The organism is Alphaproteobacteria bacterium LSUCC0396, from assembly GCA_041228345.1.
In the GTDB taxonomy this organism is placed as follows: Bacteria; Pseudomonadota; Alphaproteobacteria; order Puniceispirillales; family Puniceispirillaceae; genus UBA3439.
The window spans coordinates 461,372-518,132 of the sequence record CP166131.1; the positions used below are offsets into that span (position 1 = coordinate 461,372).

The window sequence follows — 56,761 nt, forward strand, 5'->3', positions numbered from 1 at the left end:
GCATTATTCAACGCCTCAGACGAGGTGCGCGGCACCGAACCCGGCATGTTAGCAACGCAATAATGCACAATGCCATCGACCATATAGGTCGGGTCATCATGTGTTGTCGCCCTCGAGGTCTCGAAACAGCCACCCTGATCAATCGCCACATCGACCAGAACGGCACCAGGCCGCATGGTCGCCAATTGTGCGCGTGAAATCAGCTTTGGTGCCGCCGCGCCCGGGATCAGGACCGCGCCGATGACCATATCGGCAGATTTAATCGCCTCGGCAAGCACTGCATTGCTTGAATAGCGGGTTGTGATGCTATTGCCAAAAATATCGGATAAATACCGAAGCCGCGGGACTGAACGATCAAAAACAGTCACCCGCGCGCCAAGGCCAACGGCCATTTTCGCCGCATTTACCCCGACAACACCGCCGCCAACAACCAACACATCTGCCGGTGCTGTGCCGGGCACGCCTGAAATCAGCACGCCGCGCCCGCCCGCATTGGCCTTTAGATGCGATGCTCCTTCGATCACCGCAAGCCGACCGGCAACTTCACTCATCGGTGCCAGCAACGGTAATCCGCCCTGATCATCGGTAATGGTTTCATAAGCGATCGCCGTACAGCCTGACGCGGCAAGCCCATGCGCCTGTGCTGCATCAGCGGCAAGATGCAGATAGGTAAATAAAATCTGGTTTGGCGATAACTGCACCCATTCGTTTGGCTGCGGTTCCTTAACTTTGACGATCATATCAGCGGCAGCGAATACGTCGGCTGCTGATGCGGCAATATCTGCACCAGCTGCGCGATATTCATCATCATCGGCGCCAATACCCGCACCGGCACCAGTTTCAACCAGAACCTGATGACCACGATTTACCAATTCTGCAACCGAACTTGGAACCAACCCTACGCGGAATTCCCGCGTCTTAATTTCCTTTGGAACGCCAACAAGCATTTTCACTTCTCCCATAACATGATCCGGTGTGACGACCGCCCCATCCCAGCCCGGGTCATAGACCAATTTTGCTCAATCAGAACTGCATCTGTCCTGACAGCGATGTCGAAACAGAATGATCATGGCAGTATGATTAACATCCAGACTAGGGAATAGATTATGTGAAATTTAATGGTGTTTCATTGCTTTATCTTGTTAGGAAAATATAAATATTCAAATTTTATTTGAATAAATAAACTAAGTACGCAATATTGTTCTAAATACCTTTGCGAGAGAAATGGAAAGTGAAATGGATCGGATTGATCGATCAATTTTAACCGCCCTGCAAGATAACGCGCGGATTTCGAATGTCGATCTTGCCAATCAGGTGGGGCTGTCGCCCTCGGCCTGTTTACGGCGTGTTGCCCAATTGGAAAATAGCGGGGTGATCGACGGCTATCATGCGAAATTGGACGCCGCCAAGATGGGGCATGATGTGCTGGTTCTCTTACATATCACGTTAAAGGGGCAATCGGCCGAGATGATGGCTGAATTTGAGGCCGCGGTTGCCAAAATACCGCAGGTTCTAGCCTGTTTTCTAATTGCTGGTGAAAGTGATTATATTTTGCGGGTTGCGGCACGCGATGTGAATGATTTTGGTCGTGTCCATTCGACCTATCTATCGGCATTGCCCCATGTTTTGCGCATGGAGAGTAATTTTGTCCTTCGCGAGGTAATGAATCGTACAATGGCACCAAATCAGCTCTAGGGCACCAAATCAGCTCTAGCTGCTAGGCGCTCTATTTATAGGCTCATTAATAGCAAGGCCCGTTAATAGCGGAACCGTCAATAATTGTCGGCAAGGGCAGATTATGATCATCGCCATAGGCCTTACGCATCTGGTGAATTGCCGCAATTTTATCTGCCAAAAGAGACCAGTCATCGCTGGCAGCAATCGGTGCCCAGATCGCCTCGACCTCGTCAATCGTCATCGACAGCGCTTTTGCCGATTGAAAATGCGGATGATCAAGCGCAGCCGGATTGCGGGGGCGCGCATCTTGCAAATAGTCAAGAACCGGTTGCCAATAATCATCTTCATAGCCGCTAACACGCGCCCCGCCGCCATAAAGATCATGGAAAATCTGATCAAACCCGTATTGGCTTTGTTTCGCCGCTGTAAAGACATCACGCGCCAGCGCCGCATCACGCGCGGCATCATCATTATCAAAGACAATTCCAAGGCGCCATTGGATCTGCCTGGCCAAGCGTGCCTCCAGCAACGGGTAAAAGGCGGCGAGCCGCTCCTCGAGGTCTTTTTGCGGCACAAGCTTGACAAAACAATCAGCCAAACGGCAAACCGCCCACAGCGCCGCATCCGATTGCCGCCCATAAGCATAGCGTCCCGTCTGATCAAAATAGGCAGCCGTCAGCCCTGGCTCAAAATGCGGCAAAAATCGCCATGGGCCATAATCGAAACTCTCGCCAGTTACATTAAAATTGTCGGTGTTTAGCACGCCATGGACAAAACCAGCCGCTAGCCAGCGACCGGCTGTATCGGCAATCGCGGCGGCGATGCGGCTTAGCAATGCCGGCAACAGCTCGGCCAGCGGCGCATCAGCATCCAGCGGCGCCTCATGATCGGTGCCAGCAGATAATCCGGCAGGTGTTGGGCTGATCACTGCCGAGTCAGCAAAATAATGCCGCGCCACATGACGCGCCAAAACCTCGACACCCTCTATATCATCCATATAGGCGAGCCGCTGAAAACTGCCGATCCGAATATGGCTGTGCGACAGCCTGACCAAAACCGCCGACCGGGTTGGCGATGGCTCGTCATTGCGCCGCAGGCTCTCGCCGGTTTCAATTACCGAAAAACTGCGTGACGTTGTGACATCAAGCGCGGTTAGCATTTCAGTTGCGAGAATTTCCCGAACCGCACCTTTTAACGTCAGCCGCCCATCCGCAGTGCGTGAAAACGGCGTGGTCCCCGACCCTTTGGTACCAAAATCCATCAACCGGTTTTGCTGGTCCCGCATTTGCGCAAATAAAAACCCGCGTCCATCCCCCAGATCGGGATTGTAATGCCCGAATTGGTGACCGTGATAGCATAGCGCCAACGGCACCGGAAAACTGCCGTCTAATGGCTGAAACTGGCCAAAATGGCGACACCATTCCGCCTGATCAAGGTGATCGAGACCGACGCTCTGCGCCGCCTCATGATTGCGATACCGGAGCTGGTGCTGCGGAAACTGGGCTGCGGTAACAGGCCGGTAAAAGCGTTTATCAAGCTGCTGATGAACGGTTTCGGGGCGAAACGATGTCTTCGAGGATGGCATTCTTTCAAATTCCCATGGTTCAAACGCGACTTAACATGCCGCAGGCAAGACAGACAGGGCATCGTTATCGGCAAAGATTGATTAGCGACGCAATCTTTTATCCCCTTATCGACCCAATTTAGGTGAGGAGACCAGAAATGTTTGATCTTGCCAATGTAAAAGCACCGATCGAAACCGCCAATGGCCTGCCCAACGGCTGTTATGTCGATGACCAGATATACAAACATGAACAAAACACATTGTTCCGAGACAATTGGGCCGCCATAGGTTTTGGCAAGGACCTGCCAAAACCGGGATGGGTCAAGCCGATTGATTTTGCCGGATTACCATTATTGATGGTCCGCAATCAGGATAATGGAATTAAAGTTTTTGAGAATGTGTGCCGGCACCGCGGCATGATCCTCATCAGCGACAGTCAACAGCTACGCGGCCCGATCACCTGCCCCTATCATGCTTGGGCGTATGATCTAAACGGACAGCTTCGCAAAACACCGCATATTGGCGGGCCGGATGTGCATGAGCATGAAACTCTCAATCATTGCGATTATCCACTTAACGAGGTGCGCGCCCATGTCTGGCGTGACATTATTTTTGTCAATATTGGTGGAAACGCGCCAGCGTTCGAAATTTATGCCAGTGATTTGGTTGACCGGTGGCAGGAATTTGACCAGCCGATTTACCACAGCGGGGCAGACTCATCATTCAGTCTGACGGTTAATTGCAATTGGAAACTCGCCGTAGAAAATTACTGCGAGGCGTATCACCTGCCCTTCATCCATCCGGGCCTTAACAGCTATTCGCGGCTGGAGGATCATTACAATATTATGCCGGTTCCGTGCTATGCCGGTCAGGGGTCGACGGTTTATGCGCCGCAAATCAGTGATGACGGCCGCTCGTTCCCAAATTTCAATGGGCTATCGGCGCAATGGATGTCAGGCGCCGAATATGTCGCGCTGTTCCCCAATCTGCTTCTTGGCGTTCACCGTGATCATTGCTATGGCATCATCCTGATGCCTGATGGGCCAGACCGCACGATCGAAAATATTGAGATTTACTATGCCCAGCCAGAGGCAATGGAATCAGATTTTGCCGCCATGCGCAGCACCAACAGCAAAATGTGGCGAGATATTTTTGTTGAGGATGTGTTTGTCGTTGAGGGTATGCAAAAAGGTCGTCATGCCAGCGGCTTTGATGGCGGTAAATTTTCCGCAATTATGGATGCACCAACGCATCATTTTCACAAATGGGTTGCCAGCGCCCTTAGTTCTTAGTTCTTGACTCTTAGTTCTTGGTTTCGGGGCCTGCTTGCTGGTGAGCTTAGAGGGTTGCATTTTGCCCCGGCTTGCTCGCATTGGCATAAATCCGGTCAAGTTCACCACTGAGAACATATTCGATAAGAAATTCGCCAAGACGCTCAATTTCGGTGTAGAAACGTGTGCCTTTAATGCCATTAGGGCCGGTGAAACTCTGTTTGCCGGCGCGCGCAATCGACAATTCCGAAATTGGCGGTGCAAGGATCTCATTAACGTCTTTAATCACATCGGTGATTTGCTGAAAATTGCGCTGCAGTGGTGACACCAGGTTTTGTAAAACAATTACATGCGGCGTCACTGCTAAAACTTAACTTTGGCAGCCAGCCATAATTGCGTTTTCTGGCTCGCTTTTTTGGCGGCTTTATGTGTCTAGCGCGCTACGTTTGAAGGGCTTTGGCTTTACCATAGAGGCGACGGGTCTCGGCAACATAGACATCCTTTAAAATATGTCCATCAGCATAAAGCTGGCGCACCGCAAGCATTTCCTGCTCTATGGCGGCCAAGTCCGCATTATCATCCGCCGCAGTTTTGCAGCTGCCGCGCCTAAAAAACTGAAATCCGGCAGAATTTGCCGTCCCAACGCCCGCATTATCAGTCATAACAGCCCGATCCTTGCCAGCCTGCCCGCCATCAGTAGCAGTTTTTGATGATTGTTTTGTGCCACCAACTAGGATGATTTGGATCACGCGGAGGAAAACCCAAAGGCCAAGCAACCCAAAAACAACTGCTAACCCGGCAATGACATAACGGCCATTCGGGTTCGAAATCAATATCGCCAATTGCGGAAAATCCATAAGCAGTGTTGACGGCAATTGCGCAATCAAACGGTCAATCGATGTTTCAATGATGTGCACTAAATCAGGCATATTAGATTTTTGCATAATAAAAAGTAACCGCCATTAACAATAGTAAACCATAGTTAATAAATCCTTAACCGGGGTTTGAAAACGTCCAATGGCTCAGACACTCGCTAAACTCGCAAAATTTTTTAGGCCAATCGGTAAGGGCAGTGATGATGTTGTCGCTATCAAACTGCATGACCCTAGCGTCACCATTGCCGAAATCGAAGTAAAATCTAACATTATTTATTTAGAAAATCTTACCAGCGCCGCCTTTCCACGGCCGATTTAATGGCAGCAACTGACCCGTCAGCAGGAAATGATCTCGGATAGTTTGCACGCCATGTATGGTTGATCTGCAGCAGCAAACCACTCTATGATCTTACGTTTGGAACATCCTCTGGGGTCGTGCTTTGGAGGGTGCCGCCGTGGGGTTTAAACCCGAATTCTGCCGTTGCTGGGAGGCGCAAATTATGCAGCAGGTTAATTTTATCCGTATGGACGAGGGCACAGCTGAAGATTATGCACTTTTGAACAAGCTAGAGGACGAATTTGTTACCGCGCTACCGGCACGATTGATGGCGGCGCTGAAAAATCTTGAGACATCGCTCGCTGGCTATAAGGTGAACCGGCTTGAGCATTCGCTGCAATCGGCCACCCGTGCAGAGGCAGATGGCGCCGATATCGAATTAATTGTTGCCGCATTGATCCATGACCTAGGTGATGATCTGGCACCGATGAACCATTCCCAGCTTGCCGCCACGATTATTCGGCCGTATGTCCGCGCTGAGGTGACGTGGATTATCGAGCATCATGGCATTTTTCAAATGTATTATTATGGTGATGCGATGGGGGTCGATAAAAACGCGCGCGATATTTACCGAGACCATGAATGGTTTGACAGCTGCGAGCGGTTTTGTCGTGACTGGGATCAAATGGCGTTTGATCCGGATTACCCGACCAAGCCTTTGGCCTATTTTGAGCCAATGCTGCGCGCGGTATTTAGTCGTCCGCCGTTTGATACGCATATCCTCAATCCAGCGGCCTAGCCAGTTCGCCATACATCATTATCCGTTAAAAATTCCAACTGCATAAGCCAGAGACAGAAAATCCATGTCAAAGACACTGCTAATTACCGGCGCCAATCGTGGCATCGGATTTGAGATGACCCGCCAAGCCGCCGCACGCGGTGACCAAATTATCGCCTGCGCCCGTAATATCATGGAAGCGCCTGATCTTGTTGCCCTTGCCAAAAGCAATGCGGCAATCACCCTGCTTGGCCTCGACGTCACCGCCGAAAATGACATGAAACAAATCGCCGCTGGCATGACCCGTAAAATCGACATTCTGGTATGTAATGCCGGTATATTAAATAGTTATGGCGGGTTAGAAGATCCAAGCCATCATAGTCGTGCGATTGAAACCGTCCTTATGACCAATGTCGCTGGGGTGTTTTTCACCGCACGATCATTTCTACCGCATTTACTCGAAAGCAAATCGCCAAACGGCCAGCCGGAGGCCATGACAGGCAAAATCGCGGTTATCTCGTCGATTATGGGCAGTCAGCAGCGCGCCAACAGCAATGCGCCGATTTATCGTGCATCAAAGGCAGCCGCAACCAATATCGCGCGGTCACTCGCGGTTGAACTAGCCCCGCGCGGAATCGCCGTTGGTGCCTATCATCCGGGGTGGGTGCGCACCGATATGGGCGGGCCATCTGCTGATGTTTCTGCCGCAGATAGTGCGGCTGGATTGCTGGCCCGATTTGATGCGCTTGACCTTGCCACTACCGGCATCTTCGAAAATTACCTTGGTGAGGCGCTACCGTTTTAAATAGTTTTTTCAGGCCTCTTCTGTGGTCAAACGCCGCTAGATAAACTGGATCGCCAGCGCAAACGCGCCAATACCGCACAGCAGTGACGGAATTAGCCGTTTGCTAAAAAACATTGCCAACAACCCAACACCCAGCCCAACCAGCCGCTGGTCGAGGCTAGTTGTTGCCAAGACCCCGGAAGGATGCACCAGAATAAGCAGCAGAACCGCCGCAACCATCGCATAGGCCATTGTGTTCACCCATCCCATTATCGGCCCATCTGCCGGTATTCGCGCGGCCAGAATAACACCGGCAATCCGCCAGATAATCGTTCCGACAATCGCACATAACACCGCCAACCAAGATTGGAATAAACCGTAATCTTCCATCAGGGTTTCCACTCCATGATCATCGCCTATTGCACCGGCTCGAGATGCCATTTGGCAACATAGCGGCTGTAAAGGCTGGCAAGACTGCCGCCAATCACACCAGCAAGCAAAATCGCCCATTCACCAGCAAAGGGAAAGAATATCGGACTTAAGACACCGCCAATCAAAACCGCAAGCCGGTTGGCCTTTTGCCGCGCATTGATGATCAGTAACAGAATATAAATTGGCGTAATAAAGATCACCACGCGAAGAATGTCTGCCGGCAAGAGGTCACTGAGGAAAAACCCAAAAACAGTGCCAAGAATACCAAAGGTGAAAATCGTAAGGGCGAACCCTTGATAATACGGCAAAAGCAGATGTGGCGGGTATTTCTGTTGAGCCAGCCCCAAATTCGCCCATGCGGTAATCGCCAAAAACTGCATCCAGAAAATACGCTTCCAGACCGGCAGATTATGTGATTTTAAATGCATCATATCAGCAGCAGAAATCACCATCAGCAGCATCCGCATATTCGCCAGTGACACCGCCACAAAAATGATAAATAGTGACGCTCCTGCCGAATAAAGGCTGGCAAAGGCGACCTGCCCCGGCATTCCCCACACCCCAAGCGACGTTACCAACGCCATCCAGAAATCAAATCCGGACTCGCGTGCAATCGTCGAAAACCCGGCCATTGTAATGCCGAGCGCATAGCAAGGCGCCCGCAACGCATCAACCATCGCGTTCCGGCGGGTTTGACTGGCGGTTAAAGCAAAATAATCAGAATTCGACATATAACCTCATCACAGAACCTGCCGGCAAAATCTATTATCAAAGCTGACCATATCGCCTAGCGCTGGCGTGACCGGTCGCCAAACCAGCCTGCCACCATCGGGGTCAGATAAAGCGGCAATTGATACGCCGCAACAAATAACGCAAAAACCGGATCAGGCGGCAACGCCGCAAAATAAAGGCCAAGATTACGGTTGCCCGCAACCACAGCAACCGAACGTGTCCCCCCGGGCAGCGTGCCAAATCCTGCGGATGTACCACCGCGGCGGATCATATGACCGCCGATAAAAACCAGTAATTGCGAGCCAAAATTCAACCCGCAAGCAAGTCCAAGACAGGCCATCGCAAGCCACGGCATCATCATGGTAATCGCGCCAATACCATCAAAAACTGGCAGTAAAAACAACAGCATTGCGACCGTCGACACGCCATCGAGCTGGTGACGGTTAGCCTCGATACGCGCCTCACCCAAGATTTTCTTTGTGAGCACGGCCAGCATCAACCCGCCACCAAGGATCGTACCAAGCCGCAAACACAGCATCGCCGATGAAACCGGCACCGCAGCCCCAAGCAGATATTCACCGATAAAAGGGCCGGTAAAGGGCGCCAACAGATTAGTCAGCAAGACTATTTCCATTGCGATTGGTGCGGTAAAGCCCAGAAAAACACACATCCAGATCGTCGTTCCAACCGGCGGCGCCACCGCATACCAAGTGATCAGCGGCAACAGGTGATGCGACAGGCCAAACGATTTTGCTAGGGTGAAAAACAGCACCGGCGCAACCAGCAAAAGACCAAGTGAAATCGCAAAATTTCTGAGCAGCCGTTGGGGCTTTAACGCCGCCTTCAGCACCGCCCCAATATCAAGGCGAACAAGCGCCGCCCCGGCCAAAACAGCAAGGATAAACGGGGCCGCAGGCTTGAAAAACCCATCACTGCTTGGCAATAACAAGGCCAGAACAACCCCAAGCGGCAGCAGGATACGGGCGTGACGCCCGCTAACGGCCAAAATCCATAAAAAGGGATGAAAAATCATAGCTTTATATTTTGCCATGCAATGTCCGACACTGCCAAATTTGCGATTCCTGCCAATTTAGTGACACCTGCCAAATTTGCGATATCTGCCAAATTTGCGATTCTTGCCAACACAAGAATGTGGCAGCAAACGCATTATTCCGCTGGCACTGCCAATTGACTACTATAGGCAAACAAGGCTGCCGCCCCGCCGGTATGCAGGAAGATAACATCCTTATCCGTATCAAAATAATTCTGCTCAATCAGCCCGATCATGCCAGCAAGACCCTTGCCCGAATATACCGGATCAAGCAACACACCTTCACGACGCGCGATCAAATTAATCGCCGCAATTGTGCCCTCGGTCGGTTGGCCATAGCCCTTGCCAACATAGCCGTCATCGACAATCACCTTTTCAACGCCAAGCGGCTCGTCTGTAAGCAGCGCCGCCGTGCTTTCGGCCAATTTATGCACCAGCGCGATCTGTTTATCCTCGGGCTGGCGAACGCTGATCCCCATCACCGGAATATTTGATCCGGCCGCGTGCAATCCGGCAAGGATGCCGGCATGGGTTCCTGAACTGCCCGTTGCAAGGACGATCCAGCCGACATTCAAACTATTGGCTTTAATCTGCTCAAGCAGCTCATAGGCGCATGAAACATACCCCAAGGCGCCAATCTCGTTTGATCCACCACCCGGAATAAAATAGGGTTTGCGTCCGGACGCAGCCAGCTTTTCAGTCACGGCGCGCGCCTCAGCATTCATATCAAGGCCCGCGGCACGAAATTCCAGCGTTGTCCCAAACATCTGGTCAAACAGCACATTGCCGGTTGTTTCGTAATCTGCCGCCCGATCAGGCACCCGGCGTTCCAGCAATGCGTGGCAATCAAGACCAAATTTACAGGCAGCCGCTGCGGTTTGGCGGACATGGTTTGATTGAACCGCACCTTGGGTCACCAGCATGTCAGCGCCCTTTTCAATCGCATCGGCAATCAAAAATTCAAGCTTTCGGGTTTTATTTCCACCGGTCGCAAGGCCAGTGCAATCATCACGCTTAATCCACAGCTTTGGCCCGCCAAGCGCCGATGTCAGGCGCGGCATTGCCTCTAATGGCGTTGGCTGATGACAAAGAGAAACACGGGGAAAATCGCTGAGTTGTTTGGTCATTTTGCGGCATCCATTCTATGTAATGATGGTTAAGTGAACTGGGGAAATTTGACGACTTTCGAGAGCGCTTGCCAAGTTTATTCTGTTTGAAAAACCAAAGAATTTTTTGAACCATGGGCAAAAACCGCGTAACACATAAACGGAACATATGAAGGAGTGGGCACAGCGATGGCTGTCAGCGTTGAGTTTACCGATAGTTTTGCCGATAGCTTTATTGGCATGCGGATCGAGCATGATGGTGTTGGCATCCATCTGCGCGTTGCCGGGAACGGCCCGCCATTATTGCTGCTGCATGGCTATCCGCAAACCGGCTATATGTGGCACAAGATTGCACCGCAACTAGCCCAGCAATTCAGCGTTGTTATTCCTGATCTGCGCGGCTATGGCGACAGTGACAAACCGCAAACCGACGCAACGCATAGCCCCTATTCAAAGCGTGCCATGGCAGCGGATATGATCGCCGTCATGCGGGCCTTGGGCCATAAAAATTTTGCTGTTGCTGGGCATGATCGCGGCGGCCGCGTCGCGCACCGGCTTGCCCGTGATTACCCAGACGCAGTGAGCAGTCTTGCGGTGCTGGATATCGTGCCAACCGCGGCGATGTATGAGGCGACTGACAAGGTCTTTGCCACGGCCTATTACCATTGGTTTTTCCTGATCCAGCCTGCGCCCTTTCCAGAGAATTTAATTGGCCATGATCCAGCGTTTTTCCTGCAGCATAAGACCGGCCATTGGGGGCGTACCGAAGGCGCGATCACCGATGCGGCATTTGCCGAATATCTTCGCTGTTTTTCAAATCCAGCGACCATCCATGCCAGCTGCGAAGACTACCGGGCTGCAGGCAGCATTGATCTTGAGCATGATGCCGCCGATAGGGGCAAAAAACTGGCAATGCCGGTGCTGGCGCTATGGGGCGATATCGGGTTTGTTGGCGGCTATTATGATGTGATCAGCGAATGGCAGAAAGTGGCTGATCATGTCGAGGGCCAAGCCATTAGTGGCGGGCATTTTCTGGCCGAGGAATCGCCAGCTGAAACCCTCGCCGCTCTGACCAGTTTCTTTACCAGTAACAGGGCCGCATCGTGATGGATATAGCCCCCTTATTGCCGCCTTCAAGCTGGATTATGCAGCAGGCAAGCAACTGGCCAGCGGGCGCCCGGCTGATTGATATTGCGTCAGGTCAGGGCCGTCATAGCACGGCTTTGGCGGCGGCCTATCCGGATCGCTTTGACATTCTAGCGGTTGATCGTGATCAGGCTGCCCTCGCTGCATTAAAAGCCAGATGCAGCGACATAACTACCTGTCATTTTGATCTGGAAACTGACGCAAGCTGGCCGTTTTCCGGCAAGAGTTTCGATGTTGTTCTGGTCACAAATTATCTGTACCGGCCGCGGCTTGATGATGTTTTTAGGCTCGTCGGCGCTGGCGGTTACATCGCCTATGAGACCTTTGGCAATGGCAATGCGGCGTTTGGCAGGCCAAGCAACCCTGACTATTTACTAGAGGAGGGCGAGCTTTTAGCCCGCCTTTCCGATAATTTTATCAAAATTGATTATTTCCATGGACAGATTGACCAGCCAAAACCCGCAATTATCCAGCGACTTTCGGCCAGACGCGCCGCCTAGCGCATGATGAACGGGTTGGCCGCGGTTGTTTGCTGGGCAATCCAGACAGACTTGATCTGCAAAAATTCCTTGATCGACTCTTTGCCACTCTCACGCCCTTGGCCACTTCGCTTGTAACCGCCAAATGGCGAGGTAAAGCTAACCGCGCGGTAAGTGTTCACCCAGACGGTTCCCGCCTTCAGCCTTTCCGACATTCGCAAGGCACGGCCAATATCGCTTGTCCATACCCCAGCCGCCAGCCCGTAAACAATATCATTACCGATGGCAATTGCCTCGTCTTCCGTATCAAACGGGATGATGGATAGAACCGGCCCAAACACCTCTTCTTGGGCGATCCGCATCTGATTATTAACACCGGTAAAGATCGTTGGCTGGACAAATTGCCGACCCTTTGCCCCCGGCCCCTGATAAGCATCACCGCCAAGCACACAATTTGCGCCTTCGGCTTTGGCAATATTAATGTAATCCATGATTTTTTCATATTGCGGCATAGTTGTCACCGGCCCCACATGGGTCTCGGTCGACATTGGATCGCCAATTTTTGCCGCGCCGGCGACCTCAACCAGCCGCTTCACGAATTTGTCATGAATTGACCGCTGAACAAGCAACCGTGATCCCGCGATACAGGTCTGCCCAGTGGCCGCAAAAATGCCCGAGATTGCCCCCATAACGGCGGCTTCAAAATCAGCATCTTCAAACACAATATTTGGTGATTTTCCGCCAAGTTCCAGTGTCACAGGCATGATTTTCTTGGCTGCTGCCTCATAGATTTTCTGACCGGACAGGTCTGATCCGGTAAAGGCAATTTTGTCAATATGGGGGTGATCAACAAGTGGGGCGCCAACCTCAAGGCCAAAACCGGTCACCGCATTCACCACACCAGCAGGAAAACCCGCCTCTTCGACTAGTGCCATGAATTCCAATGTCGATGCCGAGGTATATTCCGATGGCTTGATCACCGCGGTATTACCCGCCGCCAAAGCCGGCGCTAATTTCCAAGCCAGCAATAGCAATGGTGAATTCCACGCGGTAATCATGCCAATAACGCCAAGCGGCTCATAACGGGTGAAATTGAAAATACCCGGCTTGTCAGACGGAATCACTGCACCTTCGATCTTGTCGGCAAGGCCGCCAAAATAACGGTACCATTCGGCCAGATATTTGGTTTGCGCGCCCATTTCCGCAATCAGCTTGCCATTATCCCGAACCTCAATCTCGCCAAGACGAGATGCCTCGCGTTCGATGATTTCTGCCAGCTTAACCAACAGCTTGCCGCGCGCAGTCGGCCCGGTTTCTCCCCAAACACCGTCAAATGCGGCTTTAGCAGCGGTAACGGCGGCGTTCACATCATCGGCATTACCGCGGGCAATTTTGGCCCAAACCTCGCTGGTATATGGATTTTCACTGTCAAACCATTCGCCCGATGCCGGATCGCACAACGCCCCATTAATATAATGCTGATAGGTTTCCATGATTTCGATCTCCCTCTACTCAGGCTCTGCTTGATAAAAACGCCACAATGTCTGTACCGACAATCCTGCCATAATCGCCAATTATCGCGCCAAGATTTAGACTGCCAGCAAAAAATCTCTATGCCAATGCTGATAGGAAAGCTGTGCTGGAAATATTTTCAAAGTGACTGCATTTGCTGGTTGCCTCATCGGGCTTTTCCTATTTATCGTGAAAATACCAGCTGGCGTTCTGCTGGCGTAGAGGCTGGCATAGAGGCTTGACTGACTAAGTTGTATTTTGACCCATTATTTTGATCCATTATCCTGACGCTACATCCTGCGACATCCACATGAAACCCGACGAATGAGTGAGCAAATGGCTAGTTCTACCCCCCATGTCTGGGAAGATGATATCTATAACGCTTTTAAAAAGGCCGGGGTCAGCCAAGTCCCTTATGTGCCAGATGCCGGTCACGCGCATCTGATCCGGCGCATCCATGCTGATCCTGATATGCACCCTATTGTTTTAACCACCGAAGAAGAAGGCGTTGCGTCATCATGCGGCGCATGGCTTGGCGGCAAAAAATCGGTGCTGTTGATGCAGTCAAGCGGCGTTGGCAATTGTGTAAACATGCTAAGCCTTGTCACAAATTGTAATTTTCCGTTTTTGACGATCGTTAGTATGCGCGGCGAATTTGGCGAATTTAATTCATGGCAGGTACCAATGGCGCGGGCCACCCAGACCAGCTTTGAAATGATGGGGGCCGAGGTGATGCGCTGTAACAGCCCAGACGAGGTTGGGCCGACTGTGGATGCCGCCTTATACGCAACCTTTGCCAGTGAACAGAAAATCGCAATTCTATTGTCGCAGCGCCTTATCGGCCGCAAGGAGTGGTAGAAATGTCACAACAGATAACAATCGAACGCCGCAAAGCGGTTGAGCATTTACTGCAGAACCGCGATGATATGCTGGTCGTGTGTGGCCTTGGCTCATCGACTTATGATGTATATGCAGCAGGCGACCATCATGCCAATTTCTATCTATGGGGCGCGATGGGCGGCGCGGTGATGATTGGCCTTGGGCTGGCTATTGCCGAACCTGATCGCCATATCATGGTCGTTACCGGCGATGGCGAGGCGCTGATGGGCGTTGGTGCGCTTGCCACAGTTGCGGCGCAAAAACCAAACAATCTCAGCATTGCCGTTCTGGATAATGGACATTTTGGCGAAACCGGCATGCAGAAAAGCCATACTTCACTTGGTGTTGACCTTGCCGAAATTGCGGCTGGCTGCGGCTTTGTCGGATGCCAGACCATTTATGACTATGCTGGCATTGACGCATTTATCCACAAACCAAATGACCCGTCAGGCCCGCGTCTGGCAGTGGTTAAGATAACCACTGAAAACCCGCCACGCGCATTGCCAAATGTCGATGGAGTCTATATCAAGACGCGGCTGCGGCAATGGCTTGGTCACCAGCCCTGCTAGATACGGGCATGGCGAAGGCCAGTGTGTATTTGAGTGTGTATTTGAGTTTCTGGCATGGTCTGATTTGCGCTGTTTTGCTATAGCTGATGTGAGGTATGACATTGTCAGCTTGACTGGGTCATTGTGGTGTCGCGCAAAGCGTCAAAAGCGATGCCTCGATAAAGTCCAATTTTTAAGGCAAACAGATGAAAAAGAACCAGCTGAAGCAATCCAATCGCTATATCAATGACCTGCGCCGAATGGACTATCAGCAAGGGCAGGTCAAATCCGCCCGGTCCGGTCTTCTGCCCTTTGTGATTGCGGCGATCTTTTTGATCATTGCCGGCACTTACGGCAGCTTGAGTTTGCAGGTTGCCAGCGAAAATATTATAATGCTGGTCGCTGCGGCGATTATTGGCGGCTATATGGCGCTAAATATCGGGGCGAATGACGTTGCCAATAATATGGGGCCAGCGGTTGGCGGAAAGGTGCTGACCGTTGCTGCTGCGGTTACAATTGCCGCTATTTGCGAGAGTGCTGGCGCGATTCTGGCTGGCGGTGATGTCGTCCAGACCGTTGCCAAGGGCATTATCAATCCGGGCGATGGCGTCACCCCGTCTGATTTCCGTGATTTGATGCTTAGCGCGCTTTTTGCAGCAGCGTTATGGATTAACCTCGCAACCTATTTAAATGCGCCTGTATCAACCACCCATTCAATTGTTGGCGGGGTTATGGGGGCAGGTATTGCTGGTGCTGGCTTTGGCTTGGTCAATTGGGTAACCATGTCAAAAATTGCGGCAAGCTGGGTCATCTCGCCAGTCTTTGGCGGCATGGTCGCAGCCGGCTTGTTGCTGTTGATCAAGGTCAAGATCCTTAATGTTGAAGATCGCAAACAGGCTGCCCGCAAATGGGTGCCAATTCTGATCGGCCTGATGGCAAGCGCTTTTGCCGCCTATATGGCAATGAAAGGGTTGAAGAAAATTTGGAAGCCATCAACCACCGCCATTATCGGCTATTCAATCGCGTCGTTCTTCATTGCGTGGCTGTTGTCGGTTCCCTATATCGCCAAGCGCGCCGAACCGCTGAGCAACCGCAAAAAGCATATCTACACATTGTTTAACCTGCCATTGGTGATCGGAGTATCACTTTTATGCTTTGCGCATGGGGCGAATGATGTGGCGAATGCTGTTGGCCCGCTTGCGGCAATTGTGTCCACATTTAGTACGACTGGGGTAGCCGCCAAGGTTTCTATCCCGCTTTGGGTCATGATTATTGGCGCAGCTGGTTTGGCCTTGGGCCTGCTGTTATTCGGGCCAAAGCTGATCAATACTGTTGGTGAGAAAATCACCCGCCTCAACGCCCCGCGCGCCTATTGTGTTGCGTTGGCATCGGCGGTAACCGTGCTGATTGCGACCACCCTTGGCCTGCCGGTCAGCTCGACCCATATCGCGATTGGCGCAATTTTTGGTGTTGGCTTCCTTCGCGAGTTTCTGGAAAACCCCGATAAAAAACGGCTGAAACGCTCGCATAAGCTGAACGCCACCGCACTTGATGCGTTTCAGAATGTCAATATAAGGCTTCGGCGCAAGCTGGTTCGGCGGCAATTCGTTCTCTCGATTGGCGCCGCATGGATCATCACCGTACCGGCATCGGCGACGCTGGCAGCTATGCTTTTTTACGTTTTGCAGTTTCTAGTATCAGCGGCTTAATCGCCGCAAACTGCTTAATAATCTGTTGGAAATCTTCGCGGTCGGTCACCCGCTCGGCATCTTCTAGCAACGCCCAATGGCGTTCACGCTTTGCCTGTTCCGGCCATTCGTCAACCTGCTTTGATACCAGCATCGGGTAATAGGTAACCGCGACTTGGCTTAGCTTGCCATCGCTGCTTTTGGTGACGACATGGGTCATCGGCAGTTCGCTCATGATTCGCCCTTTTACGCCAGCCTCTTCAAAAGCTTCACGCTTGCAGCCTTTTTTATGGCTTTCATCCGGCTTTAAATTGCCCTTTGGCAAAATCCAGCGGCCGCGGCGTTGCGATGTCACAAACATAATGGCAACGCGGTCACCGCTAATAGCAAACGGTATGACACCAATCTTGTGATCCATCGACGACTTCCTTAAAATTCAATTTGGCTGGTCGCTAGCAGTGCAATCTTGGCGCTGCTCCGGCCGTTTAACGGCGCCATCATAGAACGGGTTGGCGAACGCCGACAACTTATGTTTTCGTCACGGTGGCAGTTTTCGTCACGGTGGCAGTTTTCGTCACGGTGGCAGTTTTCGTCACGGTGGCAGTTTTCGTCATGGTGGATTGCGGCTGCATAAACACATCATAGCGCACCGATTTTCCGATTATTTGATGCGAGGGCGCGCGGATACCCGCCATCGCAGCAGCTTTTGCCGGCCATTTCAGCACAACCCGCTTTGATGCGTGCGCCAACGCTGTTTGCAGCAATTGGGTCTGATCATCATCAACACCAACAAGCGCGCGGATCTGGCGCATTTCCGCCTTTACCAAGGCCGATTTATTGCGTGCCGGATGCATCGGGTCAACCAGCACAATTTCCGGTGATAAGGTTGGCAAAAGCGTGATTGCATCACCATGGATCAGCGTCATACGGCCAACAATATCGGCAGTAATCCCGCCTGCATCAATGGCCCGCGCCATACCATCGCGCAATAATTCATGCATTTCTGCCGATCGTTCAATCAGCGTAACAATCGCCCCAAGCGAGGCCAGCAAAAACGCATCCCGGCCCAGCCCGGCAGTCGCATCAATAATATGCGGATTAACGCCGGGCTTAAGCCCTGCCGCCTTGGGCAAATCCTGCCCACGCCCACCGCCAAAGCGCAATCGGTGATTAACCGCCCCACCAACAAAATCACACCTAAGCGGCGCACCAAGTGAGGCACGCTCGGCACCGGCCGCAGGGTGATCCTTGCGATCATATTTATCTTTGTCGCGCATCTTTTATGCCATTCCTTGTGGCCGCCGCTGCCAATAACATCCCCAAAAAAATAAATCCCAAAAAAAATAGACCGAGCAGCATCTTTTCGCCATGCCATTTTCAACCCTCCCCCTAAGCTTATCGCTGCGCGCCCCGGTCGGGCAATGGTTAAGCGACGAGATTTGCTCGTCTGCCGTTAGGGGCTGGTGAAGCTGGTAAAAAGGCGCATAATAAACACCATTCAATATTGGCTTCTGACCAAAATACCATCATTGATTGCAGTAAAGGCGAACAGCGCGTGGAAAAACGAAACTTTGGCAATACCGGTCTGGCCGTATCAAGATTGACCTTTGGGTGCGGAGCGGTTGGGGGACTGATGACCAAGGGCGATGCCGCCGATCAGGATCGTGCAGTTCACTGGGCCCGCGATCATGGCGTCAATTTCTTTGATACAGCGGCCAGTTATGGCGACGGCATTTCTGAGGAAAATCTTGGGCGCGCGCTAAATGGCAAAACGGACGGGCTGGTTATCAGCACCAAAGTTGGGCTTGGCAATGCCGATCTAGCTGATGTCAATGGTGTGATCACCCGTTCGCTCGAGGCGAGCCTGAAAAGACTCAAACTCGATCATGTCGACATATTCCAGCTGCATAACACGTTGGGCCGCGCCGATTTTCGCGGCAGTTTGACAATTGACCAGATCATGGATGCAGTCGTGCCCGCCTTTGACAAGCTGCGCGATAGTGGCAAAGTGCGGTTTCTGGGCTTTACCGCCAAGGGCGAGCCGGATGATGTGCATCGGCTAATCGAATGTGGCGTTTTTCATTCTGCGCAGGTTTTTTACAATTTGCTGGTGCCATCAGCTGGTGAGGCCGTTCCGGCAGGATATCCATCCGATGATTTTCGGCAATTGCTGAATATTTCAGCGGATTATGGGGTTGGTGCTATCGGCGTGCGCGTTCTGGCTGGTGGTGCCTTGTCGGGAAGCGAGGAACGGCACCCGCTTGGCATGGCGGCGGTGACGCCAATTGGATCGGACAGCGATTACAAAACCGATGTTGAACGCGCCCGTCAGTTTCTACCACTGGTTGAGGCTGGCCATGCGGACAGCCTGCCAGAGCTGGCGATACGCTATGCGATTTCGCATCCGGCATTGCCAACGACCGAGATCGGTATTGCGACGCTGGATGAATTGCAACAGGCGGCATCAGCGGTCAATAAAGGGCCATTATCAGTGGATGCGCTGGCGCAGATCAAAACCGTTCAAGCAGGTTTTGTGATCTAGCCTTTTGACAAAACCTCGGCCAAGATATCCAGCATTAACATCGGTAATTATGCAACCACCAAGCCATAGCGAGATCTAAGTGCCACTTCATTTTTTCTTCTTTCTTGGCGCCAACGCGATCAATTATCTGGTGATTGCGATGCTGTCGGTTGCGCTTGGCTGGCATATATACCAAAGCACCGGCAATCCGTTTCATCTGGCGCTGGTTGGCCTAATGCAAGTCACGCCAGTTTTCGTTTTCTTTTTTGCAACTGGCTGGATTGTTGACACCTTTGCCCGCAAAAAGATTTTAACCTGCTGTGCGCTTGTTGATGCGGTTATTCTGGCAGCGCTGACTGGTGTGATGCTGGCCGAAACGTTAAACCTGTTCGTGCTATTTGCGCTGTTATTTGGACATGGCAGCGTGATGGCGCTGTATTTTCCGGCAAGCCAAGCGATCATTCCAAACATCGTTCCCGAAGCGCAAATCAGACGCGCCATCGCCTTTAGCTCAACGGTCAATAATATTGCCCAGACCGGCGGCCCGTTGCTGGCTGGCCTATTAATTGCGGCGATCAATGTCCATATTTATGCGGTAATGACTGGGCTGATGATACTGTCGGTGCTGAGTTATCAGCTATTGCCAAGACTGCCGCGCATCACGCCAACACCGCGTTCATGGGAACATATTATCGGTGGGCTAAAATTTGTCCGCTCAAACTCGATTGTGCTTGGCGCCATCGCGCTTGACCTGTTCATCGTGCTGCTTGGCAGTGTGGTAACGCTATTGCCGATTTATGCCGCTGATATTTTAATGATCGGGCCAGAACAGCTTGGCCTGTTACGCGGTATGCCGGCGTTTGGCGCGGTGTTTGTTGGCTTGCTTCTAGCCAGCCGACCAGAGATGCGCGGCTGCGGTAGCAAGCTGTTTTTTGCACTGTTAATCTTTGGCGTTTCGATTGTGGTGTTCGGCCTATCAACCAATTTCTGGCTGAGCATGGCGGCGCTGTTTATTTATGGCGCGGCAGATATGGTAAGCGTCAATATCCGACTTAGCCTCATTCAGATTGCCACGCCCGATCATTTGCGCGGACGGGTCAGCGCGGTAAATGGCATTTTTATCTCATCGTCAAATGAAATGGGCGATGTGCGCGCTGGCAGTATGGCGGCGCTGTTGGGGCCGGTTGGTGCAGTGGTCATTGGCGGGGTGATGGCGATTGGCGTTGCCATCGGCGGCGGGCTGGTTTTTGGCAAATTACGCAGCCTCGACAAGGTGAATGACGCCGCCCCCACCGTAACGTCGCAAAAGGCTTAGGCCTTCGGGCTCGATGGCGACGGAACAGCAAATTTTTGCAGATTATCTAAAAAACGCGCTGCCCAGCAGCCGTTGCGCCAATTCAGGGCAATTGGATTAAATCAACCCACCTTCACCTTAACAGTATCTTATTGCAGTGATATGCGTTACCGTGACGGCCATCAGATGCGTGCGATCTCAAGGCAGTTTGTGTGACTTCAAAAGTCTTGCCCAAGCGCACGCCTCATTCAATTTGGCTACACAATGCTGTAGCGCAAGATTTATAAGTTGTTGAACCTATGCAAGCTAGGAACGCCCCTTATAATTCAGGGGGAAACCACTATGCCTAGCAACAACAAATCCAACGAATCTATAAACGCAGACGCCAAAAACAATGTCACCGCCCACATTTTGCTAATTCTGTTAGGCTGGCTGGGTGTTCACAGGTTTTATATCGACGCAAGAAATTCTGGCGTTTTGATGCTGGCACTTTTTTTACTGTCAGTTCTGATGCTGCTTGCCAATCTTGGCGTCGCCGGCTTTGTCGCTCTGTTTTTTTGGTGGGTTCTTGATGTTTTCACGCTTCACCAACTTGTGCAAAAGCGGAATGCAGCCCCTGCCTGAGCTGAATAAATGCAGATTTTTCAATTAAGTATCGCCAACCCATTTTGCGAAGAAAATGCGGTTTCCGATTTCAGAACTATTATTCATAAAGAGAGATAAATAAATGCAAAAAGGTAACGTCGCGTGGTTTAGTGCCGGCAAGGGCTTTGGATTTATTACGCCAGAAGGTTCATCCGAGGATATTTATATAAACATCAAAATCGTCAGGGATGCAGGCTTTGAAGCGCTGGAGAGCGGGCAAGCTGTCGGATATGAAACGGGTGAAGGACAGGACGGTAGGCCAAGCGTTGTAAAGCTCACGCTCCTCTAATTTTAGCCGCAAAACATCGCGCTGTTGGCACCTAACAAAAACATCAACTGCGCGCTATTGGCTGAACCGTCAGGCGCATAAACGGTGCGACCCTTAATCCTCGATAACAATAACCCAGCCTCGGCGTCGTTGGGCTGGGTTATGCGGTGTTCCCACTGTCGTGTTATTTACGTCTGACAATCAATCTTTGAAATCATAAACATTTGGCATCTCTCTGATATCATTATCAAACAATTGCGCCATGTCGCCCAGAGTCTCAACAATCGCCTCGGCACTTTCAGCCTTCCACCAGCAGAACATAACCTTATCCGTCTTGCCAGCATTCCATTGCATTTGAAATGATGCTTTTTCATTCTTCATTGCGCCGCGGATATCAGCCTCACTCATTGTTTCTAAAGCCTGAAAATAAGCATCCATTGCTTCATCTGATTTAAGAGTGTGGGTTACCATAAAATTTTTCATTTTTATTTCCTCTCTCATTGTAATTTTTGCGGACTAAAAATTCAGATTGCGTCGATATTCTGGCCGAATAATCGGTTATGAATTAACGCGGTCTTGGGTGCCGAACACGATCCAGCCATCATTTAATTGAGGGGCTAGTCAGCCGTTTTCCATGGTCCAAAATTCTTACCTGAATCCATGATTTCATATGCGATTACAGTTTCATCACCGACAACCCAGCCATCGTGACCGGGGGCAAAATAGTAAGCATCACCCGCCGACACCTCAATTTCACTGCCGTCGTCATGTACACATTTTAATGTTCCCTGAATAATCACCCCGACATGCCCCGCCTGACAGCTGTGGCCACCAACAGCTGGCTGCACACATTCTGACCATTTCCAACCGGGCTCGAGGGTGAGTTTGGACGCGGTGATGCTCCCTAAACTGACAACAGCGGCGTTCGTCTTCGGTGGGGTCTTTAGCTCGTCGGGTTGCGCAAACGACTTCTTTGATAAATTAGACATGTAAATATTCTCCTCACTTTGTTTGTTTGAATGCTAATCGCGGCGTTATAGACAATGCGCCTAGGAAGGATTCTTGGGTGTTCTGTGGGCAGTTCCTCAACCTTCCTTCTCGAAAACAACGGTTCCTGAAACAGGGTCTGTCACGCCTAGTTCAGGTGATAGCTCCTCGAGGAGGTGGCGTGCACTATCCAATAATCCAATCATGGATGGCATTGCGTTTGACATATGCTCGGCGCTTTCCCACAAACCATAGCCCACATAGCTCTGTTCGCCGGTGCGCGCTAAAATTTGAAGCAACTGGCCGTCCCATTTATCAGCCGCTCTAAAGAGGGATTCGAATTCTTCCTGTTTTCCTGATTTCACCTTGAATCTGACGACATTTGTGTGTTTAGCCATGTAACTTTTGCTCCTTAACTCTGTTTGTAAATGAGGGCTTGGTCACTCATTACCGGGGGTTTTGTAGCTTGATTTGACCGCGTTAATCGCTCTCAAACTCGTATCTAAGTCAAATTCCGGAAACATCATCATATCTTCCCAAGCACCAGAGTCCTGTACGGCCTTTAGCAGCCCGCTAGCCGTTTCAATGTCTGGCAACTCCATCAGGGCTGCCATATCGTAGTCACCCTGTAGATACATCAAATCAAGCAGCTCTCCACCGGCTGCCTGGGCGATCGAAGCCGCAGCGTCTTTTCGCTTTGCAAGACTACTGCTCTCCAGACCTTTAAAGCCTTCCTCACTATACATCCCGACATAAAGAACTCTCATGCGCACCACCTAATCTCATCTGTTTCGAAAGCAAAGCAATGAACCAAAACACTACTTTACGGAGAAAATCATCCGAACAAGACAGCCGCTAGTCCATTTTCGTTTTGAAACCAGTTTAATTTTTGTTACGGTTTTATTTGTTCAAGGTAGCTTTCATGGGGTTGAGTAATGGATGGTTTGGTGAAAAACAGCATAGCAATGCGCGGTGAAGTAACCTGCCCCATCGCCCTAGCAGCCGAGGTACTATCAGACCAATGGACGGTTATTGTCCTTCGCGATATTGCATTTTTTAACCAGCGAACATTTGGCGCAATTTTAGAAAATAATAATGAGAGAATCCCCCGGCCAACATTGGCAAACCGTCTAAAGCGCCTTTGTGATATCGGGCTCCTCAAGGCGCGCGGTGACACAAAACACTCACAAAGAAAAGTTTACAGCCTTACCGAGGCTGCATTGGGGCTGTTACCGGTAATGGTTGAAATGGCAAACTGGTCATTGAGTCAAGAGGCTATCAAAGCCGAAAAAATTGATTTTTTGACTGAGCTTTCGGCCCCTGAGTCACGGGCTATGACAGACTATATAAACAAGCTTAGAGTGACCCATTTGGCCATGTAACAATAACCCGCAGACTATTGTTTTTTTTCAACGCTATCGCGCACACCATTTTATTACCAAGACACCCTCGCCAAATATTTCTGTACTGGATTTATTTCACGGGAGATTTTTTAACCCTAACTTTGACCCTAACAAGGAGAGAAAAATGAAGTTTTTATTTTTAGGAAAATACTCAAGCGCTGGTCTTGCTGGATTTTTGAAAAATCCTGAAGATGATAGGCGTGCAGCAATCTCTGCAATGGTTGAAAAGTCAGGTGGCGCATTCATTGACCTGCAATTTCTCAGGGGCAAATACGACATCGCCGTTGTTGCGGAAATGCCTAGTTTTGCCGATGCGGCCGCGGTGAAAGTCCTTGTCGCAGCATCAGGTTCTTTGGATGACATGGAGATGTTGGAGTATATTGATATGAATGACATTGCAGGGCGCGCAAGCAAGATAACCGGTGCATATCGCGCACCCGGCGCGTGACCAATATCAAAAACAAGCTCTTACGAGCTTTTAAAGGTCAGACTTTGCGCTGGCCTTTTTTTATGGCAACGTTTTCGTGATATCCAAATTTATGTGCAGACATGTCTATATACGGAGATGAAAGGCAATCCTATGCAACCAACAATAATCTCTTGTGCGGTAACCGGTTCTGCACCAACACCTGAAAAAAATCCTGCCGTACCAGTGACGCCAGCGGAAATTGCAGAAAGCGCAATTGAGGCAGCCAAGGCGGGGGCGGCCATCGTGCATTGCCACGTTCGGGATCCTGTGACCACAAATCCAACGATGAATATTGATTTATATCGGGACGTCACTGAACGCATAAGAAGCTCTGGGGTCGATGTAATATTAAACTTAACAACTGGACCAGGCGCTAGGTTCTCACCTTGCGACCATGATGCCGGTATCGCATCGAAGGATAGTCAGATGTGCCTGCCAGCAGAACGCGTTAAACATGTCATTGAGCTACGTCCCGAGATTTGTTCGCTCGACGTTGTGACTATGAACCGAAGGCGTCACGTTTTTTTGAACCATCCGAACCATTTAAAAGAAATGTCAGCAGCAATCCAAACCGCTGGTGTAAAGCCCGAGTTGGAAGTTTTTGATACTGGCCATATTTTAAACGCCATCAGTTTAATCGAGGATGGGTTTATTGAATCGCCGCCATTCTTTCAGTTTTGCCTTGGGATTGATTTTGGTGCGCCCGCCACGGTTGAGGCAATTGTCATGATGAAAAATATGCTGCCTAAAGACGCAATTTGGTCTGCGTTTGGCATCTCGCGGTTTCAGTTTCCAATGGTTGCCGCTGCAGTCCTGCTTGGTGGCCATGTCAGGGTCGGTCTGGAAGATAACATCTATATAGAAAAGGGTGTTCTTGCGCCATCAAATGCAGCCTTGGTAACCAAAGCAGCAAGGATCATTGATGATTTGGGAGGCTCGGTAGCATCGGTCTCGCAAGCGCGCGATTTGCTCTCGCTGTCTCGATAAGCGTGGCAGGCGCGCATCTGCCTGATACTTGCGAAAAGATTTTGCTAAAAAGCCCATCAATCCTAGGCAGGCACATCGCCCTCTAAGCAAATGCGGTGTAATATCCTGCCTTCATTTGGATCATAATCCGTGTGGGCAACATGTAGGGTTGCTCGGTTATCCCAAATAACCAGGTCACCCATTGACCATTTGTGTCGATAAGTAATCTCTGGTTTTAAAACTCGATCTAATAAAGAGTTTAAAAGATTTTTACTTTCCGACGGTGACATTCCTTCAAAGTAAGCAAGCTTCCCGGGATGAACATATATGGCCTTTTTACCAGTTTCTGGGTGCGTTCTAATGAACGGGTGCTTTTGTGGCGGTAAAGACTGCCTCGTTTTGTCATCCACGTAGCTTAAGTTTTGTTCAAGAACATTCACAGTTGTTAATGACAAAAGTTGGCTTTGCTCATCTTTTTCAAGTCCAGCAAAAGCGGCCTGCATATTAGCAAAGCCAGTATCCCCACCTTCTTTTGGAAGCTTGACTGCATAGAGAACAGTCATCTTTGGAGGTTTTGCATGATTAGTATGATCCGTATGCCAGTCCTTTGAACCGATTGGCATGATCTTGCCATCATCAGCCCTGCTATTAGCAACCCGACTGTCAAGCACAGCTATTTCTGGGTGCTCTTCCATAAGGAGTTTAGCAAGGTGTTGGTGCATTGGATCACCAAATACCTTAATCCCTTCAACGTATTGCTTTGGTGAAAGGCTTTGGTTTTTGATTACCATTACCAAACGCTCACGGAGTGCTGCTTGAAGCAAGGAAGCTTCATTTGAGCTTACGCCCATAGCGAGGTCTATGCCTGTGACCTCGACCCCAAAAGTTCCAGACATATCACGAAGCTCAAGTGCCATTGCCCCCTCCTTCTAAAAGTCAGTCAAGCGTAGGAGGAAAATTGGCTGAAGCAAAACAAAAAATATATTTCACTTACAACCAAACTGAGTGTCTCGATTGGCAATTTCGCAAGATGGTGAGCTCAGCAAAGTTGTGATTCTAAACTCATAATAGAGTTAAAGACAAAAAACGATGTTTAACGAAATTGAACAGCCTATGCACCTGTAAACTCAAGATTTTTTATCAAAAGGCCAATATTTTCCAAGTTTTCAAGATCAATTAACTGCTGGAAAGCAGTCTCACTATGGCCTTTAGTTAAAACGCAAGAAGAGCAGTCAATGAATTTTTCTTTCAACTCCCCAATGGTCATTGGATTATCACCGCTCCGCCCAACCATATTGTTAACGCGGTATTTTAAGACTTTACCATTTTGGGTCGTCAATTTGATTTCCGCGTCCCATGGCTCACCTTTTGGCGCCCCTTTGTACCCGAAGGGGATAGCCTTTGTAATTTCAAGAAGCCTTTTTATATTAGGTTGACGAAAAGCATCATCACTGAAAGGCCTTACCAAGACCGCTTAAACTATTGAAATAAAATAGAAAATGGTGGGAGTGACAGGGATTGAACCTGTGACCCCTTCGATGTCAACGAAGTGCTCTCCCGCTGAGCTACACCCCCACACCATTTCATTATGGCCGGCCAATCGATGCTGGCATCAGATCAACCGGCGAGCCATTTACGCCGCGGCGCTGGCTATCGGCTATATCTGCACTAAGCGGCGAGGCATATCAAGCCTTTTTTCGATGAATCACTGTTGCTTTTATGGAAAAAAACCTAAAGCCCGTATCAGCATGGCCGCGGCGTCAACAGCATCTATCACCGCCCCCAATACCGCCCCCAATACCGCCCCCAATACCGCCCCCATTACCGGCCAACATGCCCAATATAGTGACCGACCATCGACATCCGCGACAAACTTACATATTGCCGCGCTGGGCGCCGCACGATAACGTTTTTTTTATGAGAATTAGTGACTCGACAAATTTGCCCGCCCCCAGCACTACGACCGACGGTCTGGCACCTACTGCAATCGAGACGCGGGATATTGCTGCAAAAAATCTAGCTTCAGAAAATCTGGAAATAGGTGGTCTGGCGAATGCCGATCTTACCCCCCAAATCCTGCCATTGGCCGTCCTTGGCGCGCCTCCTTTTATGCCGGTGGAAACCATCCTGCCGCCGCCAAGCAGCACACCAAGCGCGGTCGTGCTGTCATCGCCGCATGCGGGCCGCATTTATCCGGCCGAATTTATCACTGCAAGCATTGCCGATATCACCGCCTTGCGCGGGCTTGAGGATTTTGGCGTTGATTGTCTAATCGGCGGGGTGCGCGCGGCGGGCATCACCTGCATCAACAACCGTATCACCCGCGCCTATATTGACGTTAACCGGCCTGTTGATGCGCTTGATCATAGTATGTTCAACCGCGCCCCCAGCGATAATGCTAAGCGCGATAATGATAAGCCGAATGGCGGCACCCTATCGCGTCACGTTCGCGCCGGTTACGGGCTGTTACCGCGCCTGACCGCAGGGCGCGAGGTGATCTATCGGCAATTGCTGCCTGTGGATGAAATAGACCAGCGTATTGCCCTTGTTCATACACCATATCATCAGGCGGTCGAGGCGGCGTTGACCGCGGCAAACGATCGGTTTGGCCGTTATCTTCTTATTGATTGCCATTCAATGCCATCACATGACCAGCATGAAAAACCGCTTGCCGATATCGTGCTTGGTGACCTGCATCAAAGCACGCTGGACCGGGCCATCGCCAAGGTTTTGGCGGCCGAGATTATCGCTGCTGGATTCAGCATTGCCTGGAACCATCCCTATGCTGGCGGCTATATCACGAAACATTATGGCCGCGCCGCGACACGCCAGCAATCGGTGCAGATCGAGATCAACCGGCGGCTTTATATGACCCGTAAATACACGCTGGATCCGGCAGGGGCCGCACGGGTTGCTGCCCTGCTAAGCCGCCTTGGCACGGTTTTATCTGATTTAATGGCGCGCGCTTAGCTTGGCGCAAACGGGTTTTCACGTTTTCGCATCACCATGCGGATCGGCACACCACGCAGGCCAAAATCAGCGCGCAACCCGCTGGTCAAATAGCGCAGATAGCTCTCTGGCAAATCGGCAGGACGGCTGACGAACAGCGCAAATGTCGGCGGGCGTGTCTTGATCTGTGTCATATAGCGGATACGAAGCCGCCGCCCGTCAACCAATGGCGGTGGGTGCGCTTCCAGCATCACATCCAGCCAGCGATTTAACCGGCCGGTTGAAATGCGCGTATTCCAGATGCCATACATCTCATCCGCCGCCTCAAGCAGCTTGCCGAGCCCCTTTTTATGCAGCCCCGACATTTGCACAACCGGAACGCCGCGCAATTGCGCCAGCGAGGTTTGTAACCTGTCCGAAATCTGCCCGCTGGCAGCCTGTTTATCGCGAACCGCATCCCATTTATTTGCCCCAATGACAATGGCTCGGCCCTCGTCTTCAATCAGGCGGGCAATCGACAGATCCTGTTTGTGCAGCTCTTCGGTTGCATCAATCAACAACACGCAAAGATGGGCATATTGAATCGCCCGCAATGCGTCGTCGACCATTAATTTTTCGACCTTGTCAGAAATTCGGGCGCGGCGGCGCATTCCGGCAGTATCGACCAATTTGTAAGGCTTGCCATTCCATTCAAACGGTACCTCAATCGAGTCACGCGTGATCCCCGCCTCGGGGCCAGTCAGCAGCCGATCTTCATTAATCAGACTATTGATCAGCGTGGATTTTCCCATATTTGGGCGACCAACGATGGCGATGCGCATCGGCTGGCTGACCTGATCATCCTGCCAGACCTCGATCGGGTTACCATTGGCATCCAGCTTTTCATCCTGCCCGTCATTCTCTTCAAAGGCGAAATCATCATCAGCGATATCCGCCTCACCGGTGAGAACAGCATCAAGCCCGATCGCCTCGGCGGCCGCCAGCATCGCATCATGCAGATCAACAAGCCCCTCGCCATGCGCCGCAGAAATCGGCACCGGCTCGCCAAGCCCAAGTGACCAAGCCTCGGAAAGACCAGCCGCCCCCGCCTTGCCCTCGCATTTATTGGCCAGCAGCACAACGCGTGCGCCCGATTTTCTGATTTCACTGGCAAAAAACTTGTCAACAGGCGTAACACCAGCCTTAGCATCAACCACCATCAAGGTGATATCCGCATCTTGGATCGCCATTTCGGTTTGCCGGCGCATCCGCGCTTCAAGCGAGCCGTCATCTGCCTCTTCAAGGCCAGCCGTATCAATAACGCTAAACCGAAGTCCGGCCAGATAGCCCTGCCCCTCGCGGCGGTCGCGCGTCACCCCCGGCTGGTCATCAACAATGGCGTGTTGACGGCCTATCAATCGGTTAAACAACGTTGATTTGCCAACATTTGGCCGGCCAACAATGGCAAAAGTTACAGTCATAAAATAATAACAACCTTATTCAAAAGCCGTGAGGGTGCCATTGCCGCTAAGGACAAACATCATACCATTGCTCAGCTGCGGTGCGGTGACAATATCCGTGCCGACCTGCATGACTTTACCGCCAACACCGGTATCTGCGTTAAATTCAAACAAGTTTCCCGATTTCGAGATCACCATAATTTTACCCGCAGCCACAATCGGCCCGACATAACGCGGGATATCTTCCGAGGCAAACACCCCAGCTGGCAACGCCCCCGGCAGTTCAGCTGTCCAGCGCACCGCACCATCACTGCGGCGCAAGCTATATAGCCGCCCATCAATTGTCAGCAAAAATACCGACTTGCCAGCAAGCCACGGCATTTCAATGCCGCCAATCGGCTGATCCCAAAGTAACAAGCCTGAGCGCGCATTAAAGGCCGCGATTTGTCCGGCCTGACTGACAGCAAGAACCAGCCCACCATCAAAAACCGGATGGGCGCGGATGTCGCCAAGCCCCTGTAATGGTGTTTTTGGGCTAGATGCTGCCAATGTATCAGACCAGATAACCTGCCCCGAATTAGCCTCCATCAAACTGATATCGCCGCCATAGCCAGCCACTGCCAACTGATCATTGGCATAGGCCGGCGACGGGGCACCGTAAACCACGGTATTTGCCGGCAAAACGGACCGCTGCCAAAATAATGCGCCATCCTTGGATGCATAGGTGAATATGTTGCCATCAAGATCGGTTACTGCGACGGCTTCCTGCCCAATGATTGTTGGCCCGCCGCGTACCGGCAGGCGCAGCGAGATCGACCAGAGCGTTGATCCGTCCTTAGCTGACAGGGCACCCAGCACACGGCCACCGGCGTGCACAAACAGCCGGTCACCCGCAACCGCCAGCCCGCCTGCAATGCCCGGCAATGGATCATCGGTAAATTCTTCGACACTTACCTGCCAGTTCGCCTTGCCCGTCTTTACATCAAAGGCCGTTACCTTTCCGGTCGGCGTTACGGTAAAGACTTGGCCGTCTGCTACCACCGGTTGGGCGAGTTCGGTCAATTGACTACCGGCGCCCCCAATTGACGCCCGCCAAACCTGTTTAAACGGCAGCTCAACCTTAACGTTACCGCCAGTATGACCAGCACTCAAACCGGCATGCCCGGCCCTGACCACATCAATCATTTCAGGCAAGCCAGCGCCCTCGGCAGCGGCCGCCTGATCAACAGCAATCATCTCATTTGCAGCGATAACAGAGACGCGCTTGCCCTCAAGGATAAGTTCAGACTCCGAACAGGCAGATAGTGCCGCCACAACAAAGCAGGCCGCCAGACATTTTTTCGACGCAAACGATAAGGGGCGCAGTAAAAACAGTCTGTTTATCACTTTGTCTTTTATCGTCATGACAGCTCCTCTATCGTTTAATCGGAATCAATGCTGTTTGCTCAGATGTGATGTTTTCGATTTTGATCTAATTCGGTAATCTAACTCGGCGATATAATCCGGCGATATAATCCAAAGAATATCCCTTGTTCACCAGACCCGCGGGCATTACCCTTTTAAAATTTGCAGCATTTGGCGGGCTCGCTGACGCACACCGGCCGGTATATCAGATAATCCAGCCAATGTTTCATATTTTGCCATTGCCGCGTTTCGATCACCCGAACGCAACGCCAACCCTGCCGCCTGTTCTAGCGCCATCGACTGCCATGGACCTGCGCGCGTTTCAAGATCGGCCAATCGCCCTACCAATTCATCGATTTTGCGGCTTTCTGGTGCGTTCATGACTGACAGCAAAAGCGCCGCCTCTTGATAAAGCGCGGCGACATCGGGGTTTTTCGACAACGCCAGATAGCTTGCCTCTGCCGCGGCATAATCCCCAGTTTCGGCTTGCGACGCGGCAATGCGGAATTGTGCCAGCATCGCATAGCCCGGGCTTAGCGCGTCAAGCTGTGCCGTCAAAGCCGTTACCGTATCATCGGCCTTCAATGCCTGATGGTAAATAGTCGCCGCTTCGGTTGCCTGACGATCCTGCCATACTTTATAGCCTTGACTAGCACCAACCCCAAGAACCACCACCGAAACCGCAACGATCACATACTTCCCGTACCGCACCCATAATTTTTGCATCTGGTCACGTTTCAGGTCTTCATTTATCTCATCAAAAATATCAGCCATAAATCCAACAATCACTTCTGGTCATAGCGGCGTTGCAACGCCAAAACCTTTGGTTCACCCGCAAGCCCGACAGGCCGTATTATCTGGCACCGTAATAGCAATTCTTTTCACCGAAATGCCAGTGCTTTATTGACCTTAATCGAAAGCTGTCTCAACATAGCTTGGAATAGCAAAAACAGCCACCACTAAAAGCTAGGTAACGGCAAACCATATGCAGCGAATATCCAGCCCGAAAAAGCTACGCAAGCCATTATTCTTTAACCGCGATGAACTGGGACAAATTCTGGCCACTTACAGCACCCGCGTTGCCAGCGGCGAGTGGCGTGATTACGCGATTGATCATCTCCCCGGGATCGCGGCCTTTTCGATATTCCGGCACACCCATGAAACCCCGCTTTATGTTGTCGAAAAACAGCAGCGCTATCCAACTGAAAAACCAAAATTTACGCTTCGGGACCGCAATAAAATTCTGTGTAAGGGCAGCTCAATGCAAGAAATTATCAGCTATTTCAATCGTCTGCCACGGCTGATTACTGGCTAGCCACCAAATGACCGCTGGGGGCAGTAACCCAATGATCTCGGACCTGCACCAACATATCCTATCTTGAAGAAATACCTGCCTGAGTGATTTCGGCTATTGCGTATCGCTAATATATAAGATATTTCTAAATTAGAACAAATAGTGAACAAGTGATGGCACATTGCAGCGCCTCATGCCCGATGCGTTGCCCCACCTACTTTCCGAAAGGTCACCTGAAATGGGTTGGCATAAACGGCAATATACCGCATTGGACGAGCCTAAGAATCCGGCCACGCTTGCCGATATGATTCATGAGGGTTTATTAATTTTTTGCTGGTGTAACCGTTGTGGTCATAATAACAGCATTGATCCCGTGCCACTTGCAACGGCGTTAGGGCCGTTGTTTCCGATTCCCGAACTTGGTGGGCGTATGCGATGCAGCCTTTGTCAGGCACGCGACATTGCCACCCGTCCGGCCTGGCCCAGCCATGGCGGCGGACAAATTGCGCGGCACATCTAGCCAGTTAAGCAAAACCGTTATCGCACCTTATATGATTAAGGTCACAACTGACCGTATTTGCGCGTATTTGATCGCAAAAACCGACATTCGGCGAAATGAAACGCCCCTTAGGCTTGCTTGACGCGCAATGATCAGGTAGTCGTGTATTAGATAAGTAATGATGACAATCTAATATTCCCGCTGCTGATCCAGTTGATATTTTTATTGATGTTTCGGCTGATATTCCGGGCGAGCAGGATCAGATCAAAACAAGAGGCATAATCCATGAACGCCAGTGATACCGCAAAAGTCCAACGCTTTTTACGCCAGCGCTTTGGCAACCATAAATTAAATCTTGCGCGTCGTGAGAATAAGGATGATTCTGCCGAATTGATGCTCGAGGATGAATTTATCGGTGTGGTCTTTCAGGATAATGAGGATGGCGAAACCTGCTATCATGTGCAGATCAGCATTCTGGGAGAAGATCTCGAAGATTAGTCCTGATCAAATCTGGCAAAATCTATCTCGCTAGATCCAGTCGCCGGCGCGCAACATCGCCGCCGCCAGTAAAAACATGATCAGCGCAATACCCGCATTTAGCAATCGCCACGATCCGGGGCGCTGCATATAGCCCGACAATAAATAGCCCCCATAACCAAGCGCACTAAAAAAGACCAGACTGGCGGTGATTGCACCAGCGGTAAAGGCAATTTTGGCCGCACCATCGAATTGCAGGGACACAGTGCCGATCAGCACCACCGTATCAAGATAAACATGCGGATTGCCAAAGGTTAAAACGGCAGCAACAGCAAGGCTGGCCGCAAGGCTGGCAGACGGGCGATCCCCCATTGTCAGCGCCTGATTACCAAACGCATCACGAACCCGCAACACGCCGTACCCAGCCAGCCAAATCGCCGCACCGCCAAACAGCCATGGCGCAATCTGATCGACAAAATCGGCAATCAATAGCGATAATCCGGCAACACCGGCGATGATCAACAGCGCATCAGACACGGCACAGAACAGGACAAGCGCGCCAATATGCTGGCGAAGAATGGCCTGCCGCAACACAAACGCATTTTGCGAGCCAATCGCCAAAATTAACGAAAAACTGAGGGAGAACCCGGTTAAATAGGCAAACAGCATCTTCCCCTCAATGATCCAGCCGGTCACATGACTGATTGTTTGATACAAACCAGCCTCCCTTACGCCAAACTCTCATGACAAGCAACCTATGAGGCGCGCCTCGTTTAGATCATCCATTCAAAATGAATCAAAAAATAGCGTAAAATGCCCGCCCCATAGACCAGAAAAAAAAACCACATTAATCCATTTTAATTGCGGTTCAGTTCGCAGCCAGCCACAATAAATCCAGATTAAACAGAATGGCAGCGACAGGAACATTGTCAGGGGATAGAGATCAAACACCACGGCAACCGCGCTGAACAATCCGAGAATGAGCGCAAGATTTTTTAATAGTTTCTCGGCACGTTCAGACATCATAAATCTGCTGTGATTTTCTTGCTTCATCCTTTGCTCATTTTTTAAGGACCAATTGTGCCCTAAACATTTTTGCATCATGTTTGCCGCGCCTTGCAAAGACAGTTAACGCGGCCAAAATAAGACCATGCAATGACTTCATTCTGGCATCAATGCGGATGAAACAGGCCTTGATTATAGGCCTTGATTATAGGCCTTGGTTATAGGCCTTGGTTATAGGCCTTGGTTGCAGGCCTTGGTTACAGCAAAATATAATCATCACCTAGCCGCGCTTGATGATCGTTTGTAAGAAAAATCATGCGTAAATATAGCCGACCAAAAGCGATATAAAAGCACCGACATGCACCACCATAATCGCCTTGTCTTTCCACATCACCCCAACAGCAAACCACAGAGAAATCCCAATAAAAAACAGATATACGTTATACGGGGTGAAGTTTAACCCGGTCATTCCATAACCAATGAGCTGGATGATCGTTGCAATCCATTTAACAATATCGACAGTTTGTATTTTAGTGCCCATTTGTGTCGTTGTTACGTGGTGATGGGTCGGCTGGTTACCGGCAATTTTGATAACCTCATCTTGATCAAACGCGTATGCGTTATAATTTACGCCAGCCGTCGCAAAACTGATCAGCGGAAGCATGGCTATCAGAAAGACAAAAAAAGCCAAACGAAATGGTCACGATTTCTCCATCATGATCACTCTAAATGATAAGATTTAATTTAAGGTTAATTAAGCAGCGCGGTTTGGAACCTATGGTCTATCAACCACAACACGCCCTATTCCCACTCAATCGTGCCGGGCGGCTTTGATGTCACATCATAGACCACCCGATTAACCCCCCGCACTTCATTCACAATCCGGGTTGCGGCGCGGCTCAAAAACTCGTGACTGAACGCATAGCTATCGGCGGTCATGCCGTCGCTGGACGTCACCGCCCGCAGCGCACAGACATACTCATACGAGCGCGCATCACCCATCACACCAACGGTTTTCACCGGTAACAGGACAGCAAAAGCCTGCCAGATATCATCATAAAGGCCAGCTTTGCGAATCTCGTCAAGATAGACGACATCAGCTGCCCGCAGGATATCCAGCTTTTCGACGGTAATTTCACCCGGAATCCGGATTGCAAGCCCCGGCCCCGGAAAGGGGTGGCGTCCAACAAGGCTTTCCGGAAGGCCAAGTTCACGGCCCAATTCACGCACCTCGTCTTTGAATAACTCGCGAAGCGGCTCGACAAGATCAAGCGCCATATCGTCAGGTAAACCGCCAACATTGTGATGCGATTTAATTGTCACCGCGCTGCCACCGGCGGCTGAAATGCTCTCGATCACATCCGGATACAGCGTGCCTTGTGCTAAAAACCGCACATCCTCGATCTTGCTGGCCTCACCGTCAAACACTTCAATAAAGCTAGCGCCGATGATTTTGCGTTTCTGCTCGGGGTCGCTGACCCCCGCCAAACGCCCCAAGAACAGGTCGGATGCATCTTTATGCACCAGCGGAATATTGTAGTGGCCGCCAAATAACGCCACAACTTCTTCGGCCTCACCAGCACGCAGCAAACCATGATCAACAAAAACACACGTCAATTGCTCGCCAATTGCCTCATGGATCAACACCGCCGCAACCGACGAGTCAACCCCGCCGGACAGCCCGCAAATCACCCGCGCATCGCCAACCTGCTGGCGGATTGCGGCGACCGCGCGGCTGCGATATGCCGCCATTGACCAACTGCCAGTGCATCCGCAAATACCAAGCGCAAAGCGCGCCAGCAGATCAGCACCATTTTGCGTATGCACCACCTCGGGGTGAAATTGCACGCCGTAATAATGGCGCGTCTCATCGGCCACAGCGGCAAATGGCGCCCCAGACGATGTTGCAACAACGGCAAATCCATCAGGTAAGGCTGCCACGTGATCGCCATGGCTCATCCAGACCGTATGCTGGCTGTCAACCTGCCAAAACCCCTCAAACAGCGAACAGGGCGCGGTAATATCCAGCGTCGCACGCCCAAATTCACGGCTGGTTCCAGGCTCGACCCTGCCACCAAGCTGGGCGCACATGGTTTGCTGGCCATAGCAAATACCAAGAACCGGAACACCAAGGTCAAATACGATTTGCGGGGCGCGCGGCGTATCGGCAAGTGCCACCGAATTTGGCCCGCCAGATAAAATAATGCCGTTCGGCGCGGCGGTGCTGATTTTTGCCGGATCAGTCGTACAGGGCAGAATCTCGGTATAGACACCAGCCTCACGAAGCCGGCGCGCGATCAATTGCGTCACCTGCGAGCCAAAATCAATAATTAAAATTGAGTCAGACATAGTCTAATCCTTTGCCTTTGGCTGCATCATCCAGCCGCGTTCGGTATCTAATTCTGCTGACTTTAGCGTAATCTTGCCTGAAGAACAGCGATGAAAAACCCATCAGTACCGTCCCGCCAGGGCAGTAGCTGCAACATTCCATTATCGGTCGGCGGACAATCCCCACCACCAGCCTTGCCAATTGTATCAGCCCAGATATCGGTGATATCGGCCAGCTCAATTTCCGGCGCATCAGTTAAAAACCGCGTGATCAGGTCAGGCCCTTCACTGGCCAGAACCGAACAGGTGATATAGATAATGCGCCCCCCCGGCACCACCATCGCCCGCGCCTTTTCCAGCAAAATTGCCTGCGTTTGCTGTATATCCAGCAGGCGTTCAGGGGTTAATTGCCAGCGCGCATCGACCTGCCGGCGCCATGTCCCCGAGCCTGAGCAGGGCGCATCAATCACCACCCGATCAAATTTGCCGCGCCACGACCGGTTTGACCATTTTTCGGCAACCAGCTTGCGCTCGACATTATGGATGCCCGCACGGCGCAATCGCTCACCACTTTTTTCCAGCCGTTCCGCACTTGGATCAATCGCCAGAATGCGGCCCTTATTTTCCATTTTGGCCGCCATCACCAGTGATTTACCGCCGGCCCCTGCGCAAATATCGGCAACCTGCATCCCCGGCCGCGCATCACACAACAGCGCGGCAACCTGTGAGCCTTCGTCCTGAATATCAAACAGGCCAGCTTTCCATTCCTGCAAATCATCCAGCCGCGCGCGCTTTTCCAGCCGAACACCAAGCGGCGATAACCGCGTTGGGTGACCTTTGATACCGCGGCCAGCCAGCTGATCCCGAAGCCGCCGACGATCCGGCTGTTTCAAAATATTTATCCGCACATCGGTCGGCGCCTCGCCCATCAGCGCCGCCAATTCACGCGGCGTCGCATCACCAAGCCCCGCATTGGCATCCGCCATCAACCATTCCGGCCATTCAAGCGCGATATGCTGAGGCATTGCAGGATCACTAAATTCACGAGCATCCAACAGCGCGATAAGATTACCTTCATCCGCATCAAGAGGTGCCGGGGCATGGGCTATTTCAGCCGAGAATATTTGCGGCAATTGAGCTGTCTGGCGCTCCATAAGCACCAAGGCTGCAACGGTCATATTGCGCGGCGTTATCGGCGCATCAAGCGCCGACAAATGCCACATTAGCCGCGCCTGTCCACGCTGAATTTTCCAGAATAAATCACCGATCGCCGCACGGTCGCCTGACCCGGCATAACGACGCCGCTGCAATCCGGCGCGAAGCCATTGTCCAGCCTGCTTGCCGCGGTGAGTTTCAGCATCACTTGCCGCCTTTATATCGGCAAGAATCTCGATCACGGCAGCGATTCTAGCGGCTGGCGTCATGGTGAAATTTTCCACATCTGGCCCATTGCAGGCCGAAAACAAGATAACAAAAAAACCGGCTCACCGCACAAGGCTAGGCCGGTTTGCATTTACATTCCCGGGCGATAATTCGGCGCCTCACGAGTGATTGTGACATCATGGACGTGCGATTCTGCCAATCCGGCTCCGGTAATCCTCAGGAACTTGGCGTTTTTCTGCAGTTTTTCGATTGATTCATTGCCGGTGTAACCCATCGATGCGCGTAAACCGCCAAGCAGTTGATGCAAAACATTTTCAACCGGCCCTTTATAGGGAACCTGACCTTCGATGCCTTCAGGAACAAGCTTTAGCGGCTGGGAAATTTCCGCCTGAAAATAACGGTCGGCCGAACCACGCGCCATTGCTCCGGTCGACCCCATGCCGCGATAGGCCTTGTATGAGCGTCCCTGATAAAGATAAACCTCACCCGGCGTCTCGTCGGTTCCAGCCAGCAATGAGCCAATCATCGCGACATCACCACCAGCGGCAATCGCCTTGGCAAGGTCGCCCGAATATTTGATGCCACCATCAGCGATCACCGGAATATCTTGCTTGTGGCAAATTTCTGCCGCATCCATAATTGCGGTTAATTGCGGCACACCAACACCAGCCACCATCCGGGTGGTGCAGATTGACCCGGGCCCAATCCCGACCTTTACCGCATCAGCCCCTGCATCAATCAATGCCTTTGCGCCATCGCCAGTCGCGACATTACCGCCAATAATCTGCACATGATTGGCAAGTTTGCGCACGGCCGTTACCGAGTCCAGAACACCTTCGGAATGACCATGCGCCGTATCAACGACAATCACATCAACCCCGGCCTCAATCAACGCCTCGGCCCGGCGCAACCCATCTGGCCCCGCGCCCGTTGCCGCCGCCACCAGCAGCCGCCCCCGATCATCCTTTGACGCCAGCGGGTGATTTTGCGCCTTTTCCATATCCTTGACCGTGATCAGCCCGATACAGGCACCAGCGTCATCGACCACAACCAGCTTTTCAATTCGGTGTTCATGCAACAACCGCCGCGCCTCGTCGGGCGCCGTGCCATCGCGAACTGTAACAACATCACGGGTCATCAGATCGGCAACACTTTGCCCCGGATCTGTTGCAAACCGAACATCACGGTTTGTCAGAATGCCAACGAGGCGATGATTATTTTCAACAACGGGAATGCCGCTAATGCGGTTCTGCTCCATCATTTCAAGCGCTTCACGAAGCGGCTGATGCGGCGCGATTGTCAGCGGGTTGACCACCATTCCGGCTTCAAACTTCTTGACCTTGGCAATTTCAAGCGCCTGTTCTTCAATGGTAAAATTCTTATGCACAACGCCGATACCACCTGCCTGTGCCATGGCAATGGCCAGCCGGTGTTCAGTCACCGTGTCCATCGCGGCCGACATCAGCGGTACATTAAGGCTAATTTTCTGGGTCAGACGGGTGCTTACGTCAGTGTGAGCCGGCAGTACAGCCGAGCGCGCTGGCTCTAAAAGAACATCGTCAAAGGTAAAAGCGTCGCGTATTTTCATTGGGTGCCTTCCGTTACTCCGGTGGCACCGGACTATACTGAAAGCGGCTGCATATTGATAGTGCAAAACCGCACATCACTAGATGATTAATGTGCCATCCAAATTGCGCCGACCGGCGGCAATATCAGCCTCGATATCCTGCGCCCTGCCCTCGCCATGAAAGCCATTTGCAAGCACATAGCTTTCGACCGATTCCGAACGGCTCGCCGCAGGCTTTACATGGCGAACCGTTTTGAAATTGCGCTGCATCACATCGAGTACTGATTTCTCGGTACCGCCACGAAAACATTTGGCGAGAAAAAAGCCATCGGCATTCAGCACGTCTAGCGCGAAATCCAGCGCCGCCTCTAACAGCGCAGTGGTCCGCAGGTGATCGGTGGCGCGATGGCCGGTAGTATCGGCAGCCATATCGCTTAGCACCCCATCCGCAGCGCCGCCCGTCGCCTGACGCACCGTCTCCAGCATTTCAGGGTCAGTCATGTCGCCGGTAAAGATATCGGCGCCAACAACCCCTTCAGTTTCCAAAAGATCAATGCCAACAAGCCGCGCCGATCCGGTGCCAAGTTTGGTACGGATTGATGCCACCTGCAACCAGCCGCCGGGCGCGCAACCAAGATCGACAATCGCCATGCCGGGCTTTAGCAATTGATAGCGATCATCCATCTGTTCAAGTTTTAACGCCGCGCGCGAACGGAACCCCCGCGATTTTGCTTCGGCAACAAAGGGGTCATTCAGCTGGCGGGTCAACCAACGCTGCGACGATACTTTGCGCCCGCGCATCTTTTTAGGCTGGCGCGTTAGGCCTGTCGCATTGCGATAGCTGCGCCCTGAGGGGCCTTTTTTGCCCGCTTTGCCATTTCCTGATTGATCAGCCATGTCTGCTTATCGCCAAACTTGTCCGATTTTACAACTGCCAATTCATCACGCGGCCAGATATGCCGGCTGAAATCACTTTAAATGAACGCAAAAAGACATGATGAATATGGACGATAAAAGGTGGAAATATGGGCTGGCAATAGATGTATTTAGACTAGCAGCGCCGGTGAATTCAGATAGAATAACCCGAATGGATAAACCACATTATTTCGATCAGATTTGCCCGAACTTGCCGCGGGCCGAACCCGCCACTAAAGCCGTGCGCGATGATTTTGCCTCTAATTTTGCAAAAAAATGGCCAGATCACAAAATTATGCAAAGCGGCTATAGCCTTTATGATTTGGCGACGATGCTGGTGGCCAGCCCCTATCTTCAGCGACTAGCGCTTCGTCATGGCGATGATGTCAATGCCGCGCTTGGGGGTGATGCAGACAAACAAATCGCCATCGCAAAAGCCAGCTTTATTGCTGCCATGCAGTCGGCCAATGACGAAGCGGCAGCGATGCAGGCGATCCGCATCTGGCGTGAGCGCAGCGCTCTAGCCATCGCAATTAGTGATATTGCCGGCCTTGCTGATATGTCGCAACAGATGAAATGGCTAAGCGATGCAGCACAGACAGTTTTGGCACAAACCATTCAATACCTGTTCCTGAACGCCAGTAAACGCGGCAAAATACAGCCATTTGAAGCCGGATTGAGCGGGTGCGGCTGGACAGTTCTTGCGCTGGGTAAATTGGGCGCTGGCGAGCTGAATTTTTCCTCAGATATCGACCTGATCATGCTGCATGATACCAGCCATGCCCCCTTTGAGCGCAGCCATGATGCACAGCCGTTTTTTGTATCTATGACGCGAGATTTAATCCGGCTTTTGGGTACTGCAACCCGCGATGGTATCGGCTGGCGGGTCGATTTACGGCTACGACCTGATCCGGGCGCAACCGCCGTTAGCATCGATCTGGCAGCGGCAATTGGCTATTATGAATCAATCGCTCGCACATGGGAGCGTGCCGCCTTTATTCGCGCACGACCAATCGCCGGTGATCTTGCGCTTGGTGCCATTTTTCTTGATCAAATTCAGCCCTTTATCTGGCGCAAGACGCTTGATTACACGGTCATGGAAGATATGAAAACCATGCTTCGCCGCCCACCACAGGGCAATGGCTGGCTTGGGTATAATCTGAAAACTGGCAAAAATGGCATTCGTCAGATTGAGTTTTTTACCCATGTGTTGCAGCTGGTAACCGGCGGGCGTGATAAAAATCTCCGCCACCGCAACAGCCTTGGTGCCCTTGGTGCGCTGGCCGCAGCCGACTGGATCACCGCGGATCAGGCCACCAGCCTTGGCACGGCCTATCACCAGCTGCGCCGGATCGAACACCGGTTGCAAATGATTGGCGATAATCAGACCCATAGCCTGCCGCGCGGCAGCGAAGATTTGCAGAAATTCGCCCATTTCATGGGGCATGAGGATGCTAACAGCTTTTGCGCCACTCTTGGCGCATTGCTCGATCAGGTTGGAATAAATGCACAGCATGACCTGCTTAACCCCGCGCCCGGCGGCCATAGCGGCAGTGATGATGCAAAGGATATCCTGCTCGATGATTATGATGCGCTTGTGGGATGGCTTGGCGGGCATGGGTTTGAGCGACCAAACATCATTGCCGACACTTTGTCGGGCTGGATGGCGGGGCGGATTTCCGCAACGCGGGGCGAGCGCGCGCGGGCGTTATTAAACCGGCTAATGCCCGATATTCTGGTGTCTCTTACCGCCGCCGATGCCCCTGACGAAAAATTCGCCGCACTGGCACAATTCATCGAGGGGCTGCCCGCCAGCGTGCAGATTTTCTCGCTGCTTGATTATAACCGGCATCTAACCCGTCTTTTGTGTGATATTCTGGTGCTATCACCACAGCTCGGCAATCATTTGCGGCAATATCCGACCTTGTTTGACCTGCTGCTCTATCAGGCTTTTTTCCAACCATTACCCGATGCCGACGCGATGACGGCGCAATTGCGTCAAAATATCGCCGGCCAGCCGGTAGAAACCGCGCTTGACCAAATCAAGATACGGGCACGCGAATGGAAATTTCAAATTGAGGTTCAGGCTCTTAGCCAGACGATTGACAGTCCAGTACTTGCGGATGGTCTTAGCGCCATTGCAACCGCGACCATCAGGCTTATCCTTGACCTCGTCCAGGCGGATATGCAGCGCCGCCATGGCAACATTGACGGTGCGATAACGATCCTCGGGCTGGGGCGGCTTGGCACCCGCCAAATGACGGTCAGCTCTGATCTTGATCTGCTGATCATCTATGACGCCCCCGATAACGCATTGTCAAATGGCGAACGCCAGATAAATGCGCAAACCTATTTTACCCGGATGGCGCAAACCATGATTAGCTGGCTTAGCACCGCCACCGCCGAGGGTGTTCTCTATCCGGTTGATTTACGCCTACGCCCCGAAGGTGAGGCTGGCGGCATTGCCACGTCGCTGGATCGTTTACAGACCTATTTCAAACGTGATGCCTGGCTGTGGGAAAAAATGGCGCTTGCCAAGGCGCGGCCAATTGCCGGCGACAGTGTTTTAATCGAAAAAACCAAGCTTGCAATTGCAGAAATCGTCAATCAGCATCACGCCCATAACACGACTGCCCACGCGGTTGAACAGATGCTAGGGCGGGTTCGCAAAGTCCGGAAAGCCAAATCAAAATGGCATTTGCGCGCGCGCGATGGCGGGCTGGTCGATCTTGATTTATTCGTCCAAGCGCTTCGGCTGCAATATGGTGACCTGTTTGAGGGCACTGGCCAATCGCCGGATGAAATTTTGGAACGGCTTCACGACTTGCAGAAAATCAATGTCAATTTGAGTGAGGATTTGGCGGATGCGCTTGGTCTGTTTAACGAAATCCATCATTGTTTGCGGCTCACATTCGGCAATGCCGCATCGGTGCCTGACCGGCTGCCCCTGCCATTACGAGAGTTTATGCTTACGCGGATGGATTTTGCGGATGAGCAGCAGCTGAGCCTGATACTAGAAGCCGCGCTTGGCAAGGTTCTGGCGCATTTAACGGCCTATGCATCAGACAGCAAAACCATTTCAAGCTAAGGCCTGTCACAATGTTGTCAAAACGACCGCTATGGAACGTTTTTGGAACAGATTAAATATGCTGATCAGATTACTGAAATCTCCATGCAGTTAGCGCGTTGAATGACGCTGTATCCTGCGACTTAATGCAGGAACTCGCTCAGTGTTCACCAACAGTGAAGCGTCATCATGCAGCGTTTGAAAGGCACGCCTCATGCTAAGGGCTATTACATCAACATGGACTTTGTTCTTTGGTCTGTTGCTCATTTCTGCGGGCAATGGTTTGCAGGTAGTTCTGCTGGGAACGCGCGCGCCTGATGCCGGCTTTAGTACGATTGCCACCGGTATTGTCATGTCGGGCTATTTTGCCGGTATTTTTGCTGGCTCGATTACTGTGCCGCATATCTTGTCGCGTGTTGGTCACGTCCGCGTTTTCGGCGCAATGTCTGCCATCGCATCTGCGGCAGTTTTGGTGCATGTGATATTTCTCGACCCCTTTGTCTGGACGGGTATGCGGTTTGCCAGCGGGTTCAGTTTTGCGGGGATGTATATTGTCTGTGAAAGCTGGCTCAATGAAAAAGCCACAAACGAGACCCGTGGCCAGCTTTTATCGCTCTATATGATTACCAACATGGCGGGCATGGCTACTGGGCAAATGATGATTTCACTTGGCGAGTCTGGCGCGCCGGGCCTATTTTTGCTCGCCTCGGTTATGGTTTCAATTGCCGTTGTTCCGATCTTAATCACTGCGAGCGCTGCACCTAGCTTTGAAGCGCCCGAACGGATCAGTTTTCGCCGTCTGGTGCAGGTATCACCTCTGGCCGTTGTGGGTATGGTTTTTGTTGGGATCATCACCTCAATGATATTTGGGATGGGCGCGGTCTATGGGCGCGCTATCGGGCTAAATGACAGCCAAGTAGGCTATTTTATGACCGCGGTTACGCTTGGCACATTGTTACTTCAATATCCGGTCGGGCACCTCTCTGATCGGTTTGACCGCCGTGCCGTTATTCTTGGTGCAACATTGATTGCCGCTGTCGCAGTTGCTGCTGCCGGACTTTTTGGTGCTGATCAATTCGCCATTATACTTCTCATGATGATGATTTTTGGCGGCCTTCTCTTCTCGCTTTATTCGCTGTTTATCGCCCATGCGAATGACTATCTTACGCCCAGCCAGATGGTTGCCATGTCATCCGGCCTGCTGATGGTCAACGGCGCTGGTGCGGTTTTGGGGTCGCCCTTGGCCGCAACGGTGATTGAGGTGATCGGCATTAGAGGCTTTATGCCAACGATGGCGTTGTTTTTGCTGATACTTGCCGGGTTTGTTATCTATCGGATGAATGTGCGCAGCGCCGTTCCAGCCGAGGCTCAGGGCACGTTTGTTGCGATCCCTGATGCATCGTCAGGCGTTGCGGTGAACCTAAGCCCCGAGGTGGAATGGGTCATGGATCAAACTGATGAGGCCGAGGAGAACGACCCCTTCAAGAATAACCCTTATGTAAATTAGCCACGCCCCGAGCCGCAACTGGACAGGCATTGATGCCACCCAAATCCTTTTGATATGAGCCGTTTGGTGAGCCGTTTGATAAGCCTTTTGGGCAATCCATTAAGATATCTAGCCAAGCCAGCGCCAAATATCCCAAGCTGAATGATATGGCGAGCGCATAAAGTCAGGCCAATATTGGCACATTATTCAATAGCGATTGGCGTTGGCTGGCCTTTATCTTCAGACTAAAAAATATTACTATCGCTAATGAAGAAAATTCTAAAATTCTGTCATTTTATTATGGTGTTTACCTGTCTCAACATTGGTTGGGGCATTGGGCTTGGCACCGGCAAGGCGCCTGTTGCTTATGCCAAAGACGTGATAACAGACAAGAAATACTCAATTTCAGGAACCGTAACGATTACCAAGATTAACGATGGTGACTCGCTTCGCAGCGGCAATCTGCGGATCCGCCTTTTTGGGATTGATGCGCCTGAAAAAAAACAGCAATGCACTGATGCGGCGGGTATGAGCTGGGATTGCGGCATTGCGGCTCAGAAAAAACTAGCAGACCTTGTCGCCTTCGCACCAAACCTCACTTGTCACCTGATTGATGTTGATCGCTATGGCCGTCTTGTGATGCGGTGTTTGGCTGGCGAGACTGACGTTGCTGCCGCGCTTGTACGTGCTGGGCTGGCGCTTGCCTATCGTAAATACTCATCCGCCTATATCGTCGATGAAACCATTGCCAAAACCACAAAATCAGGCATATGGGCAGGCCGTTTTACCGCACCTTGGGACTGGCGACGCGCGCAATAGCGGGGTCAATAACGGGGTAAGGCGCCGCGCACAATCGATAATCAGGGTGATTGTTCCGGATGATAAATGATGCCGGCAGGCTAGAAAATCCCAAGATCGCGCAATTCTGCGACCAGTTCACTCGGCATATCGGCCTCGCCGCCAGCCTCTATATCGGGCGGTGCATCAGCCACTTCAAGATAACGCCAGCCCTGAAAAATACGCATTTTGGTTGGCGCAACCGGAATAATCTCAGGTGCCAGCACAATGCCGCAGGCCGGTGTGCCATCAAGGCGCTGTGCCTCGGCAAGATCAATAATTTGCTGGCGCGCCACCATCACCCTTTTGATAATCCAATAGATCGAGCCACCATCCAGTAATTCTTCGGCCCGGCGCGGTTTATTTCGGGTCACATGAACTATCTTGCCTTCATGGGCAAGCCGCAATGCCTGCCATTCGCGCAAGCTATCAAGCGATGTCGAACCGACCGATAATTTTTTCAGATGAACTGTCATCAAAACACCAGAATTTGGAACCCACACCCGCGAAAAAACTTTTGTCAGCCACGAGGTCACGCACCATTGATCAGCCTACATCAGATAAAGCGCGGCAAGCCCAAGAAACACAAAAAAACCAACAACATCAGTGATGGTCGTTACAAAAACGCTGGACGCCACCGCCGGATCGACGCCAATACGCAGCAATCCCAACGGCACCAAAGTACCGCTGAGGCCGGCAATCAACAAATTCGCCAGCATCGCAACCGCCATCACTGCAGCGATTTCCGGATCACCAAACCAGACAAATGAAACCACCGCCGCCAGCACCGCAAACAACAAGCCGTTCAATAATGCGACCAGCCCTTCCCGCACAACAAAATTACGGGTCGAAACAGCATCAAGCTGTCGCAGCGCAATCGCGCGCACCGCAACCGTAACGGTCTGTGTTCCGGCATTGCCGCCCATCGACGCCACAATTGGCATCAGCACCGCCAATGCCACCAATTGTTCAATCGTCGCATCGAACACACCGATCACCACTGACGCCAGTATCGCTGTCAACAAATTCACCAAAAGCCAGGTTGTTCGGCCTTGTAATGTTTCAAGAATGCTCGACCGCAGGCTAGCCTCACCAACACCGGCAAGCGCCATCAAATCTTCTTCGGCCTCCTCATCGATAACGTCAATCACATCATCAATCGTGATCATCCCGACCAGCCGTTCGCCATGATCAACAACACCGGCGCTTACCATGCCATAGCGCCGAAAAAGAATCGCCACCTCTTCTTGATCCATATCAACCGGAATTGAGCGGAAATCAGCTTCCATAATTTCAGACACACGCCGCGGACGTTGCGCACATAACAGCTTGCTAAGCGGCACCTCTCCTAGCGGTTTTCGGGCCGGGTCAACCACAAAGATCAGGTAAAATTCATCGGTTGCCGATTTGCCACTTCGAAGATGGTCAATCGTCTGCCCCACCGTCCAGAATGACGGCACGGTAATGATTTCACGCTGCATAAGGCGGCCGGCCGAATCTTCTGGAAACGATAGCCCCTCTTCAACAAGAACACGATCTTCAGCAGATAAAGCTGCTAATACATCAGCAAGCGCATCATCTTCTAATTCTTCAATAATATCAATTGCATCATCAGTTGAGAGATCATGCAGCTGGCGCGCCAATGCCTTTGCGCCCATCACCTCGACAATGGCCTCACGCGTATTTTCATCAAGATAAGTCAGTGTCTCGGCATCAAGATGATCGCCAAGAAAGCGCACAAGTGACGCTGCGGTACGCGCTGGCATCCGCTCTAAAAGATCAGCCTGATCAGCGGGATGAAGCGGCGCAACCAGCGTTCGAAGCCGCCGTACAGCACCAGCCTGAACCGCATTAATAATCGCAGTCTCAACCTTTGGCGTCAGGCCATAAAGCGCTGTCAGCCGGTCACCACCGTCATCTTTGCGATCACTCTGTTCATTATCTTGCACCATTGCCTTGCACCGCCGTCTTGCGCCATCATCTTTGCACCATTGCCTTGCGCCATCATTCTGAGCGTTGGACCGGATGCCTATGCCGCCGAACCGCACCGACCCAGCGTCAAACCTATGAGCAGGCACGCTAGCAGATCACGGATATTTTTAAAACAACACATGACAAAAAGCCGTGACATATTTCGCTCTGTAATATTATTACAAAACTCAAAAATCAGCGTTTTTGTAATAATATTTCAAACGGCAATTGCACGAAAGCGGCAGCGCTATTTGGGTGCCGCCCCCTTTGCACCGAGATCATAAAGCCCAATCCGGCGCATCGGCCCATCAAAGCGCAATTCATGTCCAATGGGCGGGTGCGCGCGCTGGGTACACTCCATCCGCTCACAAACTGAACAGCCAACGCCGATCTGATCAAGGCGCGCAGATTTCGAAATATCAATCTGGTCGGCATAGGTCATATCGCGGGCATGATGCAATTCACAGCCGAGTGTCACGGCAAATTCTGGCGATTGCGCCAATGTTGGCGACCATAGCGGCGGCGCCGTTCGTGCAAGCATGAAATATTTCTGCCCATTCGGCAATTCAGCCGCCTGCGCCAAAATCTTCTCAGGTGTCCGAAATGCTTTGTGCATCGTCCATTTCGGACAGGTCCCCCCATGCGTGGCAAATTGCATACCGGCGGCGGCAAGCCGTTTTGAAATATTGCCGGCATCATCAACCCGGATAAAGAAAAACGGTATCCCCCGGGCATTTGGTGCATTCAAGGTGGTGAGGCGATGGCAAACCTGCTCAAAGCTACAGCCAAAACGACGCCCCAGCAGGTCAAGGTCATAGCGCAGGCTTTTTGCCGAGTCCAGAAATGCCGCATAAGGCATCATCACCGCACCGGCAAAATAGCCGGCAAGCGTAATTTTCAACAATGATTGCGACTGCGGATCATTTACCGACTGTTCCTGACAAATCTTGTCGAGTACTGCCTGCTGGCCGAGAAGTGCCATTTGTATCAGCAGATGAAACTGACGCTGAGGCCGCCGCAGCGCCTCACTGATCAGAATCTCGCGGCGATGTAGATCATAACGGCGAAGCTGGTTCTGCATGACCTCAACCGGCATGATCCGCACCCGAAGCCCAAATGTTTCCTTTACATGGGCAGCAAGATTGGCAAGTGTATTACCGCCGGTCAGGTCAAAATCACTGACAGATTCAATCTTTGCCGCACGCCGCAATTCATCCGCCGCATCCTCTAAACCGGGAAAGTAATTATTGGCCTGTTGCAGCGTTGCCCTTACTTTTTCAACCGGATTGCTCATCTGCACACCGCCACCATCGCCGGCGGTAGCCTCCAGTTCGTCCCGCACTTTGCGATAGGCCTGAAACAATGTAATCAGACCACGCGCTGCCCCTGGCGCAGCGGTAATCATATCTTGAATTTCGCGGCGCGGCACCTGCTCATCTGCTAAAAGGGGATCGGCGAATATCTCGGACATTCCAGTCGAAAGGCTGGCCGCATCATCCTCGGCAAAATCTTTCAGATCAATGTCAAAGCTGTTGCCAAGCCGCAGCAACAGACCCACCGTTAAGGGGCGCTGATTATGCTCTAAAAGATTCAGATAGGACGGGCTAATCTCTAGCGTTTCCGCCATCGCCGTCTGCGACAAGCCAATGGTTTTGCGAAACCGCCGCAATTTATGCCCGACAAGGATCTTTTCCTGCATTGGCTGCCCCCCCCTTTTTGACTGCCTCTTATGGCGATTACCTCAAAATAATCATCTTCCAAGCATAGCCTGTAAATAGAAAATGTAAATAATTTACAATTTTCAAATTTGCATTTTTTTCCTTGCTCAGAATAGCAGCAAAAAGGCACAAAAAAGATGCGGATCGCATTGGCGACATGCGGCGGCGCAAATCCTTGTCACGTTGCTTTACAGCTTTGCGATATAGGGTTTTGGCAGACGAAGCCAGCTTGGGGGAGTTTGTTTGGTTTGCCAGCCCTATTCGCAAACGGGGGTCGGTCAGGCTTTATGCCTTTCCGGCCCTTTTTCTTTTCGGACTCTTTTTGAATGGTTTGTCAGTATTGGATCTTTAAGGTTGCGCGTAAATCACCACCAGATCAGCAAGGTTGGTACCGGTTGCACCGACCATCAGTAGCTGATCATGCGCCTTCAGATACTCATAGCTGGTATGTGATGCTAGCGCCGCCGCCGCCGCGTTGGGATCAAAGCCCTGCGATGACGCAATAACCCCGCCTGCCGCATCGGTTGGCCCATCGCGGCCATCAGTACCACCCGCCAAAATAACCCAAGTGCGCGGTGCCTTTGTCCCTGCTGCCTGCATCGCCGCTGCAAACGCCACCGCTAATTCCTGCGAACGGCCACCCTTGCCCGGCTTTGCCGGATCAAGCGTCACCGTTGTCTCACCGCCAGCCACCAGCACATAAGGCTGAGCGCCACCACGCTGGTAATGATCAATGATTTGCCCCGCCAGCTTTACCGCCATCTGACTAGCCTCACCATCAAGAGCTGGCGCCGGAAGACACTCTATATGCGATAAAGCCTGCCGGATATAGGCCGCCGCCGCATCACGGCATTGCGCATTACTGGCCAGAATATGCGTTTTCACATTTGCCAGCACCGGATCACCCGGGCGAACCGGACCGGCGATTTTACCTGCCTTAATGGCATCTAGATGCGGCGCAACAAAATCCAGCCGGTCAAGATGATGTTTGTGGATCAGCGCCACCGCCTCTTCAAACGGCACCGGATCAGCAACCGCAGGCCCGCTCGCAATCGATTGCGGCAAATCGCCGGGGACATCAGATAACAGAAACTGGGTTATTGCCGCAGGTGCCGCCAGTCGCGCCAATTGTCCGCCCTTCAGGCGTGAAAACAATCGCCGCACCACATTCATCGCGTGGATATCAAGACCGCTGGCCAGTAAGGCGTCATTCAGCGCAATTTTTTGCCGAAGGCTGATACCGATCGCTGGCGCCGGCAACAATGCCGAGCCACCACCGCTGATCAGCAGCAACAGATGGTCTTTGGCACCAAGCCCCATAGCCATTTTTTCAACCGCCGTAGCAGCAGCAAGCCCGCGTTCGTCGGGCACTGGATGGGCGCTGGCGAAACAGTCAAATCCGGCGATCTGGCGATGGTTTTCATCAGTGGTAATAACAAGCCCCACCCCTCGGTAACCCGCGTCACGAACCGCTGCCGCCATCGCACCCGCAGCCTTGCCAAGCGCAATGATCGCCGTCGGCGTCTGGGGCAACCGGTTATAGGCCGATGACGTAATGAGGCCGGGCTGTCCGGCCGCAAGTGCCGCGGTAAAGCTATCGCGAACCAGCTGTTCGCCCTTGAGGTCAGCCTGCATTATCTTGCCACTCTAAACCGGATCAATGAGGGGGTTTCCGGCAAAAAAAGCGCGGGCATTCTCGACAACTTTTAGCCCCATCGCCGTCCGTGTTTCAATTGTTGCCGATCCAAGATGCGGTAATAAAACGGTGTTTGGCGCGGCCAGCAATGCCGGATCAATAACCGGCTCGCCTTGAAAAACATCAAGACCCGCCCCACCAAGCCGGTTTGCCGCCAAGGCCGCCGCCAACGCAGCCTCATCAACAACATCGCCGCGCGCCGTATTAATCACATAAGCATCAGGCTTCATCATTGCCAATCGGTCAGCATTCAGAATATGGAAAGTGTCAGCACTCGCAGCACAATGCAGCGACAGGCAATTGGCGATTTGACACACGCTTTCAACATCATCAAGCTGACGCGCCGGATAAGCCGAAATATCGTCAACCCGCGACCGGTTATAGAAAACAATTTCCATGCCAAAGCCCAAAGCCGCACGCTGTGCCACCGCCTTGCCAATCCGGCCCATCCCGATGATTCCCAGCGTTTTCCCCTGAAGTGAGCGCCCCATCAGATGTGTTGGCCGCCATCCATGCCAGTCACCAGCGCGCAATTCGCGCTCACCCTCGCCTGCACGGCGCGACAACATCAAGATCAACGTCATCGCAAGATCGGCAGTGGCATCGGTCAGCACCCCCGGCGTATTGCTAACTGCAATGCCCGCCGCTGCCGCCGCGCCAAGATCAATATGATTTGTGCCAACACCGAAATTCGCGATCAGTCGCCCTTTGCCCGCTGCGCCAGCGGTAATGATATCGGCGCCAATCCTGTCAGACACTGTTGGCGCAATGGCGTCGTGACTAGCAAAGCCGGCGGCCATTTCAGCGGCGGTGAGCGGCGTATCAGCCATGTTAAAAGTCGGTGCAAAATAGTGAGACAGCGCAGCTTCGGCATCAGCTGGCCAACGGCGCGTCACAAAAATACTGGGCTTGTCGGACTGTGTCATAACTACATTCTGCGCTGGGACGGGTGAAAAGATTGCCTTTTTCTAGCCTGCCTAACCCGAATTAAAAAGGTTTTTCTGCTGAAACGAGAGATCAGCACTAGCGCCAATAACAACAAAAGGCCAGCAAAATAGGATTAGGCAAATTATGATTAGGCAAACTAAAAGGGGCCCCCACAAGCGAGTGCCCCTCTTTCGTGATGTTTAACAGATCAGGCCTTATAATTGCCTGACCATAACGCCAGATACTTAGCCAGGGATCTTGCCAGCAATTCCGTCGACATAATAATCGAGGGTCGTGAACAGCTCTCCATCATCCAAGGTTTTGCCAGCAGGCACACGCAGCTTGCCGCTGTTATCCTTGATCGGGCCGGTAAAAATCTTGTTTGCACCTGATTTAATATCAGCCGCAGCCTTGGCCGCAGCGGCAGCAACATCCGCAGGCATATTTTCAAACGGTGACAGCACTAGATAGTCGTCTGACATCCCTTTCCAAATATTTCCCGCCCAATAACCTGGCGCATCACCAGTATTCCATGTTCCATCTAGTGCTTGCTGAATCTTGGTTTTGTAGTAAGGAGCCCAATTATTGACTGAGCTAAATAGCTGAGCCTTCGGCGCAAAGTTTTTCATGTCACTTGCCTGACCAAATCCATAAACACCCGCCTTTTCAGCTGTTTGGAGCATCGCAGGGCTATCTGTATGTTGCGCTAGAATATCAGCGCCCTCAGCAATAAGAACTTTTGCAGCGTCAGCTTCCTTGACCGGGTCATACCAAGAGTTTACCCAAATTACTGAAACTTCTGCTTCTGGATTCACGGAACGTAAACCGATACCAAAAGCATTAATACCCTGGATCACTTCTGGGATAGGAAAAGATGCAATGTAACCAATTTTTTTACTTTTGGTCATCATGCCCGCAACTAAACCCTGCACGTACCTTCCTTCATAATATCTCACATTCCCTGTAGCCATGTTGGGAGCACGCTTGTATCCAGAAATATGCTCAAATTTCACATTTGGAAATTCTTTAGCTACCTTCAATGTGTAATCCATATACCCAAAAGAAGTTGTAAAGATTATATCATTCCCTTTTCTAGCTAACTCTCTGATTACACGTACGGAGTCAGGTCCCTCAACCACATTTTCTACATAATTGGTTTCAACCCTATCACCAAAGTGCTTTTGAACTTCCTGGCGCGCCATTTCATGCGCATAGGTCCACCCATGATCTCCCGGATTTGTAAAATAAACAAAAGCTGCCTTCAGTGGCTCTGCAGCGTTTGCGGAAATCGAACTTATTATTCCCAATAACCCAAGGTTAAATATTGTCAGAACGGACAATATTGCCCGTCTCAAGATGCCTTTTCTCAGTCTCATTTCTTCCTCCACTTTCTCAATTTGCGTGTTCTGACTGGATGCAAAAATTTAGCTTCTATTTACTGTTAACAAAAATTCGACCTAAACACGCAGGCGAGTGCCTTAGCGCAAATTCACGATTGCGCGATATCACAACCAATACAACAATCGTTGCGATATAGGGCAACATCGACAGCATCTGCGATGGCACCACCCAACCGCGTGCCTGACCGGCTAGCTGCATGATGGTAATCCCGCCGAACAATAAAGCGCCCACAAGAATACGCGAAGGAATCCATGATGCAAAGACCACAAGTGCAAGTGCAATCCAGCCGCGTCCGGCGGTCATGCCTTCAGACCAATGTGGCGTTAGTACAAGTGGCAGATAGGCCCCGCCAAGTCCCGCCATCATACCGCCAAAAGACACTGAACAAAATCGCACAAGCAGCACAGGATAGCCAAGCGCATGAGCCGAATCGTGACTGTTACCAACCGCCCGCAGCACCAAGCCAGCGCGGGTACGACTCAAAAACCAGCCGACAAGCCCTAAAAACCCGATCGATAGATACGCCATCAAATCATGATTAAACAGCAGATTCCCGACAATTGGCAGATCAGCCAGCAGCGGAATTGCGAGGTTCGGCAGCCCCTCAATCGTGCCGCCAACAAACGGCGCACCAACAAGCCCTGATAATCCCGTTCCAAAAATGGTCAGTGCAAGCCCGGTGGCAACTTGATTGGTCGCCAGTCCCAGCGCAAATAGCGAAAATACCACCGCTGTCATCGCCCCGGCAACCGCACCCGCCAACACCCCCAGATAGGGATTGCCCAAAATGGCCGTCGCTGCAAATGCCGAAACCGCGCCCATCAGCATCATGCCCTCAACCCCCAAATTCAACACCCCACTTCGCTCGGCAACCAATTCGCCAGTCGCCGCGAAGATCAACGGCACCGACGTTAATAATACTGTCAGGATCAACGCTTCCATTCTATTGCTCCTGTGTCCCAGATACCGGTGCCGCGCGCCGCAGCGTGATGTGATAGCGGTTAAAGGTTTCACCAGCCAACAGCATGAACAACAAAATCCCCTTGAAAACGCCTGTTACGACTTTGGGCATACCAAGCGCAATTTGCGCATGATCACCACCCAGTTCGGCCAAGGCCACAATCAGACCAGCGAATATCACACCCACCGGATTTAACCGCGCCAGAAACGCGACGATGATTGCGGTGAACCCATATCCAAATGACACGTTAGGCTGCAGCTGACCCATGCTGGCCGAGACTTCTACCATACCGGCAAGTCCAGCGGCCGCACCAGCAATCGCCATAACGCCAACGGTGACCAGATGTGGGCTAAAGCCAGCAAACCGGCCAGCACGGGGCGCATCGCCCATAACCTTGATCTGAAATCCCAGAATTGTGCGTGATAACACAAAGCCGCCAAAAATCGCCAAAATCAATGCCCCAACAACGCCCCAATGCAATTGCCCCAGCATGCCGACAAACGGTACGTCAATCCGGTGGATTAACGCTGCGTCGCTGTACATTTTTGTCAGCGGAAACCCGAATGACATCGGATCACGCCACGGCCCGCGAACCAGCCAATCAATGAATAACGCGGCAACATAAGTCAGCATCAAAGAAACCAGAATTTCATTAGTATTGAACCGCACCTTCAGCAGGGCTGGTATCATCGCCCAGAAAATGCCGCCAATAATGCTTGCCATTATCATCGCCGGCATCAGCGTCATCGCCGGCCAATCGGGAAAGCTCAACGCCACCCACCCGGAAAAAATCGCGCCAAAGACCAGCTGACCCTCGGCGCCAATATTCCAGACATTCGCCCGGAAACAGAACACCAACCCCGTCGCCGTGATGATCAAAGGACACGCCTTAACAAGCAAATCACCAATCTGGTCAGGGCGTGAAATCGGCGCAATGAAAAATGTATAGAGCGAGCCAAGCGGGCTAAACCCGAGCAGGCCAAAGATACCCGCCCCAGCCAACAGCGTTAGGACAACCGCAATCGTTGGCGTCAACAGCGTTAGTGACAGCGGAATATGTTTGCGCGGCGTCATGCTGATCATGCGCTTGCTCCCGATGCCATATTCGTGGCATCTGCTAAATCACCACCCATCAACAGGCCAACCCGTTCTGCGGTTAATTTTGTGGCTGAAACGGCTGGCGACAAAACCCCGTCATGCAGCACCGCAATCCGGTGCGCAATTGCAAAAATTTCTTCTAGATCCTGCGAAATCATCACGACCGCCGATCCCTTTGCGGCGAGTTCCTGCATTGCCGTGCGGATAAACACCGCCGCACCGACATCAACGCCCCATGTCGGCTGCGATACGATCAGCACGCGCGGCACCTTGATAATTTCCCGGCCGACAACAAATTTCTGCAGGTTGCCACCCGACAATGATGATGCCAGCGGGTTGGGTTCGGGCAAACGAACATCAAAATCAGCGGCAATTGCGGCGGCCTTGGCGCGCATTCCCGCAAGGTCAAGCACCCCACCACGCACCACACCTGCCAGCGAATGATTTGTCAGCAGCGCATTATCAGCAAGGCTCATCGACGGCACTGCTGCATGACCGTTGCGCTCTTCTGGAATAAATCCCATACCTGCCACACGGCGCTCAGCTGGGCCGCTGATACTGATGTCGATACCATCAAGCGCAATGACACCGCGTTGTTGCGCCCGCCATTCACCGGTTAGCGCGGCCATCAGTTCATCCTGCCCATTACCGGCGATACCGGCGATGCCAAAAATCTCGCCAGCGTGCGCCGCAATCGAAATATTCCGCAGCGCCACCGAAAACGCGTTCGCCTTCGCCCGGTTTAGCCCTTTGACCTCAAATAGTATTTTAGCATTTGCCGGCGCTCGCTGACGCGCCACATCCTTGACCTTTGTGCCGATCATCATCTCGGCAAGCTCGCGGTTTGAACGGCCCTTGGTCGTCACTGACCCAACATTTTGCCCCCGCCGCAACACCGTAGCGCGGCTGGTCAATGCCCGAATTTCATCCAGCTTGTGCGAAATAAACAGAACCGCCAAACCGTTTTCGGCAAACCGCCGCAGCACC

60 protein-coding genes and 1 tRNA gene (2 of these 61 cut by a window edge) are annotated in these 56,761 nt (G+C 51.8%); 24 read left to right on the forward strand and 37 right to left on the reverse strand.

Annotation, left to right across the window (positions count from 1 at the left end; translation table 11 throughout):
• Window positions 1-947 carry the 5' portion of an alanine dehydrogenase gene (ald, locus tag AB8881_02295; protein ID XDZ64495.1) on the reverse strand. The gene continues 148 nt to the left of window position 1, outside the view, so the window shows 947 of its 1,095 coding nt (coding positions 1-947); it begins with the start codon at window positions 945-947; the stop codon falls past the left edge of the window.
• A 289-nt stretch (window positions 948-1,236) separates the two neighbouring features.
• Here ald and AB8881_02300 point away from each other — a divergent pair, with 289 nt between their 5' ends.
• Window positions 1,237-1,695, forward strand: coding sequence for an Lrp/AsnC family transcriptional regulator (locus tag AB8881_02300; protein ID XDZ63733.1), 459 nt, complete (start codon window positions 1,237-1,239; stop codon window positions 1,693-1,695).
• 46 nt (window positions 1,696-1,741) lie between these two features.
• On the opposite strand, the gene AB8881_02305 is transcribed toward AB8881_02300, so the two are convergent.
• Entirely contained in the window at window positions 1,742-3,262 is a 1,521-nt protein-coding gene (locus AB8881_02305) for a protein adenylyltransferase SelO family protein (GenBank protein ID XDZ63734.1), read from the reverse strand.
• Window positions 3,263-3,399: 137 nt separating this feature from the next.
• On the opposite strand from AB8881_02305, the gene AB8881_02310 reads away from it, so the two are divergent.
• Window positions 3,400-4,533, forward strand: a complete 1,134-nt coding sequence (locus AB8881_02310) for an aromatic ring-hydroxylating dioxygenase subunit alpha (protein XDZ63735.1) — start codon at window positions 3,400-3,402, stop codon at window positions 4,531-4,533.
• A gap of 46 nt (window positions 4,534-4,579) precedes the next feature.
• On the opposite strand, the gene AB8881_02315 is transcribed toward AB8881_02310, so the two are convergent.
• Together AB8881_02315 and AB8881_02320 are read right to left on the reverse strand one after the other, a co-directional pair.
• Window positions 4,580-4,840 (reverse strand): hypothetical protein, encoded by a 261-nt coding sequence (locus tag AB8881_02315; GenBank protein XDZ63736.1) that lies wholly within the window; start codon window positions 4,838-4,840, stop codon window positions 4,580-4,582.
• Window positions 4,841-4,952: 112 nt separating this feature from the next.
• Window positions 4,953-5,441 carry a hypothetical protein gene (locus AB8881_02320; GenBank protein XDZ63737.1) on the reverse strand — a complete coding sequence of 163 codons (489 nt, stop codon included), beginning with the start codon at window positions 5,439-5,441 and terminating at the stop codon, window positions 4,953-4,955.
• A gap of 88 nt (window positions 5,442-5,529) precedes the next feature.
• Here AB8881_02320 and AB8881_02325 point away from each other — a divergent pair, with 88 nt between their 5' ends.
• From AB8881_02325 to AB8881_02335, 3 genes are all read left to right on the forward strand, one after another.
• Window positions 5,530-5,706, forward strand: coding sequence for a hypothetical protein (locus AB8881_02325; protein ID XDZ63738.1), 177 nt, complete (start codon window positions 5,530-5,532; stop codon window positions 5,704-5,706).
• A 181-nt stretch (window positions 5,707-5,887) separates the two neighbouring features.
• A complete protein-coding gene (locus AB8881_02330; GenBank protein XDZ63739.1) occupies window positions 5,888-6,463 on the forward strand; it encodes an HD domain-containing protein in 576 nt (191 codons plus the stop codon).
• 64 nt (window positions 6,464-6,527) lie between these two features.
• Entirely contained in the window at window positions 6,528-7,247 is a 720-nt protein-coding gene (locus tag AB8881_02335; protein XDZ63740.1) for an SDR family NAD(P)-dependent oxidoreductase, read from the forward strand.
• A 36-nt stretch (window positions 7,248-7,283) separates the two neighbouring features.
• On the opposite strand, the gene AB8881_02340 is transcribed toward AB8881_02335, so the two are convergent.
• The 4 genes from AB8881_02340 to AB8881_02355 form a co-directional block, all read right to left on the reverse strand.
• Window positions 7,284-7,667 (reverse strand): AzlD domain-containing protein, encoded by a 384-nt coding sequence (locus AB8881_02340; GenBank protein ID XDZ63741.1) that lies wholly within the window; start codon window positions 7,665-7,667, stop codon window positions 7,284-7,286.
• Window positions 7,643-8,389: an AzlC family ABC transporter permease gene (locus tag AB8881_02345; protein ID XDZ63742.1), complete on the reverse strand. Its 747-nt coding sequence runs from the start codon at window positions 8,387-8,389 to the stop codon at window positions 7,643-7,645. The genes AB8881_02340 and AB8881_02345 overlap by 25 nt, the downstream gene beginning before the upstream one ends.
• A gap of 56 nt (window positions 8,390-8,445) precedes the next feature.
• Window positions 8,446-9,441: a hypothetical protein gene (locus tag AB8881_02350; protein ID XDZ63743.1), complete on the reverse strand. Its 996-nt coding sequence runs from the start codon at window positions 9,439-9,441 to the stop codon at window positions 8,446-8,448.
• 116 nt (window positions 9,442-9,557) lie between these two features.
• On the reverse strand, window positions 9,558-10,568 hold the full coding sequence (locus AB8881_02355) for a D-cysteine desulfhydrase (GenBank protein ID XDZ63744.1): 1,011 nt from the start codon (window positions 10,566-10,568) through the stop codon (window positions 9,558-9,560).
• A gap of 219 nt (window positions 10,569-10,787) precedes the next feature.
• On the opposite strand from AB8881_02355, the gene AB8881_02360 reads away from it, so the two are divergent.
• Entirely contained in the window at window positions 10,788-11,654 is an 867-nt protein-coding gene (locus AB8881_02360; GenBank protein ID XDZ64496.1) for an alpha/beta fold hydrolase, read from the forward strand.
• Window positions 11,654-12,193: a class I SAM-dependent methyltransferase gene (locus AB8881_02365; GenBank protein ID XDZ63745.1), complete on the forward strand. Its 540-nt coding sequence runs from the start codon at window positions 11,654-11,656 to the stop codon at window positions 12,191-12,193. The genes AB8881_02360 and AB8881_02365 overlap by 1 nt, the downstream gene beginning before the upstream one ends.
• Here AB8881_02365 and AB8881_02370 read toward each other — a convergent pair.
• On the reverse strand, window positions 12,190-13,665 hold the full coding sequence (locus AB8881_02370; protein XDZ63746.1) for an aldehyde dehydrogenase: 1,476 nt from the start codon (window positions 13,663-13,665) through the stop codon (window positions 12,190-12,192). The two genes, AB8881_02365 and AB8881_02370, sit on opposite strands and share 4 nt — an antisense overlap.
• Before the next feature lie 355 nt (window positions 13,666-14,020).
• On the opposite strand from AB8881_02370, the gene AB8881_02375 reads away from it, so the two are divergent.
• From AB8881_02375 to AB8881_02385, 3 genes are all read left to right on the forward strand, one after another.
• Window positions 14,021-14,542: a phosphonopyruvate decarboxylase gene (locus tag AB8881_02375; GenBank protein ID XDZ63747.1), complete on the forward strand. Its 522-nt coding sequence runs from the start codon at window positions 14,021-14,023 to the stop codon at window positions 14,540-14,542.
• A gap of 2 nt (window positions 14,543-14,544) precedes the next feature.
• On the forward strand, window positions 14,545-15,132 hold the full coding sequence (locus AB8881_02380) for a thiamine pyrophosphate-dependent enzyme (GenBank protein XDZ63748.1): 588 nt from the start codon (window positions 14,545-14,547) through the stop codon (window positions 15,130-15,132).
• Between the two features lie 185 nt (window positions 15,133-15,317).
• Window positions 15,318-16,820, forward strand: coding sequence for an inorganic phosphate transporter (locus tag AB8881_02385; GenBank protein ID XDZ63749.1), 1,503 nt, complete (start codon window positions 15,318-15,320; stop codon window positions 16,818-16,820).
• Here AB8881_02385 and AB8881_02390 read toward each other — a convergent pair.
• Entirely contained in the window at window positions 16,777-17,217 is a 441-nt protein-coding gene (locus AB8881_02390) for an NUDIX hydrolase (protein XDZ63750.1), read from the reverse strand. The genes AB8881_02385 and AB8881_02390 overlap by 44 nt on opposite strands.
• A 109-nt stretch (window positions 17,218-17,326) precedes the next feature.
• Complete coding sequence (locus tag AB8881_02395) at window positions 17,327-18,076, reverse strand: class I SAM-dependent methyltransferase (protein XDZ63751.1); 750 nt, start codon at window positions 18,074-18,076, stop codon at window positions 17,327-17,329.
• Window positions 18,077-18,354: 278 nt separating this feature from the next.
• Here AB8881_02395 and AB8881_02400 point away from each other — a divergent pair, with 278 nt between their 5' ends.
• The 4 genes from AB8881_02400 to AB8881_02415 all read left to right on the forward strand — a co-directional run bounded on the left by AB8881_02400 (window position 18,355) and on the right by AB8881_02415 (window position 21,548).
• Window positions 18,355-19,341 carry an aldo/keto reductase gene (locus AB8881_02400; GenBank protein ID XDZ63752.1) on the forward strand — a complete coding sequence of 329 codons (987 nt, stop codon included), beginning with the start codon at window positions 18,355-18,357 and terminating at the stop codon, window positions 19,339-19,341.
• 79 nt (window positions 19,342-19,420) lie between these two features.
• On the forward strand, window positions 19,421-20,635 hold the full coding sequence (locus AB8881_02405) for an MFS transporter (protein ID XDZ63753.1): 1,215 nt from the start codon (window positions 19,421-19,423) through the stop codon (window positions 20,633-20,635).
• 321 nt (window positions 20,636-20,956) lie between these two features.
• A complete protein-coding gene (locus AB8881_02410) occupies window positions 20,957-21,238 on the forward strand; it encodes an NINE protein (GenBank protein XDZ63754.1) in 282 nt (93 codons plus the stop codon).
• Between the two features lie 103 nt (window positions 21,239-21,341).
• Window positions 21,342-21,548 carry a cold-shock protein gene (locus AB8881_02415; protein XDZ63755.1) on the forward strand — a complete coding sequence of 69 codons (207 nt, stop codon included), beginning with the start codon at window positions 21,342-21,344 and terminating at the stop codon, window positions 21,546-21,548.
• Between the two features lie 180 nt (window positions 21,549-21,728).
• Here the strand turns inward: AB8881_02415 and AB8881_02420 are convergent, their stop codons facing one another.
• From AB8881_02420 to AB8881_02435, 4 genes are all read right to left on the reverse strand, one after another.
• Window positions 21,729-22,010, reverse strand: a complete 282-nt coding sequence (locus tag AB8881_02420; protein XDZ63756.1) for a hypothetical protein — start codon at window positions 22,008-22,010, stop codon at window positions 21,729-21,731.
• Between the two features lie 134 nt (window positions 22,011-22,144).
• The gene (locus tag AB8881_02425; GenBank protein ID XDZ63757.1) at window positions 22,145-22,516 is read right to left on the reverse strand and encodes a cupin domain-containing protein; all 372 of its coding nucleotides are present in this window, start codon (window positions 22,514-22,516) and stop codon (window positions 22,145-22,147) included.
• 96 nt (window positions 22,517-22,612) lie between these two features.
• Complete coding sequence (locus AB8881_02430; GenBank protein XDZ63758.1) at window positions 22,613-22,912, reverse strand: hypothetical protein; 300 nt, start codon at window positions 22,910-22,912, stop codon at window positions 22,613-22,615.
• Window positions 22,913-22,954: 42 nt separating this feature from the next.
• Window positions 22,955-23,281 (reverse strand): GYD domain-containing protein, encoded by a 327-nt coding sequence (locus AB8881_02435; GenBank protein XDZ63759.1) that lies wholly within the window; start codon window positions 23,279-23,281, stop codon window positions 22,955-22,957.
• A 168-nt stretch (window positions 23,282-23,449) separates the two neighbouring features.
• On the opposite strand from AB8881_02435, the gene AB8881_02440 reads away from it, so the two are divergent.
• The 3 genes from AB8881_02440 (at window position 23,450) to AB8881_02450 (ending at window position 25,373) form a co-directional block, all read left to right on the forward strand.
• Complete coding sequence (locus tag AB8881_02440) at window positions 23,450-23,896, forward strand: winged helix-turn-helix transcriptional regulator (protein XDZ63760.1); 447 nt, start codon at window positions 23,450-23,452, stop codon at window positions 23,894-23,896.
• A gap of 145 nt (window positions 23,897-24,041) precedes the next feature.
• Window positions 24,042-24,365 carry a GYD domain-containing protein gene (locus AB8881_02445; GenBank protein ID XDZ63761.1) on the forward strand — a complete coding sequence of 108 codons (324 nt, stop codon included), beginning with the start codon at window positions 24,042-24,044 and terminating at the stop codon, window positions 24,363-24,365.
• Between the two features lie 132 nt (window positions 24,366-24,497).
• Window positions 24,498-25,373: a 3-keto-5-aminohexanoate cleavage protein gene (locus AB8881_02450; GenBank protein ID XDZ63762.1), complete on the forward strand. Its 876-nt coding sequence runs from the start codon at window positions 24,498-24,500 to the stop codon at window positions 25,371-25,373.
• 62 nt (window positions 25,374-25,435) lie between these two features.
• Here AB8881_02450 and AB8881_02455 read toward each other — a convergent pair whose 3' ends face one another.
• From AB8881_02455 to AB8881_02465, 3 genes are all read right to left on the reverse strand, one after another.
• Window positions 25,436-26,269 carry a TauD/TfdA dioxygenase family protein gene (locus AB8881_02455; protein XDZ63763.1) on the reverse strand — a complete coding sequence of 278 codons (834 nt, stop codon included), beginning with the start codon at window positions 26,267-26,269 and terminating at the stop codon, window positions 25,436-25,438.
• Between the two features lie 194 nt (window positions 26,270-26,463).
• Complete coding sequence (locus AB8881_02460; GenBank protein XDZ63764.1) at window positions 26,464-26,691, reverse strand: hypothetical protein; 228 nt, start codon at window positions 26,689-26,691, stop codon at window positions 26,464-26,466.
• A 161-nt stretch (window positions 26,692-26,852) separates the two neighbouring features.
• Window positions 26,853-26,927, reverse strand: a tRNA-Val gene (locus tag AB8881_02465).
• A 342-nt stretch (window positions 26,928-27,269) separates the two neighbouring features.
• On the opposite strand from AB8881_02465, the gene AB8881_02470 reads away from it, so the two are divergent.
• Window positions 27,270-28,322 carry an N-formylglutamate amidohydrolase gene (locus tag AB8881_02470; protein ID XDZ63765.1) on the forward strand — a complete coding sequence of 351 codons (1,053 nt, stop codon included), beginning with the start codon at window positions 27,270-27,272 and terminating at the stop codon, window positions 28,320-28,322.
• Here the strand turns inward: AB8881_02470 and der are convergent.
• From der to AB8881_02485, 3 genes are all read right to left on the reverse strand, one after another.
• The gene (gene der, locus AB8881_02475) at window positions 28,319-29,761 is read right to left on the reverse strand and encodes a ribosome biogenesis GTPase Der (protein ID XDZ63766.1); all 1,443 of its coding nucleotides are present in this window, start codon (window positions 29,759-29,761) and stop codon (window positions 28,319-28,321) included. The genes AB8881_02470 and der overlap by 4 nt on opposite strands.
• Window positions 29,762-29,776: 15 nt before the next feature.
• Window positions 29,777-31,144: a PQQ-binding-like beta-propeller repeat protein gene (locus tag AB8881_02480; protein ID XDZ63767.1), complete on the reverse strand. Its 1,368-nt coding sequence runs from the start codon at window positions 31,142-31,144 to the stop codon at window positions 29,777-29,779.
• 147 nt (window positions 31,145-31,291) lie between these two features.
• A complete protein-coding gene (locus AB8881_02485) occupies window positions 31,292-31,918 on the reverse strand; it encodes a tetratricopeptide repeat protein (protein XDZ63768.1) in 627 nt (208 codons plus the stop codon).
• Between the two features lie 211 nt (window positions 31,919-32,129).
• Here AB8881_02485 and AB8881_02490 point away from each other — a divergent pair, with 211 nt between their 5' ends.
• The 3 genes from AB8881_02490 to AB8881_02500 all read left to right on the forward strand — a co-directional run bounded on the left by AB8881_02490 (window position 32,130) and on the right by AB8881_02500 (window position 33,435).
• Window positions 32,130-32,459: a DUF2794 domain-containing protein gene (locus AB8881_02490; GenBank protein XDZ63769.1), complete on the forward strand. Its 330-nt coding sequence runs from the start codon at window positions 32,130-32,132 to the stop codon at window positions 32,457-32,459.
• 217 nt (window positions 32,460-32,676) lie between these two features.
• Entirely contained in the window at window positions 32,677-32,958 is a 282-nt protein-coding gene (locus AB8881_02495) for a hypothetical protein (protein ID XDZ63770.1), read from the forward strand.
• Between the two features lie 264 nt (window positions 32,959-33,222).
• Window positions 33,223-33,435, forward strand: coding sequence for a DUF3126 family protein (locus tag AB8881_02500; GenBank protein XDZ63771.1), 213 nt, complete (start codon window positions 33,223-33,225; stop codon window positions 33,433-33,435).
• A gap of 30 nt (window positions 33,436-33,465) precedes the next feature.
• Here AB8881_02500 and AB8881_02505 read toward each other — a convergent pair whose 3' ends face one another.
• The 7 genes from AB8881_02505 to AB8881_02535 form a co-directional block, all read right to left on the reverse strand.
• Window positions 33,466-34,083, reverse strand: coding sequence for a LysE/ArgO family amino acid transporter (locus AB8881_02505; GenBank protein ID XDZ64497.1), 618 nt, complete (start codon window positions 34,081-34,083; stop codon window positions 33,466-33,468).
• A 117-nt stretch (window positions 34,084-34,200) separates the two neighbouring features.
• Window positions 34,201-34,518, reverse strand: a complete 318-nt coding sequence (locus AB8881_02510) for a hypothetical protein (protein XDZ63772.1) — start codon at window positions 34,516-34,518, stop codon at window positions 34,201-34,203.
• A gap of 214 nt (window positions 34,519-34,732) precedes the next feature.
• Complete coding sequence (locus AB8881_02515) at window positions 34,733-35,110, reverse strand: DUF6552 family protein (protein XDZ63773.1); 378 nt, start codon at window positions 35,108-35,110, stop codon at window positions 34,733-34,735.
• Between the two features lie 110 nt (window positions 35,111-35,220).
• Entirely contained in the window at window positions 35,221-36,768 is a 1,548-nt protein-coding gene (gene guaA, locus AB8881_02520; GenBank protein XDZ63774.1) for a glutamine-hydrolyzing GMP synthase, read from the reverse strand.
• 62 nt (window positions 36,769-36,830) lie between these two features.
• Window positions 36,831-38,186, reverse strand: a complete 1,356-nt coding sequence (locus AB8881_02525) for an RsmB/NOP family class I SAM-dependent RNA methyltransferase (GenBank protein XDZ63775.1) — start codon at window positions 38,184-38,186, stop codon at window positions 36,831-36,833.
• A 74-nt stretch (window positions 38,187-38,260) separates the two neighbouring features.
• Window positions 38,261-39,718, reverse strand: coding sequence for an IMP dehydrogenase (guaB, locus tag AB8881_02530; GenBank protein ID XDZ63776.1), 1,458 nt, complete (start codon window positions 39,716-39,718; stop codon window positions 38,261-38,263).
• Between the two features lie 78 nt (window positions 39,719-39,796).
• Window positions 39,797-40,594, reverse strand: a complete 798-nt coding sequence (locus AB8881_02535; protein ID XDZ63777.1) for an RlmE family RNA methyltransferase — start codon at window positions 40,592-40,594, stop codon at window positions 39,797-39,799.
• Between the two features lie 190 nt (window positions 40,595-40,784).
• On the opposite strand from AB8881_02535, the gene AB8881_02540 reads away from it, so the two are divergent.
• The 3 genes from AB8881_02540 (at window position 40,785) to AB8881_02550 (ending at window position 45,984) form a co-directional block, all read left to right on the forward strand.
• Window positions 40,785-43,700, forward strand: a complete 2,916-nt coding sequence (locus tag AB8881_02540) for a bifunctional [glutamine synthetase] adenylyltransferase/[glutamine synthetase]-adenylyl-L-tyrosine phosphorylase (protein XDZ63778.1) — start codon at window positions 40,785-40,787, stop codon at window positions 43,698-43,700.
• Window positions 43,701-43,893: 193 nt separating this feature from the next.
• Window positions 43,894-45,186, forward strand: coding sequence for an MFS transporter (locus tag AB8881_02545; GenBank protein XDZ63779.1), 1,293 nt, complete (start codon window positions 43,894-43,896; stop codon window positions 45,184-45,186).
• Between the two features lie 246 nt (window positions 45,187-45,432).
• On the forward strand, window positions 45,433-45,984 hold the full coding sequence (locus tag AB8881_02550) for a thermonuclease family protein (protein XDZ63780.1): 552 nt from the start codon (window positions 45,433-45,435) through the stop codon (window positions 45,982-45,984).
• 80 nt (window positions 45,985-46,064) lie between these two features.
• Here AB8881_02550 and AB8881_02555 read toward each other — a convergent pair whose 3' ends face one another.
• The 9 genes from AB8881_02555 to AB8881_02595 all read right to left on the reverse strand — a co-directional run.
• A complete protein-coding gene (locus AB8881_02555) occupies window positions 46,065-46,478 on the reverse strand; it encodes a DUF1489 family protein (GenBank protein XDZ63781.1) in 414 nt (137 codons plus the stop codon).
• 75 nt (window positions 46,479-46,553) lie between these two features.
• Window positions 46,554-47,954 (reverse strand): magnesium transporter, encoded by a 1,401-nt coding sequence (mgtE, locus tag AB8881_02560; GenBank protein XDZ63782.1) that lies wholly within the window; start codon window positions 47,952-47,954, stop codon window positions 46,554-46,556.
• Between the two features lie 266 nt (window positions 47,955-48,220).
• Window positions 48,221-49,672, reverse strand: coding sequence for a short-chain fatty acyl-CoA regulator family protein (locus AB8881_02565; protein ID XDZ63783.1), 1,452 nt, complete (start codon window positions 49,670-49,672; stop codon window positions 48,221-48,223).
• A gap of 367 nt (window positions 49,673-50,039) precedes the next feature.
• Window positions 50,040-51,326, reverse strand: coding sequence for a glycerate kinase (locus tag AB8881_02570; GenBank protein ID XDZ63784.1), 1,287 nt, complete (start codon window positions 51,324-51,326; stop codon window positions 50,040-50,042).
• A gap of 12 nt (window positions 51,327-51,338) precedes the next feature.
• Window positions 51,339-52,313 (reverse strand): 2-hydroxyacid dehydrogenase, encoded by a 975-nt coding sequence (locus AB8881_02575; protein ID XDZ63785.1) that lies wholly within the window; start codon window positions 52,311-52,313, stop codon window positions 51,339-51,341.
• Between the two features lie 246 nt (window positions 52,314-52,559).
• Window positions 52,560-53,690 (reverse strand): BMP family ABC transporter substrate-binding protein, encoded by a 1,131-nt coding sequence (locus tag AB8881_02580; GenBank protein XDZ63786.1) that lies wholly within the window; start codon window positions 53,688-53,690, stop codon window positions 52,560-52,562.
• Between the two features lie 55 nt (window positions 53,691-53,745).
• Window positions 53,746-54,657, reverse strand: coding sequence for an ABC transporter permease (locus tag AB8881_02585; GenBank protein XDZ63787.1), 912 nt, complete (start codon window positions 54,655-54,657; stop codon window positions 53,746-53,748).
• A 1-nt stretch (window position 54,658) separates the two neighbouring features.
• Window positions 54,659-55,759 (reverse strand): ABC transporter permease, encoded by a 1,101-nt coding sequence (locus AB8881_02590; GenBank protein XDZ63788.1) that lies wholly within the window; start codon window positions 55,757-55,759, stop codon window positions 54,659-54,661.
• Window positions 55,756-56,761, reverse strand: the 3' portion of a protein-coding gene (locus AB8881_02595) for an ABC transporter ATP-binding protein (GenBank protein ID XDZ63789.1). The gene runs 563 nt beyond the window's last position; 1,006 of the gene's 1,569 nt are visible here — the last part of the coding sequence; its start codon lies off the right edge, out of view; it ends in the stop codon at window positions 55,756-55,758. The genes AB8881_02590 and AB8881_02595 overlap by 4 nt, the downstream gene beginning before the upstream one ends.

Bases quoted from the DNA above. Each gene is read 5' to 3' on its own strand.
- AB8881_02380 (XDZ63748.1), top strand. From the start codon at position 14,545: ATGTCACAACAGATAACAATCGAACGCCGCAAAGCGGTTGAGCATTTA.
- AB8881_02360 (XDZ64496.1), top strand. From the start codon at position 10,788: ATGCGGATCGAGCATGATGGTGTTGGCATCCATCTGCGCGTTGCCGGG.
- AB8881_02320 (XDZ63737.1), bottom strand. From the start codon at position 5,441: ATGCCTGATTTAGTGCACATCATTGAAACATCGATTGACCGTTTGATT.
- AB8881_02390 (XDZ63750.1), bottom strand. From the start codon at position 17,217: ATGGATCACAAGATTGGTGTCATACCGTTTGCTATTAGCGGTGACCGC.
- AB8881_02535 (XDZ63777.1), bottom strand. From the start codon at position 40,594: ATGGCTGATCAATCAGGAAATGGCAAAGCGGGCAAAAAAGGCCCCTCA.
- AB8881_02335 (XDZ63740.1), top strand. From the start codon at position 6,528: ATGTCAAAGACACTGCTAATTACCGGCGCCAATCGTGGCATCGGATTT.
- AB8881_02585 (XDZ63787.1), bottom strand. From the start codon at position 54,657: ATGGAAGCGTTGATCCTGACAGTATTATTAACGTCGGTGCCGTTGATC.
- AB8881_02375 (XDZ63747.1), top strand. From the start codon at position 14,021: ATGGCTAGTTCTACCCCCCATGTCTGGGAAGATGATATCTATAACGCT.
- AB8881_02550 (XDZ63780.1), top strand. From the start codon at position 45,433: ATGAAGAAAATTCTAAAATTCTGTCATTTTATTATGGTGTTTACCTGT.
- AB8881_02425 (XDZ63757.1), bottom strand. From the start codon at position 22,516: ATGTCTAATTTATCAAAGAAGTCGTTTGCGCAACCCGACGAGCTAAAG.
- AB8881_02490 (XDZ63769.1), top strand. From the start codon at position 32,130: ATGCAGCGAATATCCAGCCCGAAAAAGCTACGCAAGCCATTATTCTTT.
- AB8881_02470 (XDZ63765.1), top strand. From the start codon at position 27,270: ATGAGAATTAGTGACTCGACAAATTTGCCCGCCCCCAGCACTACGACC.
- AB8881_02480 (XDZ63767.1), bottom strand. From the start codon at position 31,144: ATGACGATAAAAGACAAAGTGATAAACAGACTGTTTTTACTGCGCCCC.
- AB8881_02395 (XDZ63751.1), bottom strand. From the start codon at position 18,076: ATGCGCGACAAAGATAAATATGATCGCAAGGATCACCCTGCGGCCGGT.
- AB8881_02300 (XDZ63733.1), top strand. From the start codon at position 1,237: ATGGATCGGATTGATCGATCAATTTTAACCGCCCTGCAAGATAACGCG.
- AB8881_02440 (XDZ63760.1), top strand. From the start codon at position 23,450: ATGGATGGTTTGGTGAAAAACAGCATAGCAATGCGCGGTGAAGTAACC.
- AB8881_02485 (XDZ63768.1), bottom strand. From the start codon at position 31,918: ATGGCTGATATTTTTGATGAGATAAATGAAGACCTGAAACGTGACCAG.
- AB8881_02365 (XDZ63745.1), top strand. From the start codon at position 11,654: ATGGATATAGCCCCCTTATTGCCGCCTTCAAGCTGGATTATGCAGCAG.
- AB8881_02370 (XDZ63746.1), bottom strand. From the start codon at position 13,665: ATGGAAACCTATCAGCATTATATTAATGGGGCGTTGTGCGATCCGGCA.
- AB8881_02305 (XDZ63734.1), bottom strand. From the start codon at position 3,262: ATGCCATCCTCGAAGACATCGTTTCGCCCCGAAACCGTTCATCAGCAG.
- AB8881_02345 (XDZ63742.1), bottom strand. From the start codon at position 8,389: ATGTCGAATTCTGATTATTTTGCTTTAACCGCCAGTCAAACCCGCCGG.
- AB8881_02430 (XDZ63758.1), bottom strand. From the start codon at position 22,912: ATGGCTAAACACACAAATGTCGTCAGATTCAAGGTGAAATCAGGAAAA.
- AB8881_02310 (XDZ63735.1), top strand. From the start codon at position 3,400: ATGTTTGATCTTGCCAATGTAAAAGCACCGATCGAAACCGCCAATGGC.
- der (XDZ63766.1), bottom strand. From the start codon at position 29,761: ATGACTGTAACTTTTGCCATTGTTGGCCGGCCAAATGTTGGCAAATCA.
- AB8881_02540 (XDZ63778.1), top strand. From the start codon at position 40,785: ATGGATAAACCACATTATTTCGATCAGATTTGCCCGAACTTGCCGCGG.
- AB8881_02340 (XDZ63741.1), bottom strand. From the start codon at position 7,667: ATGGCATCTCGAGCCGGTGCAATAGGCGATGATCATGGAGTGGAAACC.
- AB8881_02435 (XDZ63759.1), bottom strand. From the start codon at position 23,281: ATGAGAGTTCTTTATGTCGGGATGTATAGTGAGGAAGGCTTTAAAGGT.
- guaB (XDZ63776.1), bottom strand. From the start codon at position 39,718: ATGAAAATACGCGACGCTTTTACCTTTGACGATGTTCTTTTAGAGCCA.
- AB8881_02495 (XDZ63770.1), top strand. From the start codon at position 32,677: ATGGGTTGGCATAAACGGCAATATACCGCATTGGACGAGCCTAAGAAT.
- AB8881_02500 (XDZ63771.1), top strand. From the start codon at position 33,223: ATGAACGCCAGTGATACCGCAAAAGTCCAACGCTTTTTACGCCAGCGC.
- AB8881_02575 (XDZ63785.1), bottom strand. From the start codon at position 52,313: ATGACACAGTCCGACAAGCCCAGTATTTTTGTGACGCGCCGTTGGCCA.
- AB8881_02590 (XDZ63788.1), bottom strand. From the start codon at position 55,759: ATGATCAGCATGACGCCGCGCAAACATATTCCGCTGTCACTAACGCTG.
- AB8881_02385 (XDZ63749.1), top strand. From the start codon at position 15,318: ATGAAAAAGAACCAGCTGAAGCAATCCAATCGCTATATCAATGACCTG.
- AB8881_02415 (XDZ63755.1), top strand. From the start codon at position 21,342: ATGCAAAAAGGTAACGTCGCGTGGTTTAGTGCCGGCAAGGGCTTTGGA.
- mgtE (XDZ63782.1), bottom strand. From the start codon at position 47,954: ATGGTGCAAGATAATGAACAGAGTGATCGCAAAGATGACGGTGGTGAC.
- AB8881_02450 (XDZ63762.1), top strand. From the start codon at position 24,498: ATGCAACCAACAATAATCTCTTGTGCGGTAACCGGTTCTGCACCAACA.
- AB8881_02330 (XDZ63739.1), top strand. From the start codon at position 5,888: ATGCAGCAGGTTAATTTTATCCGTATGGACGAGGGCACAGCTGAAGAT.
- AB8881_02555 (XDZ63781.1), bottom strand. From the start codon at position 46,478: ATGACAGTTCATCTGAAAAAATTATCGGTCGGTTCGACATCGCTTGAT.
- AB8881_02325 (XDZ63738.1), top strand. From the start codon at position 5,530: ATGGCTCAGACACTCGCTAAACTCGCAAAATTTTTTAGGCCAATCGGT.
- AB8881_02545 (XDZ63779.1), top strand. From the start codon at position 43,894: ATGCTAAGGGCTATTACATCAACATGGACTTTGTTCTTTGGTCTGTTG.
- AB8881_02410 (XDZ63754.1), top strand. From the start codon at position 20,957: ATGCCTAGCAACAACAAATCCAACGAATCTATAAACGCAGACGCCAAA.
- AB8881_02455 (XDZ63763.1), bottom strand. From the start codon at position 26,269: ATGGCACTTGAGCTTCGTGATATGTCTGGAACTTTTGGGGTCGAGGTC.
- AB8881_02355 (XDZ63744.1), bottom strand. From the start codon at position 10,568: ATGACCAAACAACTCAGCGATTTTCCCCGTGTTTCTCTTTGTCATCAG.
- guaA (XDZ63774.1), bottom strand. From the start codon at position 36,768: ATGTCTGACTCAATTTTAATTATTGATTTTGGCTCGCAGGTGACGCAA.
- AB8881_02570 (XDZ63784.1), bottom strand. From the start codon at position 51,326: ATGCAGGCTGACCTCAAGGGCGAACAGCTGGTTCGCGATAGCTTTACC.
- AB8881_02510 (XDZ63772.1), bottom strand. From the start codon at position 34,518: ATGATGCAAAAATGTTTAGGGCACAATTGGTCCTTAAAAAATGAGCAA.
- AB8881_02350 (XDZ63743.1), bottom strand. From the start codon at position 9,441: ATGGCAAAATATAAAGCTATGATTTTTCATCCCTTTTTATGGATTTTG.
- AB8881_02505 (XDZ64497.1), bottom strand. From the start codon at position 34,083: ATGCTGTTTGCCTATTTAACCGGGTTCTCCCTCAGTTTTTCGTTAATT.
- AB8881_02420 (XDZ63756.1), bottom strand. From the start codon at position 22,010: ATGAAAAATTTTATGGTAACCCACACTCTTAAATCAGATGAAGCAATG.
- AB8881_02445 (XDZ63761.1), top strand. From the start codon at position 24,042: ATGAAGTTTTTATTTTTAGGAAAATACTCAAGCGCTGGTCTTGCTGGA.
- AB8881_02565 (XDZ63783.1), bottom strand. From the start codon at position 49,672: ATGCAGGAAAAGATCCTTGTCGGGCATAAATTGCGGCGGTTTCGCAAA.
- AB8881_02580 (XDZ63786.1), bottom strand. From the start codon at position 53,690: ATGAGACTGAGAAAAGGCATCTTGAGACGGGCAATATTGTCCGTTCTG.